Here is a 56,108-nt window from a genome sequence, read left to right as displayed (position 1 = left end):
CTGGGAACGGTAGCCATCCAGTGTGAGACTACGGATCTCCGAGCCGTCCATGAAGATTTCTCCCTCACTGGGCTCCTGTAGGCCCATGAGGGTTTTCAGCAGCGTCGTCTTGCCACAGCCGGAAGGACCAACAATGGCTACGCTCTGTCCGGCAGGAATGTCGAAGGACAGGTTCCGGAAAATCCAAGGCCCGTCAGGGCTGTAGCGTACGGAGAGATTGCGGACTGCCAGAGTACCGCGGCCTGTTTCGTCAGAGGATGGCGGAGGCAGCAGGAGCCCCTGGGGCTCGGGGTCACTCATGACGATATCCGAGAGGCGATCCGTCTGGATACTCAGCATCCTGAGCTTGAAGCCAGTATTGATGAGGCTGCTAACCCGGCCGGCAAACTGGTCCTTGTAGGATAGGAACGCGACAAGCATGCCGACGGACATATGTCCGCGCATGACCATATTGGCCCCTAGGACCAGCATGATCAGACGGTCTGCTCCGAAGATCATATCGGCAAGGCGACCAAAGATCAGATCGAAGCGCTGGAGCCGCAGATGAATGTTCATCGAATCAATGACGCTGTTCAGCCAGGCTGTCTTGCGGCGCTCCCGGAGGTTCAGAAGCTTTACGGTGGCGATGTTGCGTAGCGTTTCGATGAAATACGTCTGGCTTTTTGCTTCCTGTACGACGACTTCTTCCGATGCGCGGCGATAGGTTCCGTAAGTCGTCAGGCGTAGAAGGATATCGAGTCCCATGGCGATGCAGGCAATGGCTCCCAGCCAGCCACCATAAAGGAATAGCATCACGCCCATCCCGACAGCCATGATACCGTCCAAGATGGACTGCACGAGACCGGTGGTCAGGGTGTGCTGAATGGCGGAGAGCGCACCGAAGCGGGAAATGACGTCTCCGATATGGCGGCGCGTGAAATAGTCCAGTGGCAGACGTGTCAAATGCTCAAAAAGCGAGCCGTTCCATTTTAAAGAGACCCTGCTTCCAAACATAACCACGGCCCAACTCCGGACAGTGGCCACCAGCATCTGGAGCAACAGGAGCACGACCATGGCGCAGGCGACAGTCGTGAGAAGATCGCGGTCTCCTGTGACAAGCACTTCATCAATGATGATCTGGCTGACCATCGGTGAGAACAGTGCAATGACTTCCAGCCCCAGGGACAGCGCAAACAGATAAGCTAGTGCGGGTTTGAGGCCCGAAACATGGCGGAACATGTCCCTGAGCCGAAGGGTTTTTCGTTCGTCCTTCTGTTCGAACCTTTCGGTGGGTGTAGCTTCAAGGGCCACTCCGGTAAATTCCCGAGATAACTCTTCTTCCTGGATGAGCCGACGCCCCCGGGCGGGATCGTGAATGACAACCGCCTTTGACTTTCGCTCCACCAGCACCACGAAATGGTTCAGGCTCCAGTGCAACACACAGGGCATTGTCAGTTTGTCGAGCTCTTCGAGGTCCACCCTGACGGCGCGGCTGCCGAGACCGACACGGTTTGCGATCCCGACAAGATCCCGAAGAGTAGCACCTTGGGAAGACGAGCCCTGCTGCCTCCGAAACGTGGCAATATCAATCGGGTGACCGTGGTATCCCATGATCATGGCGAGACAGGCCAGGCCGCACTCGGCCGCTTCGGACTGAAGAACAACCGGCACACGGCGGCCGAAACCGAACTGGAGATCACGGAGCATCCAATGATTCCTTATCTCGGACCAAGGGTCGTGGTGGTCAGGTTATTGCGGACGCTGATGACGGGATCCAAGAGCCATTCCCAGAGACGCCGGCAATCTGTTGCAATATCGGCAGACACTGTCATGCCCGCTTCCAGCGGGCGCTGTCTTCCATAGGTCTCGACATAGGTCTGATCGGGTGCGACCCGAATGCGGTAAATATCGTGAGACGGGGGCTTGCTCTGGTCTCCGGACATCTGGGCAATCCGGTTGTCCTGCTGATTGTTGCTTACGACAGGAGCATGCGTGATCTCTACAATATGACCATGATGCAGGCCGAATTTCTGATACGGAAACGCATCGTAACGTAGGAGAACAGGTTCGTTTTCTTTAAGAAATCCGATCGAGGCGCTGCTGACGTAGAGTTCGATCTGCAGAGCCCCGTCTGTTGGCAGAAGAGTCACTAGGGGTGTGCCCGCTGCGACCTGTTCTCCGAGATATCCTCGGACGCCGGTCAGGATCCCATCTTCCGGCGCAAGAACAATGGTGCTGCGACGGCCTTCGTTTTCGGCAGTCTGCTGGTCAATGGCGGCAATCTGCTTGTCCAGTTCGTTCAGATCGTGGGCAAGTTCGCTATCAAACCGCGCGAGCTTGGAAGTCAGCTCAGAGATCCTGCTTTCTGTTGAGGTACGGCTTTGCAGAGCTTGTGAGTGTGAGTTCAAAAGCTGGGCAAAGGTATAAAGCTGACTCTGGAATTGCGTTTCCGTGATTAAATGATTGTTCTGCGCGCTTCCCATCCTTGCCAGCGCTTTGTGGACCAAAGGTAAGACGCGCTCATCATTTGCAAGCTGGGCCGAGATCTGCACACGCTGGCGGGCCAGGAACTGGGTCTGATTCAGGATGGCTTGATGCTCGATGGGTGCGGATTTTTCGCGTAAAGCCCGCTGGTTTTCCAGAAGCGTCTTCTGGCACAGAAGGTCTGCGATAACCTGCTTCTGTGTTGGTCCCGCTAGAGATGTTGTCTCTAGGTCTTCCACAAAAATCACGTCACCTTTTCGGACATGCTGCCCTTCTGTTGCGCGGAGTTCGGAAATCGTACCTGAATAAATAGAACCTAGCGTTAGGATTCCGCTCTTTGGCACGACCTGTCCAGTTGCATGCACGCGTCGAGTATAAACACCAAGTGTTAGTAGGATCGCTACTCCTATGGAAAGTATTCCACATCCCCAAGCCACAATCCGAACTGGTAAGGGTTGGCTTAATTGAACATGTCCTAGCCACGCGTCTCCACGAGCAACAAAGACCTCTCGACGGAATAGAATATTTACCAAGGATCAGCGTCCCATCCAGCGGATTAAATAGTCAGAAATACAATACAAAAATAACAAACAGGCATTTCATATTGACATGTTATTATATTTGTTACAACACCCCGTTGAAAGGGGCTCATGAAAAGGCAGTCTATTAATGGATTAGTTTTATGCAATTTAAGACATAAGTAGACGATTCTAGGGTCTGGGCAGTACACGTATCCTAAATAACCCACAATCAATTAAGTAGTTACATAAAAATAACAGTCAACACCAAACATAAACCAGAAACTAATTTAACCACCACCGAAAACATAACCCCTTATTTTCTTGTTGTTTAATTTTCCGTGGAACTATCTAATAAGTAACGTTATGTTGCGAGTACGCCTGTCGAATTGGAGTACACCTATGAAATATAAAATATTAGGCTATCTACTCATAATGAGTGTGTGTATGACAACTTATACAGATGCATATGCAGATAATTGCATAATTCATACGTTGGGCCCAGTAAATATGTTAGGATCTGGCGTTCCCATAATTATAGAAGCCAAACTTAACAATAAAGAAGTTGGATTTATTATAAATACCACTCTTCCAAAGAGTGTAATATATAGAAATTATGAAAATGATAGAGACGTTCACGTCGAGCATGCAACAGACAGTATCTTTGGGTTGGGCGGGTTTAGTAACGAAAAAAAAATATGGGCTTGGAAACTAAGGATAGGAACTGCAGAGGTAGAAAAAGCCCAATTTGAAGAGGCTGATGAAAAAGATGAGTCGATTGGTCCTGTTCCTATTGTAGGAGAGATTGGAAATGATATTCTAAGCTTGTATGACTTAGATATAAATATACCCAAGAAGATAATTTCGTTTTATCAGACGGAAGGCTGCGGTTCGGCCCCTCCTATGTGGAAAGGAAAAATATGGGCAGTACCTACCTCCTATCGGACGCCTCCATTGAGTGGTAGACTTGTTTCCAGTGTTGAAGATAATATTATCCAAAGCGGATACAATGGAAACAAAATAAAAATAGAAATGAAAATAGGAGGAATAAAATCAACCGGAGTTCTTGATACATCCTCAGCGAACACATCGGTTTCAGATAAATATAAGCCGAACCAATATAATGTATTTAGATCTTATAAATATTATAAAAATGGGATAGTAACTAGTGGACGAAATAAATTTATTGCCGATCTATCGATTGGCCCCCTAGAGATGCTGGGGGAAACTATATATTTAGATAATAGTTACGACCATGAAAATGTTATCGGCGCGGATTTTCTGAAATATATGGAGGTTTGGATTCCGGCGGAAGGGGGAGAAATATACATTACGAATATTGTTTCTAAATAGGGGGTGATACATAAAAAAAGGCACAGATGGAGGGTTCGAAAAACCTTCTGGATTTGAGGGTTCCTCTGTGATTCCATCTCTCCTGCGTTGATTGGGGATGATGGCAGATGAAGCAGCCTGGTTTCTTTGATGTTGAAGAGCGGCTGGCCCGGTTAAGCGGGCTTGGCGATCAGCTTGAGGCATTTTCCCGGACTGTGGATTTTGAGGTGTTCCGCCCTGATCTGGAGAAGGCTCTGGCCTATTCAGATGGGAGCAAAGGTGGACGACCGCCGTTTGATCCCGTGTTGATGTTCAAGATTCTGGTGATCCAGACGCTGAACAATCTGTCCGACGAGCGAACGGAATATTTGATCAACGACCGCCTGTCCTTCATGCGTTTCCTCGGTTTGGGACTGTCGGACCGGGTACCTGATGCCAAAACGGTCTGGCTGTTCCGTGAGCGTCTGGCCCAGGCGGGAGCTATTGAAAGACTGTTTGACCGGTTTGATGCCACTCTGCGGACCGCCGGTTATCTGCCAATGTCCGGCCAGATCCTGGATGCGACATTGGTAGCCGCCCCAAAGCAGCGCAATACGAACGCTGAGAAAGCTGACCTCCGGGCAGGGCGTATTCCTGAAGATTGGCAGGACAAACCCGCAAAGCTGTCGCATAAGGACCGTCATGCGCGCTGGACACTGAAGTTTACCAAAGCGAAGCGGCAGGATGACGGGACGATCCCAGCCACGGACCTCGCCATTCCGTTCTTTGGCTACAAGTCCCATGTTTCCATCGACCGGAAGTTCCGGTTCATCCGGAAATGGAAGACAACGGATGCTGCTGCCAGTGATGGTGCCAGACTGCGCGAGGGCCTTCTGGATAAAACCAATACGGCCTCAAGCGTCTGGGCTGATACAGCGTATCGCTCGAAAGCCAATGAGGACTTCATGGACAAAGAGGGTTTCGTCTCGAAAATTCACAGGAAGAAGCCGCATCTCAAACCCATGTCACTCTATATCCAGCGGTCCAATGCAGGGAAATCAGTGATCCGCTAGCGCGTCGAGCATGTCTTTGCCGATTAGAAATCGCAGATGGGTCTGTTCGTCCGAACCGTGGGTATTACCCGGGCCAACATGAGGATCGGGCCGGCCAATATTGTCTACAACATGCGCCGCTTCCTCTTCCTCGAGAGGTTGAACGCGAGCGCGTAGCCATCCCACTGGCGATAGCCCGCGATCCGCTCAAAACGCAGAGCGAAAACGAACCCCGGAAACCGTCAATCGGCACGCCACAACCCTGAAATCACGAACCAGGCACATCAATCAAGGGTTCTTCGATCCCTCCACGTTTTAGAATGTCGGTCTAATTTAACCAGTGTCCGTTTTATGAACGTAGAAGTGCGATACGGATGTCTGAGAAGTAGGCGACTACAGCCTGTCCGCTGCCATTAGTTGCGCAGACAGACTGTTTAGCGGGCGACTGCCGCCTGTCTGCCTTGTTTTTTTGAGTCGACAGACGGTCAATTATGTCGAGTAAAAACTCATTCATGAACGCGTCTCTCATCCGGACAGCACAGGCCTGATCCCTCCATGTGCACAGCAGATCCACACTGAAGAACTGGAGGCGTCTGGACTGTGAGCGTGCCTCCAAAGGAACGTCCGCTAACATGACTAAGCTGAAGGCCTTTCTGGGCCGATAACCGAACATGTCTCAAGGTCATGTGCCGGCCTCGGTTTTTGAGACATCTGGTTGGAGCCTAAGCGGCGAGAGCCGCGGTGGAAAGAGCCCTGGCGCGCACGGCGTTCGGGGAGATGAAACCGTGCCGTTCAATGAGCCTGGTTTCGTTGTAAAGATCGCGGAATTCCAGCAGGGCTTGTCGGAGTTTTTCGACGTTTTCGAAGTTCTGGACCCAAAGCAGGTTCTCCTTGAGTGTCCGGATGAAGCGTTCGGCGCATCCATTGCCCTCGGGAGCGCGGACGAACGCCGGCGTGCTTTCGATGCCCAGGAAGCGGATCTCAGCCTGGAAATCATCGGACATATACTGGCTGCCGTGATCGTGGCGCAGGAACAGGCCGGTCGCGACCTTCTTGGCGAAGGCGCCGAAGCAGCGGCGCACGCCCTGTCGTACTCCAGCGCCTCGAAGCGGGTGCCGCGTCGGGCGGCATGGATGCTCGTGCATTCGCCGCTGTGATGGTCGATGGCAATGAAGACGGCGGCCTGTCCTTCCTGCGTCCATGTCGTGGTCATGTCGGTGCCCCACATGACGTCGATCGCGTCCGGGATGATCGTGCCATCATGGTTGCGCGGTCCCTTCGGTGTGCCCGTCCGCGAGGGGGCGAGGAGATCGTTTTCACGCATCAGGCGCAGTGTCCGGCGGCGGGACGTGCGCACGCCCGCGACGCGCAGTCTTACCCAGACCTTGCGGTGTCCCTCACCATGAAACGGGCTGGCCGTGATGATCGCACGGATGCGCCCGACCAATTCGGCGTCCGGCATGGGGCCTGTCGGGTCGCGCCGCCGCAAAGCTGGTTTCACCTCCATGGGCGTCCCGCGGCGATAGAGTGTCGCCCGACTGATGTTCCAGACCCGGCAGACCGCCGCCAGTCCATAGGGGCGACCGGAAGAGGGGGAGACCGCCGCACTCATGGCCGCAGCCTCCGACGGGCCAAAGGGCGGCCAGTCTCCAGGGCCGCGATCTTTTCACGCAGCAGTTCACGCTCGATCATGACCTCACCAAGCTTTGCCTTGAGGCGATCGCTCTCCAGCGTCTCGCCGTCGGTCTGACGTGTCGCAAGACTGGCCTCGCCCCCGGAAAGGAAGGCGTTCTGCCATTCGCTCAGGGTTGCAGCCGTTACGCCCAGGTCGCGCGAGACCATCTCCAGGTCCTCACCGCGCAGCAGACGAAGCACGGCCTCCTTCTTGCGGCGGCGTGACATCCGTCCGCCATGCCCCGGTCGTTTCGCGTCGTTCTTCAGGTCGTTCGTCATCGTGACACCTCCGCACGTGTCTCACGTGCTTATCGGCTGTCTCAAAAACCGGGAGGCGGGAGAGTCAGCCCCTCAACCGCTGCCTCGGGCAAACCTAACCCAACGCCGGCTGTCTTGGCATTTATCGCAGTCAGATCTGTTATGGTCACATCATGAATATGCGGGGTCGTTGATGTTACTGGAGCAACGGGATCGGTCATCGAGACAGTCTGCTGCACGAGGCCGGGTTGCGGATCGTGAGATGATCGATCCTGATCTGGCTGGACTCCCTGACAACGACCATCCACATTGGAGAATTGGTCGCCGTAATACCTGAGATACGTCCATGTTGCACATGCGAAAACTCAATCAGCCAAGGACGTGGCAGACCAAAACGTTACTGACATTGCCACTGCACGATCGCGCATATCGTCTCTATCCGCGCTTCGGTGGTGCGGCTTCCCCAGGTTCACGAGAGGGCAAAGCAGGGGCTCATCACACCGCTGATCGAGATTTTTCGTGCAAATGGGACCTGCGCCTCTGTGGGAGATGGGAGCAATTTCTGGCCTGCAGCGCATCTGCTCGACGTTGCCCGTCTTTATAGGCTGGCCATCGAGAAGAGGGCGACGGGTGCTGCGTGCGGCGATCCGGAGTGGTGTGGAGCGCGTGGTGATGACGTCGTCTGTGGCGGCCGCAAGCCGAAGGGTCGGTAGCCCGGACTGCGAATGCGACGAGACGGTGTGGACCGATCCGGATCCCTCTGGTGTGGACGCCTATACACGCTCATATCCGGATCAGACGATCAATGTAGTCTTCCTCCACCTCTTGCTGGCGCTATTTACCCAGCCCATATTCCTGCCGTCGTCCGACACTGCTTAACAGACACGGAGGATTCCAAAATGCATTTTTCTCGTATGTTTCAGGCTGGCGTCTTTGTTGCTACACTGGCCTGCGGCGCGGCTGCCCTGCCTGCGCAGGCTCAGGATACGTTGCGCGTCGTTGATGCACGGGGACACCAGGTCGGTATCCTGGTCCCAGTCCAGGGCATCGCGACGACAGCGGCCATGTCTGATATCGACATGTTCGACGCCGTTAATCGCATGATGGCACGCAATATGGCTCTCATGGAGGCGGTCGATCGGACATTGGGCTCGCGGCTGGGCGGTGCCCTGCGCGCCGTTCCGGCTGTTGGTCATGATCTCCCGAAACAGAGCATGTCCTGGCAGCGTTTCGAGGCGGTCAGCACCGGTGGCCCCATCGCCTGTACGCAGACGATCACGATCACATCAGACGGTCAGGCGGCGCCAATCGTTCATGTGTCACGCACCGGAAGCAACGCCTGTGCGGCGCTCGCTGCGCAGATGACAGTTGACAAGCTCGGAGATCAAAAGGCTGGTTCGACGGCTCTGACGCCCGCCGTCGAGACGCTGACGGAAGTCCCGACGAACGGACACGCTGGAAGCGCTCTGTAAGACAGGTGGTGGCCGGAAAACCCTGGGCCACCATTATAGAAGGAAAATATATTGATTTTCTGCGATCATCGCTATGATATTTGACTAGGTTTCGTGGACAAAGGGTATCCACTGGAGGACTGACACGAGATTGACAAAGCCGAGGTAAGATTCCTTGGTTTTGTCGTATCGGGTTGCGATGCGCCGCCAGTTCTTGAGCTTGTTGAACAGACGCTCGACGAGGTTGCGCCAGCGGTATTTTTCGCGGTCGTGCGCGATGGGCTTGCGCCGGTTGCTCTTGGCGGGGATGACCGCTTCGACGTCGGCTTTCGTCAGTTCCTCACGGATGGCGTCGGCGTCATAGCCCTTGTCGGCCAGCAGCGCCTCAATCTTGTCTGCGATCATGCGGAACAACGGACCGAAGCCCTGGATGTCGTGGGTCTGCCCTGGTGTCAGAACAAATCCGAGCGGGCAGCCTTTGGCATCGCATCGGGCGTGGAGTTTGGTGCTGAAGCCACCGCGCGATCGGCCAAGCGCCTCGGTCTCCTGATCCCCTTTTTTATGCCGACGGCACAATGATGTGCCCGGACCACGGTGCTGTCGATCATGTCGGCGGTGGCGTCGCGCTCCACCATTTCAGCCAGCGTTTCCAGCATCGCGTCGAACACGCCAGTTGTAACCCAGCGCCGATAACAGCGGAACACGCTGTTCCACTTGCCGTATTCGTCTGGCAGGTGTCGCCACTGCGAGCCTGTCCGCGCAATCCACATCATGCCTTCGAAAGAGAGGCGGTTATCCTGCGCCGGCCGGCAAGCTCGACCATGTTCATACGGCAGAAGTGCACCGATGATCGCCCACTCGTCGTCCGCCAGTCCAATCCGCTCGCCCAACGCGGCCTCCAAAAGACAGCCTTGAATCAAGACATGGGTCCACTGTCAATCTTTGTCCACGAAACCTAATATAAACACCTCCATGTAATTTCCACCCGCAACACCGCCACAGAAAATAAATACAAATAAAAATAATAAACTTATTCATGAAAAAGAATCTACATTTCGTGCCCTCTTGACGAGGCAGGCATCTCTTCCAATCTTGCTTTCGCCGGACGCCATCGGGTCCGGCATAGGCTCTGTGAGCCAGACAACTGGAGTCCATGTTGCTTTAATCGGAGGATGTGGATGTCGACACTGAAAGGACTTTATTCCCGCTATCGCCGCTCCTTGCGCACAGCCGCCCGGAGATGGCGCAACCGACTGGAGGGAGGCGTATCATGGTAACGCGCCCCCTTTTTGGAGACGATCCGCTAGCTCCGCGTGTCCTCTCCGTGCTCCGCCGCCTCGGTCATGACGGACGTGGCGTGACGCTGACGTCTCTGGTGGCCCATACCGGTATACCGGGGATCAGACTTCGCGCCACGCTGGAACGTCTGGTCCAGGCGGGCGCGGTCGCCCCTGCCGGGTGTGATCCCCTGGCGTCTGATCTCGCGTTCCGTCTCCTCCTGCGGACAAGAGCCGCACCGCCAATTCCGGTCGCGGCGTAAGGCACCGACCGCGCCGGGTAGATCAGAAACGCCTTCTCCGAGCGGAAATGCCATCTTCCCTAGAACGACCGCAGGAATGAGAGGGTAGAGCGGGGCCTTCCAGCGGAGGTCCCGCGTTTCTGAAGATGACGTCAAAAGCAGCGAGAACAGGGAGATGTCGAGTTTTATCCATTTTCTCAACCTGAAGGCGCTTCAGGACTATTGGAATAACCATCCCCCCGTGCCCCGTTCACGGGGGGCAATGCGGCCAGTTTGGTCGCACTCCGCGGGAAAGACGGAGCGAGCGGAACAGACGGCCAAGCAACCTCGGCACCTTCGGCAGAGGGAGAGGCCACATGTCGCTGTCGGTCTCATCCTCATGCTGCTGGTCGGAATGGTCTCGCCGACATCAGCTCATGCGCCGCAGGGTATGCTGTCGTGCGAGACAGAAAAGCAGCCGGTAAACATTCCATCCATGCCACTGGCCCGCGCCATCGAGATATTGAGCCGGCAGACCGGGTGCCCGGTCCTTATCGACCCGATCCTTATGGACGGCAGGACCTCGGCAGCCGTCAAGGGCGCCTATACGCCTCAGGTCGCCCTCCTGCATCTGTTCGGTTCCGTGCATATCGACGTCACCGCCACTGTTTCTGGCTTGAGCGTCAGTCCTCTGGATGCGACGGCTCTGACATCGGGTAACACGCGGTCCGGCCTGAGGAGTGCACCATGACTCTTCACACGGACAGGCCGAACAAAATTATGTCGCTTCCGACCGTTCAGATCAGCACAGAACTGGCGATCCTGCTTGCCTACTATCTCAGCTACGAGGAAAAAGACCGCGGATACGGCGGCCTCATGCGTCGGGCGGCTGACCATCTGATTTACCACCTGGTATCTCGCTGGAGAACCGCGCCAGACCCGGAAGCGACGACCGTCGCCGTGGTCCAAAAACTCCTGCCTGTCGCTGACCGCACGCACATGGCCAAGGCCTTGGGCTAGTCGTTGGGAGACCTCGAAAATCAACTGACATTGGCCTTGCCAAAAGGCGTGCGAGACCTTGCCCGAACATTGTCCTGTCGCCTGCCACGCTGGCAGCGGCTTTGAACCGGATGTACGCCGGAAGGGCCACGACGTAGGAACTATAACTCAATTCATAGATGGGAAAACGGCTATGGAAGACCTCTCCATGAAACGTTCCTGGCAGAGCAGGGACTGCTCCCACTTCATCAAGCTGTTCAGGGGCCTGACATTCTACGAGCGTTTTGAACAGGCGATCATTCTGACCCTGATTGCGCTCATCATGCTGGTCACCGCCATCGCGACGATTCATCTGATCGGCGCGGTATGGCATCTGGTCGTCGATGTCGGAATCGATCCGATCAACCAGACGATCTTCCAGGCGATTTTTGGCGCGATCTTTACTGTTATCATCGCCCTTGAATTCAAACACTCCCTGCTGGTCGTTCTTGCCCAGCATGAGAACGTCATCCGGGTACGGACCATCGTTCTGATCGCCCTCCTGGCGATTGCCCGCAAATTCATCCTGCTGGATCTGCATGATGTGACTGCCATGGAACTGTTCGCTCTCTCGGCGGCTGTTCTGGCGCTGGGTACCGTCTACTGGCTGGTCCGCGAGCAGGATGCGCGTGTCGCGCGCGATGCCAGGGAACAGGCGCATCTCGAAGATAATCCTGCGGCCCGCTGTGAGCCTGAACGGTCTTCATCCTGAAGAATCGAAGTAAAGGCGGTCTATAACGCCGCCTTTACTCAATCCCCACTATGTCTCGTGCGATGAGGACGTCTTATTCGCCGTCTCTGGCCCTGACGGTGCCAGATGATCTGTGTCGATGGGCCGGAACGGCGGAATGGGTTGTCCGGGAGAGTAGACCGGCCCCTTGTAGTTCTGATCCAACTGGCTTGCGTTCAAGCTGTCGACCAGCATATCACCTGTGCCGTCTTCGTAATGAGTGGGAGCCCCGGTTTTGGGGATTGTGGACGTTCCCTCAGTCGCCCTTGCATCGAACGATGTTGCAGTCGTCCGGACAACATCACCAGCATGTGCGCCCGGCTGGCTCAGTAGAGACAAGCTCAGAGCAGCGCACGACAGAAATATTTTCATCCTCTTCATGCTCATGACCTTTCGAGATTCTCCCTCGGCCGGATGAATGGCCGGGGGAGAGTTTTCGTCACGCCATCAGGCTGCCTCTTTCCGCGCCTCAATCTGGGGCACGGCTTCCTCCGCACGTGCTGTAGAGGACGTAATCGCGATACGACGCGGCTTCATCGCTTCGGGTATCTCACGTTTCAGAGTAATGGACAGAAGTCCGTTCTCGAAGTGCGCATCGGTGACTTTCATATGCTCGGCCAGATCGAAGCGGCGTTCGAATTCTCTGCCCGCAATACCCCGATGGAGATATTCGGCGGCGCTTTGCGGCTCCGGCGCCTTTCGTCCTGTCACGACAAGAGTATTGCGCTCCTGTGTGATCGTAAGGTCGGCCTCGGCAAGTCCGGCAACCGCCATGTCGATCCGGTAATCATCCTCACCGGTCTTGACGATATCGTAAGGCGGCCAGTTATCGACCGCCGGAATCCGGCTGGCGAGATCAAGGGCGTTGAGCATTCTGTCAAAACCCACGCTCGAACGGAACAGGGGAGCAAAATCAACGGTGGCTCTCATAGCCATATCCTCCTTTGAGCAACATGGACACAAGATCAAAACTGATAGTTCTGTCTGCCGCCCCCTTCGGCGGCCGGCAGACTCAATCTGGGCACTCCGTGCATGGTGTCAAGAGGTATCAAAAATGCAGAAAGGCAGGTTTGGGCGTCCTCAATCGTTCGCGTGTTCAGAGTGGACCAGAACAATGCCTGATAGCATCGGATGGAAGTTGCTGGCCGCGGCATTCGCCGCAACCATGCTGAGTGCCGCTCCGGCGGAGGCCTGGCCGTGGATTTATGCTGGACCACCAATTGTCGTTCCACCACCAGTCCTGGTCGCGCCGCTAGCTGTCAGTTGGGGTGGACGGTCTCCTTCAGAAGGTTTATCAACCGCCGGTATGGCACATCAATGCCGCAAGGAGGCCTTCCACCCCATCTGACATGTCTTGTTCTATGATACGTTCTCAGAAGGGGCTGCTTTTATGCAGCCGAGCGGAGAATGCACTCGGGTGGGAGGAAACTCCATCAGCTCATGGTGATTGCGGACTGTCCGCTTAGGAGCTTGGCGAATGGGGGCTTGTATGTCCGGGATGTAGGCGAAAACAGTCTGTCTGCTTGTCACGCCCTAAGCAGACTTGCCGGTTTCGCCTCATGTCGGACATAAAGAAGGTCGATATGCCCCCTCGCAAAGCGGACGCGCTTCATTGCGAAAGGCAGCCGGAAAGGGAGCATAGAGTCGTCAAATTTGTAAACGATTTAGTTATCTCATGTTGTATAAGGAATGAACCTCGAAGAGGATCTCAGAACCAAAAGCATAAATTTTCTTTGAAAAGAAGAAAAATAGTGCCTTGTGAGGAGAGAAATATTGGATGAAACCTCATTTAGCAATACACTTCCCCATTCGTCCGGACGATATCTCATAATGTTTGAAAATATACTCGTAATTAAAAAATGAACGGAAATTTCAGGTAGAATGATTGGGAAAAATGGATTTTCAACAAACCATAACTTTCCTCTGAGATCGGTATAAATAATCGCGTTTAGCTTAGATGAACTGGCAGCTGGAACCGTCACAATTGTTTTTCCAAACCGCTCAGTTACTTGAAATCCCTTGAAGGATTGCTCGATTGACGCACTTGATGGGCGCGTTTCGCCATTTCCGATCTGGAATTCCCAAGTAACACTACGAATATTGTTTGTGCTTGAAATTTCTAACGGAAAGCAACGGCTTGGATTGCCAGTAGTTAGCTGATAGTACTCAGACATCTCAGGTATCATGCTAAGTAAAGTGCCTAAACTTACATTGAACCTATTTTCGTAGAAGCTCATCAGAGAATTGGAGCAATCTATATTAAAAGAAATCCCAGGAGTTTTAACTAAATGAGTTGGAAATGAACTAACTAAGTCACTAAAAGTGCCACGAGCACTGTCGCCGCCAAATTGCGCCTGTATAGTGGCTGGAAGATATGACATTCCATGAGATCCGGGCAACATATCTTTTCTATAACGAAAAGGACTATTTAAAATAATTACGCCATATGTGTAAGCCGTCAATGAATAGAAAAAATTAAGCGGTTTAACCATCAAAGATCCACTTCTCCCCGAAAGGAAAAGTTCTCGCCCTTGGTTAAAACAATTTTTTATCTTCCCGGCTTCTTCCGCCGATATCCCCGCGTTTGAACTGCTGCCAACTGATGCTTTTCTGATTCTATATAGCTCTCTGATTTCAGCAATATTCTCCAAACTCTCGGCCAACTCAAGAGTCGCATCGTCAAAATCAAGTGGTTCAATTGGTAGTAAACTTAATGGATCTTCGCGAGAGAGACGCTTTTTAATTTCATTATGCAGGAGATAGGTATTCTTGGAGGGCAAGAGAGCAGGATCTTTGAGATCAGGCAGAGCGTTTACAACTTCGAATTTGTGCAAACCGCCGTATTCTTTTTGCTTGTCTTTATCCAAAGCTTTCCATTCGCCTAGGATACTTTCCTTTTTTTGAAGGAGGGCATTGTAATCGGGATCCATGGAAAACATTGCCTGATTAGATGCGGTTATATGCGCAAGGTTGTCCTGAGCAATTTCTTCAAGCATTTGGGGGGAGCACTCCAATATTCGGCCGTGTCGACGGTCAGCGGGGTTAAGACTTATTATCTATGGTAGGCTAGGCCTTTCGCCGTAACGTCTGAAAGACAACAACAGGCGTATAACTGTCGTGACCTTTAATGCACTAATGACCGCTTTCTATCAATCGTGTCCGAAAGCAGACCTTCCGCTTCCCCCCCCCTAACCGGCGGTCTGCTTAATGAATCTGAAGCAGACCGGCGACAGTCGCCCTCATCTTGGCCATTAAGGCCGAACGCGTGTCGTCCCGAAGCCAGCCTTTGAGCCGGCCGCTTCTGTCCCATTATTCCATGTCGAGCAGCGCATTTCGGGAAACGCAATCGGGGCAGGTTTCGGGAAACACGAGCCGTTTGAAGCATCGACACGACGGCGAGCCGGCCCGCCTTCCGTTAGACGTTCCTTTTCAGGAAGAGGCCTTAGGGTTAAAGCACCACGATGACGATCATGTTCGCCATGCTGCTAGGTTCAGTTGCAGCGGGCGCGCAGGCCCTAACACCGCAACCTCGGCCCAGTGAGAGTACAGTAATGACGGACGCCGTAAACGTAGTTGCCGTGGACCACACAGGTTTCGCTGTATCGTCTTTGGACGAAGCCATTCGGTTCTGGACGGGAGCGCTCGGTTTCACACTTGAGCGGCAATCGGAAATGGGAGGTGACTTCCTGCATCAGGTGACGGGCGTCGATGACCCGAGTGTGAGAACGGCGATCGTCAAGGCACCAGACGGCTACGTGGTCGAACTGTTGCAATATTCAAACGGGCGCCAGAACGGGGCGGTGCCCAACAGCGCGGGATCGATCGGAGCAGCCCACTTGGCTCTGACTGTGAAGGATATTCATGCAGCAATTGCCCGCGTCGAGGCAGCAGGATGGAAGGCCAAGGGTAGTGCGCTGTCGATCCCTGGTGGTCCACGGAAGGGAACTTTGGTGGCCTACGTTTCAGGCCCCGATCATATCACAATAGAGCTTATGCAGCCGACAGCCCGTTAATAGGTCTGCAGAAGCTTTCCCGCTTCGCAATTTTTTCGGAAAAGCGTGCGTCGCTTGCCATGGCAGCTATAGCCATTTGCCCGCCCGAAACCAGACCGTCAGCAATCCCCCAATGTCGGCCGCGAGCCTCAGAATAGTTACAGACCTGCGTGATTTGAAATGTCTCTCGCAAAGAGGGCCAGAGACGATCGGACTGTCTTTCCGGCAGCAGACGTTATCCTTGCATGAGCGTCTGTGGAACACGCCTCGAAAAGACTTTTTTGGGTCTTTTTTTGTGCCCCAACCTATGTCCGATAAAGTAAATTAACGGACATAGGGGGTGGAGAGGGGGCAGTTTTTTCAAAAAAACCGAGAATAACCTGGAGGGATCGAAGAACCGTCAATTGATGTGCGTGGCCCGTGATTTCTGGGTTTTGGCGATTTGATTGACGGTTTTTGCGATGGCATCTGGTCTGCGTTTTGAGCAGATCGGGAGTTTCCCCGCGCTGGATGGCTACGCTCTCGCGTTCAATCTCTCCAGGAAGAGGAAGCGACGCATGTTGTAGACAATATTGGCCAGGCCGATCCGCATGGTGGCCCGGGTGATACTGACAGTTCGAACGAACAGACCCATTTGCGATTTCTGGTCAGCAAAGACATGCTCGACGCGGGATCGGATCACGGACTTTCCTGCATTGGACCGCTGGATATGGAGTGGCATGGGTTTGAGATGCGGCTTTTTCCTGTGAACCTTCGAGACAAAGCCCTGCTTTTCCATGAAGTCTTCATTGGCTTTTGAGCGATAGGCCGTGTCAGCCCAGACACTTGAGGCCGTATTGGTTTTATTCAGCAGCCCCTCTCGCAATCGCGCACCATCCCTGGCAGCAGCATCCGTCGTCTTCCATTTCCGGATGAACCGGAACTTCCGGTCGATGGAGACGTGGGATTTGTAGCCAAAGAACGGAATGGCCAGATCTGTTACGGGCATACTCCCGTCATCCTGCCGCTTCGCCTTCGTGAACTTCAGTGTCCAGCGCGCATGACGATCCTTGTGCGACAGCTTTGACGGCTTGTCCTGCCAGCCTTCAGGAATACGTCCTTCCCGTAGGGCGGCTTTCTCGGCGTTCGTATTGCGCTGCTTTGGAGCAGCCACCAATGTGGCATCCAGGATCTGGCCCGACATCGGCAGATAGCCCGCGTTCCGCAGGGTCGCATCAAAGCGGTCAAACAGTCTTTCAATGGCCCCTGCCTGTGTCAGGCGTTCACGGAACAGCCAGAGTGTTTTGGCATCAGGAACTCGATCTGAAAGTCCCAGACCAAGGAAGCGCATGAACGACAGGCGGTCGTTGATGAGATACTCCGTCCGTTCATCGGACAAATTGTTGAGCGTCTGGATCACCAGGATCTTGAACATCAACACGGGATCAAATGGCGGTCGCCCGCCTTTACTGCCGTCTGAGTAGGCCAGAGCCTGCTCCAGATCAGGGCGGAACACTTCAAAATCCACAGTCCGGGAAAACGCTTCGAGCTGATCACCAAGCCCGCTCAGCCGAGCGAGCCGCTCTTCAACGTCAAAGAAACCCAGCTGCTTCATAACGCCATTCCCTCAGTCAGAACCAGACGAATGGAATCACAGAGCAACCCTTAAAACCAGAGGGTTTTTCGAACCCTCCAGGTGGACGTGTGGCGCGGGAACTGACGGCTCTGGTGGAACAATATGGCAAACCCCTCATGATTGTCAGCTACAACGGTACGGAGTTCACATCTCACGCCATCCTGAAATGGGCGGATGAGATGAAGGTTGAATGGCATTATATCGCACCGGGGAAACCGCAGCAAAACGGGTTTGTCGAAAGTTTCAACGGTCGGTTGAGGGATGAATGCCTCAACGAGACGCTGTACACGTCTCTCAGCCATGCCCGACAGGTTTTGGCTGACTGGCGGGAAGACTACAATACGGTGCGTTCCCATTCCCAACTGGATGGCAGGACACCGGATCAGATCGCCAGACAAGGGTCTCGGGGGTATGCCCCCCGAGACCCTTGTCATCCCATCAACCCAAAGCCATAAAAAACCGGAACTCTCCTTTTGAGTGGATACAAAAGGGGGGGCACGTCACGGGACACATCTATTCCAATAACGGTTTGCGCAGACATATCACGCTCTCTTTCTTATGTTCGCGGTCCCGAAAGCGGGCCGCCGTCAACTGTTCGAGGCAGTGAAGAGAGGCGAGACCAGCCTACTAGAAAATGTGGTCAGCATAACAGGCTGGCAACACATAAGGTTTTTTAATCCTTGGTTTTGATGGTTTGATATTTTCACGAAAGTGGAATGGAAGCTGGGAATTCCTCGAACATCGCCTGACGAAACCTAATCATCCTTGGACGAACGGACAGGTTGAACGGATGAACCGGACAATTAAGGAAGTAACCTTCAAACGCTTTCGTTACGGCAGGCACGAGCAGTTGAAAACATACCTCAACGACCTCAGAGCCAGAAAGAACCATTATCAATCCTACCCACCAAACCCCAGAACCAAACAGCTCGCTACATACGCGGTTATGGCATTACAAAACGGATCGTGATGGTAAATAAGTATTCCAATTCACACGGACCGCGAAGCCATGGCCATTTTATTTTTATTGCCTTTCCGGAGTATATCGATTTGAAAAAATGTCAGATCCTGGGTGTTCCCACACAAAGTGGGACATCCGAAAGAGGATGCATCATGGGCCCGACAGCCTTCCGCATAGCCGGTCTTCCGGAGATCCTGCAGGACCTTGGATGGACGGTGACGGATGTGGGAGATGCCGTGCCTACAGAAATGCCAGACGTAAGCCATTCCAACCCCGCTGTGCGCAATCTGGATGCGATCATCGCCTGGACCAAGAGTGTGAGCGAGCGGGCCTATGAAATGGCCAAAGCCTGCGATTTTCCTATCTTCCTGGGTGGCGATCACTCCATGTCAGCCGGAACAGTCTCCGGTGTCGCCCGTCACTCACAGGATCTGGATCAGCCGCAGTTCGTCCTGTGGCTAGACGCACATACAGATCTGCACACCCTTCACACGACGACCAGCGGTAATCTGCACGGCACACCTGTCGCTTACTTCACAGGTCAGTCGGGTTTCGAAGGCTTCCCAGCTCCTGCCGCCCCCGTTGATCCCCGCAACATGTGCATGATGGGCATTCGTTCGGTCGATCAGGCTGAAAAACGCCATGTCGCGGAAATCGGGATTACGGTTTTCGACATGCGCGCGATCGACGAGCAGGGAATTGTCGCTCCGCTTAACAGCTTTCTGGACCGCGTCCGGGCTGCCAACGGGCGCCTGCATGTGAGCCTTGATGTCGATTTCCTTGATCCGGACATTGCTCCTGCCGTTGGCACGACGGTGTGCGGCGGGGCAACGTTCCGCGAAGCACACCTCATCATGGAAATTCTTCATGACAGTGGCCTCGTGACGTCGCTGGATCTGGCGGAACTCAACCCTTTCCTTGATGTCCGCGCAAAGACCGCCCTGCTCATGACCGATCTGGCCGCCAGCCTCTTCGGCCGCCGTGTTCTCGAACGTAAAACAAGGACCTATTGAGATGCCTTTTTCTGCTCCCGCCCCCTCACATCTCGCCTTTGTGCCGTTCGTCTCGGTCCAGAACATGATGGCGCTCGTCCATACGATCGGGATTGATACCTTTCTGCGCGAACTTGGAGAATATCTGGAAGCTGACTTCAAACGCTGGTCTGAATTCGACAAAACCCCGCGTGTAGCCGCTCACTCCGCCGAAGGCGTCATCGAACTGATGCCCACGAGCGACAGCAGCCTGTACGGCTTCAAATACGTCAACGGCCATCCGAAGAACATGAAAGAGGGGCTTCAGACCGTAACCGCCTTTGGCATGCTGGCAGATGTCGCATCTGGCTACCCGGTGCTGCTGTCTGAAATGACGCTGCTGACCGCGCTTCGCACGGCCGCAACGTCCGCCATGGCAGCAAAATATCTGGCTCCGGCCAACGCCAAGACAATGGCCATCATCGGAAACGGCGCACAGTCTGAATTCCAGGCCATGGCCTTTCGCGAAATAGTCGGCATTCAGGCGCTGCGTCTGTATGATTTGGACCGGGCAGCTTCGGAAAAATGTGCCCGTAACCTGAGCGGACAGGGCTTTGACATTACAATCTGCAAGACGAGTGAGGAGGCGGTTGAAGGCGCGGACATCATCACGACCGTGACAGCGGACAAGCAGTGCGCGACGATCCTGTCCGACAATATGGTCGGTGCTGGCATTCATATTAACGCCGTTGGTGGCGACTGCCCGGGCAAGACAGAACTTCAGCGCGATATTCTGCTGCGTTCCACGATTTTTGCGGAATATCCGCCTCAAACGCGAATTGAAGGTGAAATCCAGCAGCTTCCGGAAGACCATCCTGTCACGGAACTGTGGCAGGTCATTAACGGTGAGGCCAAAGGCCGCGCCAGTGACAGCCAGATCACGCTGTTTGATTCCGTAGGTTTCGCAATCGAGGACTTCTCCGCCCTGCGCTATGTTCGCGACAAGCTGGAAGCAACCGGTCTGTACGAAAAGCTCGATATGGTGGCCGATCCTGATGATCCGCGCGATCTGTTCGGGATGCTTCAGCGCTCCAAGGGCACGGACACGCCCTGAAACACTGTACTGGCTGCCCTTTTGCGAGGCAGCCAGTACAAACCTCCTTACAGACCGCCCTGCTCGACGATGAAACGGGCGATTTCGGGCACGCCTTCGCCAGCGCGGATATTGGCGAAAACGAACGGCCGCGCACCGCGCATCTTTTTGCTGTCGCGGTCCATCACGCCCAGATCGGCACCGACATAGGGTGCGAGATCGATCTTGTTGATGACCAGAAGGTCGCTCCGGGTAATGCCGGGGCCGCCCTTGCGGGGGATTTTGTCGCCGGCCGAGACGTCGATCACATAGATCGTCAGATCCGCCAGGTCGGGGCTGAAGGTCGCGGCCAGATTGTCGCCGCCGCTTTCCACCAGCACCAGATCCAGCCCCTCGAAGCGTTCCGTCAGTTCGGCGATGCCCGACAGATTGATGCTGGCGTCTTCGCGGATGGCCGTATGGGGGCAGCCGCCCGTTTCGATCCCTTTGATCCGTTCCGGCGGGAGGGAGCCCGCGCGAGTCAGGAACTCGGCGTCTTCGCGCGTGTAGATGTCGTTCGTTATGGCGGCGATATTGTACTCGTCGCGAAACGTCCGGCACAGCGCATCCATTAGAGCAGTCTTGCCCGTCCCCACCGGTCCGCCGATGCCAACCCGGAGCGGGCCGTGTTTTGCTTTTGTCATGTTCTGAACAACCTCGTTGTCTGGGTTTCGTGATGCATGGCCGCGAGGTCGGAGCGGAAGCACGCGCCTCCGACATCGTCCAGGGTCCGGTATTCCGTAACACTCACGGCGCGTGAGAGACGCGGTTCCAGCCGGGCCAGAGCGTGCAGGCCGTCTGTCTGCCCGAGCGGCACCAGACGCACTGCCGCGGAGACAAGAGCGGCGATGGTGGCGTATCCACCCGACAGCAGCGCCTGCTCCCGCGTGATGCCGCCGCGCCGGAAGACCAGCCCCTGCGCGACCGGAAGCGGCCAGCGCGTGCCACGCAGTTCGGACGGATCGGGCGTGACCGGCCAGACGGACGCGGCCTTGAGGAAGGCTTCCCCCTGATAGACTGTTTCGTCGTATCGCTCCCGCGAGGAGGCGCAGGCGCAGGCAAATTCCGCCAGAACGCGCAGGCGGGGCATATCGTGCGCGGCGCTCCAGGCTTCCTGAAGGATGATCAGGTCGCTGCCCGGTGCGCCATGCTCTAGCAGGCAGCCGATCCAGTCGCAGAGTGTGGCGACATCCGTGACGTCTCCGCTTTCCACCGCCCATTCCAGACCATGACTGTAGGCGTATCCGCCCGTTGGAAAGGCTGGCGACACCCATGACAGGAGGCGCAGGAAGGCGGCGCCTGTCTGCGGGAGCGGGGTGTCAGTCATGCGTGTGGTGATGGTGCCCGTCCCCGTGGGGGTGCGGTTCGTGGCCGCCCGCGCGGGAGGCATAGGCCCCGCTTTCCGGGTCGAACGGGGCTTCCACTCGGCGCACATGGCCGCCCAGACCGTGGATCATGTCGGCGATGACGTGATCGTAGCGTACGAGGATGCGATGTTTGGCAATCGCGGCGGGCAGGTGACGGTTGCCCAGATGCCATGCGAGCTGAAGCAGTTGTAGGGGGCTGTGGGCCGTGACTTCCATCAGCTCTTCGGGCAGGGCTTCCACGCGGATGATTCGGCCATCCTCCAGACGCAGCCCCTCCCCGGCCTGAAGCAGGCGGGCATGTTCCAGCTCCAGCCGGATTTTCTCGCCGTTTTGCAGGGTCAGCATCATCCGGCGACGGTGCCGACCTTCATAATCGGCGGCGAAGGTGCCGCTGGCCTCGGTTTCGGGCCAGCTTCCGGCGGGAAGGATATCCAGGATTTGGGTCATCAGAACAGGAAATACCTCTGGGCCATGGGCAGGACTTCGGCGGGCTCGCAGGTCAGGAGCACGCCATCGGCCCGCACTTCATAGGTTTCGGGATCGACTTCGATATGGGGCATGGCGTCGTTATGGATCATGCTGCGCTTGCCGATCCCGCCGCGCACGTTCGAGACAGCCGAGAGCGGCCGGCGCAGACCCAGCTTTTTGCCGATATCGTCTTCCAGCGCGGCCTGTGACACGAAAGTCAGGCTGGTATGGGTCAGCGCGCCGCCATAGCCGCCGAACATCATCCGGCCATGCACGGGCTGCGGCGTTGGGATCGAGGCGTTGGGATCGCCCATCATCGCATACACGATGGCCCCGCCCTTGATGACCAGATCGGGTTTGACACCGAAGAAGGCGGCCTCCCACAGGACCAGATCCGCCAGCTTACCAACTTCAACGGACCCGACCTCGTGGGACAGTCCATGGGAGATCGCGGGATTGATGGTGTATTTGGCGATATAACGCTTCACGCGGGCATTGTCCGCCGCGCCATCCCCCAGAAGTGCGCCGCGCTGGACCTTCATCTTATGCGCCGTCTGCCAGGTCCGCAGCGGAACCTCACCCACACGTCCCATGGCCTGACTGTCTGATGACATCATCGACAGCACACCCATGTCATGAAAGATGTCCTCCGCAGCAATCGTCTCGCGACGGATGCGGCTTTCGGCAAAGGCAATGTCTTCCGGCACCCGCTGGTCCAGGTGATGGCAGACCATCAGCATGTCCAGATGTTCGTCCAGCGTGTTGACGGTGAAGGGGCGCGTGGGGTTGGTCGAGGACGGCAGGACGTTGGGCAGGCCTGCCACGCGGATGATGTCCGGCGCATGGCCTCCGCCCGCGCCTTCCGTATGGAACGCATGAATCGTACGGCCCTGAAAGGCGGCAATCGTATCTTCGACGAAGCCGCTTTCGTTCAGCGTATCGGTATGGATCATAACCTGCACGTCCATGCGGTCCGCAACGCTCAGGCAGCAGTCGATGGCAGCAGGAGTGGAGCCCCAGTCCTCATGCAGTTTCAGGCAGCAGGCCCCGGCCCGCACCATTTCTTCCAGCCCGTCCGGGCGGGAGGCGTTGCCTTTGCCCGCGAACGCCAGATTGACCGGGAAGGCTTCCGCCGCCTGAAGCATCCGCGCCAGATGCCAGGGGCCGGGTGTGCAAGTCGTGGCGGCGGTGCCGGTGGCGGGGCCGGTTCCACCCCCGAGCATGGTCGTGATACCCGATGCGAGCGCTTCCTCGATCTGCTGCGGGCAGATGAAGTGGATATGGCTGTCGATCCCGCCGGCGGTCAGGATCTTGCCCTCGCCCGCGATGATTTCGGTGCCCGGACCAATGATAATATCCACACCCGGCTGGATGTCGGGATTGCCAGCCTTACCGATAGCCGCGATCCGCCCGTCCCGGATGGAAACGTCCGCCTTGACGATACCCCAGTGGTCGATAATCACCACATTTGTAATGACCGTATCCCCAGCGCCCTCGGCCCGTGTGACCTGCGACTGGGCCATTCCGTCACGAATGGTCTTGCCCCCGCCGAAACGGACTTCCTCGCCATAGATCGTGTAGTCGAGCTCGATTTCCACGAGCAGTGCGGTATCGGCGAGACGCAGCCTGTCCCCGACCGTGGGGCCGAACTGTCCGGCATAGTCGTGTCTGGAAAGACGCATCATTGATCCACACTTCCCATGACATCCCCACGGAATCCGACAACGCGCCGCAGTCCTCGTAAAGGAACAAGTGTGACTTCCCGATCCTGCCCCGGTTCAAAACGGATCGCCCCACCAGATGGCACATCGAGGCGCCAGCCCCGTGCCTGCGTTCGATCGAATTTCAGCGCCGGATTGACCTCGGCAAAATGATAGTGACTTCCAACCTGCACCGGTCGGTCGCCCGTGTTCGTCACCAGAAGCGTCTGGCGGGGCTGTCCTTCATTAAGAACAATCTCGCCTTCGGCTGGCAGGACTTCTCCCGGTATGGCACCGGCTGCGAGGGATTCAACGTATCGGGTCATGAACGGTCACCAGCTTCGTGCCATCGGGGAAAGTCGCTTCCACCTGCACATCGTGAATCATTTCAGCCACGCCCTGCATGACCTGCTCGCGTGTCAGAACACGGCCCCCACTGGCCATGAGTTCAGCAACACTCCGGCCATCCCGAGCACCCTCAACAACGTGATCGGTAATGAGGGCAATCGCTTCCGGATAATTAAGCACGACACCGCGTTCCAGCCGCCGACGCGCGACGTTTGCCGCCATCGCCACCAGCAGCTTGTCCTTTTCCCGGGGGGTAAGTTTCATGTCCTGCTCCGTTACGAACTCTGTGTCATGACCGCCATGTGGCCGGCATGGGGCGCCCGTCCCGCAGGACCGGCAGGATCTGTCTGATCGTCTTTTCCAGCAACCAGCCACCTGACGCCACCCCGCGAATAACCAGCATGCCATTCCACGCCGATGCTGCAAACTCGTGCGGCGCGATCGTGTCCAGCACGTCCCGCACGGTGTCGAGGTACGTTTCCGCGAGCGGTGAGACCAGAACCAGCGTGGCGACCGCAAGCTGGTCCGCGCTCACGGCTTTCCGGGCCATCAGTGTGGACATGTCGTCGCTTTCCAGCCGTAGGAGATCTTCCAGAACCAGGCGACCATCCCGCCGGATTGTCAGCCGGTCCCGCAGAGCCAGTGTCTGCAGGATTTCGCCGGATCCGGTGCGGCCGAACATCCGGCTTTCAAGGAAGAGAAATCTGGACGAAGCATCCATGTCCACGGTCATGTGTCGGCGGAGCTGGCTGCCATCGAAGAAGATCGTGCCGTGGGGCAGCCAGTCCAGTCTGGCCCTGACCGCGATGTGGCAGGAGGTGAGGATTTCGGCCGATGTATCGCTGGCGCGGGCACGGTAGATACGTTCCGCGGCCTGCGATGTGACCAGCAGCTCCGTGTCCGGTGCACAAGCGATGCGGCCTTCAATCCGGTCTCCGCCAGCGATACCGCCGGAGATATTGACGGTAACGGCTTCCAGAGACGCGTCGTCCACGCGCGGGAACAGGAGGCGGCAACATCCGCCCTGCTCGAGTTCGTCGCGCACGCTCTGTCCGTCGCGGAGTTTTGCCGTCAGACCGAACCAGCCCCGGGCACGCTGAAGGGCTGTCGTAGTCATGATGCAAGCTCTTCGCGGCCGGAACGGAGCAGGAGCCATCCGAAGACGGAAGCGCAGAAGACAGCAGCGCCGATCATTTCAAAATGATTGGAAAGCAGGCTGGCCAGAGAGGTGAGCGTTTCCAGCCCCGGCAGATGGTCCGCAAGGAGGGTCACCAGTTCAATTGCGGCAATCGCGAGCGCCAGCAGAACGGAGACGGCGGTCAGGCCTAGATTCCAGTTCATCCTCCGCCCTGCCCTTCGGTACAGGCCGTGCATCAGGACGCTGTCGGCGGTGTCCAGCAGGGCCATTCCGGCGGTGAAGAGCAGCGGAAAGATCATGATTTGCCAGATAGGCAGGCCGTGCTGGGTCTGGACGATGGATATGCCCAGAAGGCTGATTTCCGAGGCAGTATCGAAGCCCAGGCCGAAGAGAAACCCGACCGGATAAAGGTGCCAACTGACGGAGACTTGACGTAGGACCGGGGCGAGCAGTCGGGAGAGGCCTCGGGGTGGCATTTCGGAGTGGGTAGTTTCTGCGTCGCGCCGTCTGCGCCACAGGTCATGAAGGGTTGTAGCGTTGAGGGTGGCGATGACGCTCAGGAACAGGACGGAGATCCATGTTCCAAACAGGCCGCCCTGCGCCGCAAAAGCATCGATCTGCGTGCGGTAATACTGGCCCGCGAGGACGATCACGAGCGTTGCCAGACAGACGATCGTGGAGTGGCCAAGGGAGAAGAACAGTCCGGCCGCGCGTGCCTCGCGGTTTTCGCGCAGGGCGGCGCGCGTGACGTTATCGATGACGGCGATATGGTCTGCATCCAGCGCGTGACGCAGGCCCAGCCCGTATGAGAGGACTGCGGCGCCCAGCAGGAGGGTGTTTGCGTGGAACAGAGTAAACGTTAGAAGCCATGCCAGAGCATTGGCCGCCACAAGAGGCCCCATCAGGTACAAAATCCGGCCCCCATAAAGGGGACTACGCTCTTTCAGGGATTTTCTCCCGTATCTGGCACCTTCACGAAACGCGTCTCCTAGAAGTTTAGGTTGACCTGTAAATAGTAGTATCCACCATTATAGTCGAGCTGTTCAATCTGATAAGCGTATAATCGTACTGGAAGGCGCGGAGATAGCGGAATTCCTTCGGGATGCGGCGCTGCGGACTTGCTGCGGTTTTGTGGCGGTATGCGATCTTGTTAGGCGGCTTTAGCCTCGAAAGCGAGAGGGCTAATGTTGCCCAGATATGAATGGCGCCGTCGCGGGTTGTAGAAGCCGTTGACGTAACTGGAAGATGGCCAGCGGTTGCCTACTGCCGAGTAGGCCATGTCTGTCGCCAGAGTAATTCGGCCTTCAGGCTCTTGAAGAAGGTCTCGAAGTTGATCTTGATGACGGTGAGGAAATTCCGGATGGCGTCCTGAAAGACGTCACGGACTTTATTGACGAGCAACGCCAGGCGTCGGAATAACACTGACCTGTCGCGATAAGGGAAGCGCCTTTGGAGCTTTCCTTATCCATCTCCGCAAGGAAGGACTGGCCGCGTGACTGGTGAACCGATCCATCCCGCCCCCTGCACGTATGAGAGCCTGACTGAGCAGCAGAAAGAGGCTGTTGGTCAGTTCATGTCAGCGCGTTTGATGCAGAAAACCCGAGGGATTGTCCCGGGAACGCTGCATACCGTCTTCGAAAATGGGCGGACGCATGTGTTCGTCTCCTGGGACGAGCATCACGTTTATGAAGTCAGCCCGATCACCAGCCTGGGTCAGACGCTCGCGAAACAGCCAGAGTGTTTTGGCATTAGGCACCCGATCTGAAAGCCCCAGACCAAGGAAACGTATAAAGGAGAGGCGATCATTGATCAGATATTCCGTCCGTTCATCAGACAAATTGTTCAAGGTCTGGATCACCAGGATCTTGAACATCAACACGGGATCAAACGGCGGTCGCCCGCCCTTGCTTCCATCTGAATAGGCCAGAGTCTTCTCCAGATCAGGACGAAACATTTCAAAATCCACAGTCCGGGAAAATGTTTCGAGCTGATCACCAAGCCCGCTCAACCGGGCAAGCCGTTCTTCAACATCAAAGAAACCCAGCTGCTTCATCTTCCATTCCCTCAATCAATGCAGGAGAAATGGAATCACAGAGAGCGGCTTAAAACCAGAGGGTTTTTCGAACCCTTCAGTTGATGGGGCTGATTTCCGAGTTCCTAAGAAACACTAGGTTCTTCTGGTATGGGATGCAGTACAAACCCCAGTAACTGGGCGCGTCGGTGGAGATTGGAGACAACACGTTTGCGATGGATTTCATCGTAATGTCCTGCTCCGGGATCGGCATAAACCATGCCGTATCTGAGGGTATTGTAAAACAGAACCGCTATCTTCCGGGCGGTGGCGGTCACAGCCTTGGCTTTCCCGATCCGCGCTGACAAGCGTCTGTAAAAAGTCCCCAACGCCGTATCGCTTCGCCCGAGCGTCGTGGCCGCCAGACGCAGAAGGGCTGCGGCCCGGCTTGAGGATCGGCGGGTGCGGGATGACAGAAGCTTGCCACCGGAAATCTTGTTCCCCGGAGCGAGGCAGAGCCAGGACGTAAAATGTTTTGCACTTGGCCAGGCGCGGAGACCTGTGCCGCATTCAGCCACAAGCTTGAGAGCCGATGCCATGGATCTGCGTGAGATCCACGCCCAGCAAGCGATATAGAATGCCTCGCACGTCGAGGGACGGAACGCTCACCTGCTTTGTCTTGGTCCGAGGCTTGGGAAGATCTGCCGCAGGCTTCGCACTCCTGTGGCTCAGAAGCAGCAAAAGGCCTTCCATGTGGCGATCACAGGCCACAATCCGTTGCTGATAAATATCATAGAGCTCCAGGGCCTGCGTCAGGGCAAAAACATGCTCATCTCTATAATTCCCTCTCAAAGCAGCTGATATGATCTCTGCCGATGAGCGGCATCTGAGATCGCGATTGGCGGCCAGGATATCTGGATTACGTTCACCGCCGACAATTGCCCGGATAATCTGCATGCCTGTGACACCAGTGATGCCGGAGACAACGTGATGGAGCTGCAGGTTCATTTCCATCAGAGCTTTTTACATGTGTGGATATGTCCCGCAGCATACTGAACAAGACGTTCACGTTGACGCAGGTAAGCCCGCAATGCAGCAATATCGCCCTGAGGCCGGCAGCTCCCGCGCAGCAAACCATAGGAATGAAGTTGCTGGAGCCATGCCGCATCGCTCACGTCCGTCTTGCGACCGGGCACGTTCTTGGCGTAGCGCGCATTGACCAGAATAACGTCGAAACCATGTTGCTCAAGAATTTCGTAAACCGGGATCCAGTAGATGCCTGTAGATGCCATGGCGACACTAGTGACTTTGCGGTCTTTGAACCACTCAGCCAATGCATGCAGGTCGGATGTAAATGTGCCAAAGGACCAGATTGTATCCTGCGCAGCCTCAGGGGAGACCGCTGCCATATGCATCCGTGATCCAATATCGATCGTAGCGGCTCCCTGAATATGACGGGCGAGCTCAGGGGGCGATTATACAGATTTTTGAGGCATCGTAACATCTCCACACGGTGTGTTAATGGAGGGTGTGGAACATGCCTACCAATCATCTTCCTAACCGGGATAACCACAAAGCGGTGTCACCATTCTCAAGTTCGCACAGTTCCATGGACCACGTTTTTTAACAGGGATGAACCCGCCAATAAGCGAACGGCCGCTCCCCTCCTGTCCGGCACAATAGCATGGCCCGTTTCTATGCCGCACAGGCGGACAAACGTCCGGGATCGTTTTTTAGGATTTCCCTCTCCTCCCTAAGAACGCGGTTTTCCAGGCGAAGGCGCTCGTTCTCCCGAGCCAGATCCGTCTGCAGTTCAGGCACTGGGTCCGATACTGCGAAATCCAGTGCCCAAATGTCGATTTGCCAATCCCCAGATCCGCCGCCACGCGGGTCCGTGACAAACCGCTGCTCAAGGCAATCCTTACCGCCTCATGTCGGACGTCTTGATTTCCCAAAGCTGACATTGCAATGCTCATGTCAAGAGACTGAGTGTGGGAAAATCCTGCCATTTTGGGGCGATAGGTCAAACGGCAGCTTTGTGGTCATTTAGCGCAAACATTCACAAGCGCACTTCTTCAACGTTGTCCTGAAAGTGTGGAGCGAATGTATAGACGGATATCGTCCAGAAGATGCTGTCTGGAGGCCGGGTCAACGTACATCATGTGCCCTGTGGGGTAAAAAGTGAATGTTGTTCTTTTTAGATCAACGCCGGAGTGACCGATATTGTATTTTGCCGAATAAACCGGTGAAGAGGAGTCATAAAAGCCGGATGCAACGAAAAGCGTCATTTGCCGGTTTTCACGCATCGCCTCACCGATCAGGACCGAGGGGTTTACATAGGCCCCGTTGGTAAGATCGTAGGTCCACGGAGATTCCGAGGTCATGCTGCTCAAAGGTTCATACGTCTCTGTTCCTGGTACGGCGAGATCCTGCACGAGATATTGTCGCATGGCGTTGCTATAAGCCGCGGCTTCGCCATCCAGTGACGGATCGGCTTCGTCGCTTGGGTCGTATGCGCTGGAAACCGGAATTGTGAAACGGGTATCGAACCGCCCTATCCGGAGGTTTTCTCGGTCGAGCAGGTGTCTGCGAAAGAAGTCAGGATCAATCCGAAGATGCTGCGCGACCCAGACATCCGCCGGAATCCCCGTAATCGCGGCGAGTTTTTCTGCGACCTGTCGTGTTTGGTTCGCATCAATGAAGGCGCCCTTTGCCAGAGCCGCCGCATAGTCGGTGGAGGCGAACGCTTCTGCCTTGCTGACGGTTGTCTGGAGGTCATCACCATTCGTGGCTAACTTATGATGATACCAGGCGGTCGCGGCGTATGTTGGCAGAAAAAGCGTGTATCCGAGGTCATAGCCCGGGGGCATGATCACGGTCCCCCAGTCCAGTCCCTGGGAGATCAGGATGACACCGTTATACGCCATCCATTTCTGGGCGGCGAGGATCATCGCCGAACGCAGTGTGCCGTAAGATTCGCCGCCAATGAAACGCGGAGAGTCCCATCGTTTGTTGATGGTCAGCCATGTCCGGATAAAGTCTGAGACAGAGGCCGCGTCCTTCGTGATCGTATAGAAATCCGCGTCGTGATACGTTCCCAGGGCGTGACTGTAGCCGGTCCCTACGGGGTCAATGAAGACGATATCGGTGACATCAAGAAGCGCGTCCGGGTTGTCGACCGATTCATGACCCGGCGCGACGGGGGCGTTGGGCGACATGGCGTTGTAGGGCAGGATTTTTGGTCCGAATGCCCCCATATGAATCCAGAATGAGGCACTTCCCGGCCCACCATTATAAAGAAAAGTGACCGGCCGCGTATGGGATTCCGAGTTTGAGGCCGCTGTTTCCGTATAGGCCACGGAAAATATCCGGGCTTCAGGATTGCCTTTGGCATCCTTGATATCCAGTTGGGATGCGGTTGCCCGATAATTCAGGGATCTTCCGTGAAAGACCCCGTGATGATCCGTTGTGGAACTGAAAGGGGCCTGCTCGACATTGACGACGGGCTGTTTTTCGTCTCTGGCAGGGGCAGCCACGGCGTGCGATGCCAGTGCTCCACCCAATGCGGCGGCTATCGCCCATGATGCGCGCCTGACGATGTGGCCGTTATATGCGGATTTCATATTTCGGATCCTGACCTTCACTTGACAACAGGAAGCCAAACAGCGCTTGCTTCCTGAGGCGTATGCATCACGGTGATGGTTGCTGTGCGATAATCGCTATTTTTGATGTCGTAAGGATTGGCCACAAAGGTCTGGGGATTGCGGTCATAGAGCGGGAACAGCGTTGACTGGATCTGTACCATGATCCGATGCCCCGGTTTGAAAGTGTAATCGACGTTGGGCAGGGTAAAGCGGTAATGCTGCGATACGCCTGCGGGAATGGGCTCGGGATGGGAAAAGCTCTTTCGGTACCGTCCGCGCAGGATATCGGTTGCGATCGAAAGCTGGTATCCTCCAAGCTTCGGCTGAACCGGATTTTCGCCCGGCAGCACGTCGATCAACTTAACGACGACATCGGCGTCGGATCCTGAAATGCTCTCTACGATATCCGCAACAGGGGCACCCGCCAGCTTGACCGGCGTGGTCAGCACGGGCGTCTGATAGGTCAGTACGTCGGGACGACCATCGACAAAACGCTGATCGTTGACCAGCCACGTCCTCCAGGTATCCCTGTCTCTGAGATTGACCGGACGCGGTTCGAACGGAACAGGTTTTGACGGGTCTGACACATATCTGTCCGAGCCGGACTGGGACGGAGGGTCGAACGACAGCCCGTTATCGGCCGTGAGGTATAGCGGTGTTGTCGACTGTGCCAGCGGCCAATCCGCAAGATGATCCCAGCGGTTCAGGGAGGGGTCGTAGAACGTGACGCGTGACAGAGCGTGATCCGGGCCGTCTTCCAGATAGTGTTTGAAGAAGGGGAGGACCATTTCGGCCCGGAACTGTTCCGATGTGTCGCCCCTCCACTGAAATGGTCCGAGGCTATAGCCCGTTCTGTTAACCTGCGAATGAGCCCATGGGCCGATCACCAGCCAGTTGTTGCTTTCATGGCCTGCGGCTTTCAGCGCGGCGAAACTGTGATTGGCGCCCCACATGTCTTCCTGGTCCCACATGCCCTGCTCCCACAAGGTCGGAACATCGGAAGGACGTTCGGCAATGAGCCGATCGAGGGCCTGAGCCTGCCAGAAGGCGTCATAGGCCGGATGGGCCAGCATCTTGTTCCACCAGGGCAGCTGCCCGAAACCGGCGCGTCTGGCATATTCGGCAACCGGACCGGCCGCGAGGAATGTCGAATAATCGTCATACTGCCGACGAGGCACGCCGGAACCATTGGTTTTGGCTTCCGTCTCGTAAGCGAGGAAATCCAGATTTTTGATCCTGAAGGCGCCGTAATGGAACGAGTCATCGCCCATCCAGGTATCGACCATCGGGCTTTCCGGGACTGCCGCCCTGAGTGCGGGATGAGGGTGCAGAAGCGCCATGACGACGGTCCATCCTTCATAGGATGACCCGATCATGCCAACGCGGCCGTTGCTTTGTGGGACGTTCTTTACAAGCCAGTCCGTCGTATCCCACGCATCGGTCGTGTCATCCGTTTTCGACGTGTTGAGCGGACCGATGGGAGGGCGGGTCATCTCATAGGTGCCCTCGGAGCGGAACTTCCCTCTGACGTCCTGATAAACGCGTATGAACCCTGCGTCCACCATCTCACGATCGGCCGGCCACAGGGCTTCGGACATGAGGGGGGAGTTGCTTGATGCCGCTTCGTCATGTGCGTCATAGGGGGTGCGTGTCAAAACCATCGGGGCGCGATGGGCCGCCTTCGGAATGACGATGACAGTGTAGAGTTTCACGCCGTCACGCATGGGGACCATGACTTCGCGGCGGATATAATCGTTCTGTTCGATCGGACGTACGAAATGCGCGGGGATGTCTCCAGCATCCGGCGATGCGGCCATGGCGGGAATGGAGGCCGCGGCCGTGGCTATCACGGCGGCTAGGAGCGCCTGCTGGTGCATTCGCATATCTGAAGATCCGATCTTGGTGATATCACAGGGACGTCACTATCGTAGCGCGCCGTCCAGGCCAGCAAGTATCAATTTGAGTTCGCAATGATGCGTTTTGTGCAACACCCTCATCGACTTTCGAACGTGGACTTCTGTCGTCAGGCAGCGACAATACGATGATGCGCGATCTGATCTCCGTTCCTGAGTCTCTTGCCTACTATGATTGTGCCCATATGGGGCTCGTGCCGAAAACGGCCTTCGATGCGGCGGCGGCGGGTATGGCCGTCCGTGGCCGCCCCTGGCTGAACAGTGGCGCGGATGCTCTTGCCGACACCCTGCGCAAACAGGTGGCGCAGATGCTTGGGGCGGACGCGGCTGGAATTTCGATTGTTCCGTCAACCAGCTACGCCATGGCGTTTGCCGCTCGGGTGCTGTCACCGAAAGAGGGACGGATACTGGCACTCGCAGGCGAACATCCGAGCCAGATCCTGCCCTGGAAGCGCCTGAACGCGGAGGCTGGTGTCAGACTGGAGCAGATCCCCGCGCCTCGTGAAGGAAACTGGACGCAGGCGGTTCTCGATTGCCTTGATGACGACGTTTCCGTTCTCTGTCTGCCGCAGTGCCATTGGCTCGATGGCGCGGCGCTTGATCTCGAACGCATCGCCGGGGCCGCGCGCTCTGTCGGAGCCAGACTGGTTATCGACGCAACGCAGTCGGCAGGGGCGCGTCGGCTTGATCTGGCAGCGATACGGCCTGATATCGTCGCCCTGTCCGGCTATAAATGGCTTCTTGGCCCCATGGGGGTCAGTTACCTTTATGTGGCGCCTGCGCTTCGGGATGCGCTCCCGCTCGAAGATCGCCTGTCCTCGATGGAGACACAGCCAGGCTGGCTCGATGCCCCGGATAATGTACGGTATCCCACGGGATGGAAAGGAGCCGGGCAGCGTTTCGATGCAGGCGGGGTCCTCAATCCCATCCAGCTCTCGATCGCCTGCGAGGGCGTGCGGACTGTTGCTGGAATCGGCGTCGATGTCATTGAGAACGAACTCGGGCGCCGGAACCGGGCGCTGATCGCGGCGCATCCGGATATCCCATTCGGGAACCGGGCCGAGCCGTCTCATATCCTGTCTGTTGGTGTGGACGATCTTCCCTTTATTCGGGACGCCATGACCAGAACAGGCGTTGCTGCGAGCATCCGTGGCAGGATTCTGCGGTTTTCAGGGCATCTGTGGAACGATGACGGCGATACTGAAAGGCTCCATGACCTGTTGTCGATAATCAGGTCGCGAACCTGTTGAAGGATTGCTGGCTCCTCGGATCAAAGGTATTGCAAAAAACGCAACACCGGGGATTTATAATACGAACATGCAACGACACGGCTTCGTTCTAATCTCTCAGGAAGGTTCAGACTGTCATTTGCGATACCCCCGACCCGTGAAGGTGGCATAGAAAAGTCATGGCGAGATTTATTCTACGGCGGTCGCTCCTGTCCGCCACGGCCTGCGGGCTGTGTCTTACTACGTGGGCTCATGCTGAAGAGACCCATACCCGCCATTCAGCGAACGCGGCCGCAAAGCCGGTGCGGTTCGTGCAACAGCACGGCACTGCTGCGCCTAGCGGGCCGTCCCGACCTTCGAAAAGCGCTGAGTTGCAGCGGGTTCCGTTGTCGCCGAAGAGCGAGGACATCGTTGTGGTGGGCAGCGCCCTGGCGTCGGGCAGGGCGGAGAGTTCCAATCCGGTTCAGATCATCAGCAGCCGGGACATTCAGCGGACATCTGCCGTCACACTTGGCGATTACCTCCAGCGCCTTCCGTCCATGGGGTCGCAGGGGACGTACAACACCACACCGAACGGCGGTTCGGGGGAGTCCTGTCCCGATATCAGAAACCTCGGGTCCAATCGTGCCCTGGTGCTGATCGATGGCAAGCGTCAGGTCGCAACGACGCCTGGCTGTGTCGATCTCAATACGATCGCGATTGATACGATCGAGTCCGTCGAAATCCTGAAAGATGGTGGCTCAGAACTGTATGGTGCGGATGCCGTATCGGGCGTCATCAACATCAAGCTCAAGCACAACGTGGACACTGGGGGCATTGATATCCGCGGCGCCATTGCCGGACAGGGAGATGCGCGGACCGGCAAGATTTCGGGATTCAAGGGTTTCAATTTCGACCAGGGGCGCGGCAATGTCAGCGTGTTCGGTCAGTATATGACCCAGGGTGGAGTTTCGCAGAGGTCCCGCTCCTGGGCCACAAACTCGTGGAACAGCGATCCGCTGCTCGGGCATGCCCCTTCCTTCGGGAGTTCGGTCACGCCCTATGGTCGCGCCATCACGGACTCGGCGGATGTCATTTCCAATGGAAACGGAACGTTCTCCGACTATACACGGGCGGAGAACGATCGTTTTTCCAATCTACAGTCGCTCAGCTACTACCTGCAGACCGCCAATCTCAGGGGTGATGCGCATTACGATGTGACCGATCACCTGACGGCCTATGTCAACGCGAATTACAGCCATCGATCCGCCACGCAGAATATGGCCGGGCAGGCCGTCACCGGCAGTGTCTATCCGTCGAATCTGCTCTCAAGCCTGATATTGCCCTCTGGCAGTCCCTATAATGTATGGGGCGAGGACGCGACGCTTCTCAGGCGTTTCAACGAGGGCGGCGGCCGCGAATACATTGCCAACAATGATACCTGGCAGGTCAACGCGGGCATCAAGGGAGATATTCTGGGGGGATGGAAGTACGACATCTCCATGGGCTATGGAAACAGCACCCAGGAGACCTCCACCACGAACCTCGTCAACTATCAGAACGTACTCAACAGTCTTGGAGTCCGTCAGCTCAACCCGATGGATAGTAACAGTGGCGCTGTCTACGATCCGGGTGTCTGCTCGGCGGCCGGTGGATGTTCGCTGATCAACCCGTTCATGCCACTGGGGCAGTCGGCGCAGAGCTATATCTTTCACACCTCCCATAGTTACTACAATTACCAGATGCGTGATTTCAACGCGCGTGTCTCGAAATCCAATGTTGTCACGATGCCCTACCGCCACGGGGGAAAGCTGGGCATTGCGTTCGGTGTGGAACATCTGAGCGAACAGGCATCCTACAAGCCGGACTCCCTGCAGGCCGCCGGTGTTCTCGCCGGAAGCAGCGCCCAGTATACGGGCGGCGGTTTCAACTCCACGTCCGCTTATCTGGAAGGCAAGCTTTCCCTTCTGGAAGATGCGCCGTATGCGAAGCAGCTCAGTCTGGATGCGCAGGGGCGCTGGTCACACTACAACACCTTCGGCAACACGGAAAACTGGAAGGTCGGCCTCTACTGGGCGCCGACACGGGACATCGCCTTCCGGGGCACGCTGGGAACCTCCTTCAGACAGCCGAACGTCAACGAACTCTATGGCGGCCAGAACGTGGCGCAAACCCAGGGCGAAGATCCCTGCGCGCAGGCGTCCTCCTATGGCGCGTATGCCAGCGCCGTCACGGCCCGCTGTGCGGCTCAGGGCATCAACGTCAACAACTTCTCGATGACCAACGCCAACACGGTGGAGACTGTTTATGGGGGCAATCGCAGCCTCCAGCCGGAGGAAGCGCGGACCTACACGTTCGGAACCATCATCACGCCGCGCGTCATCCCCAATCTGACGGTCTCCGGTGAGTTCTGGCACTATCATGTCAGTAACGCCATCAGCCAGACGCCGCTGCAATATGTCATGGACGGCTGCTACACGGGGGCCGCGCCCGGACAGTGCCAGTATGTGAGTCCGCGCACCGCTGCCGGTCAGCTTTCGACGGTTTACGATCTCTATGAAAACCTCGGTGCCATGCAGACGAGCGGCGTTGACTTTGATCTCAACTATCGCATCCACATCACGCATGATGACCTGTTGACGCTATCCAATAATTTTCAGTGGCTCGTCTCCTACAAGCAGCAGAATTATCCCGGCGGTCCGCAATATGATTACGCCGGCAAGCTCCTCTACCAGAATGATACCGGGCAGCCCCGCGCGCGCGACTATGCCACTGTTGGATGGCGCCACAGGAACTTCTCTCTGACGTATATGATGAATTTCATCGGCGGAATGCATTACTCTGACGGGACCAATAACGTCAGTTGCAGTGTCTACGCGTATTGCAAGGTGCCGGGGATCTTCTCCCATGACATTACCGCGCAGTACACGGCCGGTCCCTGGAACTTCACGACAGGGATCAACAACGTCTTTGCGAAGAACCCGCCTTTCGTCCCCGATGGGGCCTACAATACGGCAACCGGTGTCTATGGATCGCTTATTTACGGGCGCTATTTCTTCCTGCAGGTTCAGCGCAATTTCTAGGGTCTGTTTCCTTATGGCGCCGCGTTACGGGATGGGGTGGTCATGAGCGGCTCTCATCTCAGACAATCCATCCGGATGCGGCATATCGTCGCAATTGGCGTGGGGTCGTCCCTCGGTGTCTCCATTTTCGGCGTTCTCGGTCCTGCGGCATCCATCGCGGGACCAGCGCTTCTGGTGTCGCTTGTCATCGCAGCGGTTCCAATGGGGCTCTTCGCCTTTCTCTATGCCTATCTGTCGTCCGTCTCGCCTGCGAGCGGTGCTTCCTTTGTCTGGCCGACCCGTTTTCTGGGCGCACGCATGGGGTTCGCGATCGCCTGGCTGCGGATCGTCGGCAGTGTTGCCGCGATTGTTCAGCATGGTGCCGTTCTGGCGCGATATGTCGTCCCGGTCCTGCCCGTCCATCTCTCGGACCGGTCCCTGATGATCGGCCTTTTTTCGGTGCTCTATCTCGCCAATATCCGCGGTGCGGGCAATGCCGCCCGGGTCCAGGCGTGGCTGACGACGGGGCTCGTTGTCCTGCTGTCGCTTTTCGCACTTCTGGCCTGTCGTCATATGACGGTCGGACATTTTCAGCCTTTCGCGCCGCAGGGATTTCACGGCGTCCTGCTCGCTGTCCCTGTGCTGGTTGGCCTGTTTACCGGGATCGAGTTCGCAGCCGAGATGGGGGAGGAAATCCGTAACGTGGGCCGGGTCATCGCGCCGGGCCTGGCGATCGCGATTGCGATCGTACTGGGCGTCTATGTGGTAGTGGCGTTGACGACAATCGGCGTTGAAGGGGCTGCTCTTGCAACGAGCCGGGCTCCCCTGCTGGATGCGGCGCGGGTCTTCCTTGGAGACAAGGCCGGTTTCTTCATCGGGTTGGCGGCGACGATCTCCATCGTCACCTCGCTGAACGGGGTTTTCCTGATCTTCAGCAGGTTCCTCTTCGCGATGGGGCGTTCGGGAGTGTTGCCAGCCAGTCTGGGGACCATTCATCCTCGCTGGCAGACGCCGCACGTCGCCATGACGGTGGTGTTCGTTCTCAGCATCATTGGTGCTTTCCTGCCGAACGACTTGTTGTTTCTGTTCCTGGCCGTCAACATCCCAACGATGCTGAAATACGCCACGAACAGTGTCTGCGCCATCAGGGCGGCAAGAAGCGGAATGATGTCCAATGTTCAGTCCGGCTTCCGGCCGCGTCCGCAAACCGTATCCGTTGTCGGGACACTTGCAATCGTCTCGGCACTTCTGATCGCCATTCTCGGTACGGTCAGCGACTGGCGTCCTTATGCGGTCCTCGCCGTATGGGGGCTGGTCGGCATGATCGTCTGGCGCTTTCGGCGACGTATTCCACAGGTGTGAATGATGCTGCTTACAGAAAATAGGACGCGTTTCAGGAAAGCGCCTCATCAGGAAAAAAGGGCGGAAGTCTTGAAGACGGTTGGCATGATTGGAATCGGCGCCATTGCACGGCACGTCGTCGAACACTGGCAGACGATCGGTCAGGAGTATGAGCTTCGCTCACTCCTCGCGCGACGGGCGTTGTCCGATCGTCCGGCAGGATGCGGTCCCGCAACCCGGATATTCTCCAAGCCTGAAGACTTTCTCGCCATGCCGACGGATATCGTCGTGGAAGCAGCCGGGCACGCCGCCGTCGCCTCTCTTGGACCCGACCTGCTGGAGCAGGGCCGTTCCCTGTATCTCCTGTCCGTCGGGGCGCTGGCCGATGATGCTCTGTCGGACAGGCTATGTCGCGCTGCGCTGCAAGGTGGTGGCCGGATTTTGCTGCCCTGCGGGGCGCTGGCAGGGTTCGACGGATTGCTGGCGCTGACACGTCACCAGAATGCACAGGTGACCTATACCTCGCGCAAGCCGGTTCACGCCTGGGCCGGTACGGTTGCAGCCACCCGTCATGACCTGAGCACCGTCACGGAGCCACTGACGATCTTTGAAGGAAGTGCCCGGGAAGCAGCGCGCCAGTTTCCACAAAACGCGAATCTGGCGGCGGCCGTCGCATTTGCGGGTGTCGGTCTTGACGCAACGCGGATTATCCTGATTGCGGATCCGCATATCACCGAGAATATCGGCACGATTGATGCCAGCGGCCCGCTCGGGACGCTCAACGTGACGGTTCAGGGACGCGCGGCCCAGGACAATCCAAAGACATCGGCCATTGTGGGGGCCAGTGTTCTCTCAGCCCTCGCCAATCAGACGGCGGAGATACGGTTCATCTGAGCGCCGTCATGTCGAGAGCGGCATGCTTTTCACAAGCACGTCCGCAAACAGGGTCAGAATGCGGGGCATCCGCCGTTCGCCATTAGCGATGACATGCACCGCGCCCGACATGAGTGGCTCGCTCTCGATCGGAATGGGAACGAGCGTTGTGGGTTCACCCGCCCTGCTGGCAGCGCGTGACGGCAGGATGGCCCCGCATCCGCTCATCCGTGCATAATCCCGAAGTGCTTCGAAGCTGTTTGCGATCATGGCCGGCCTTATGGACAAACCGGCTTCTCGCAAAGCCCGGTCGAGGATCCTCCAGATCCCGAAACTGTCGTCTGGCGTCACCACTTCTCCGGAGATTGCTTCGGCAAGGCTGATCGATGACCTGTCCCGGAAGCGATGCCCCTCCGGCACAGCGAGGACGATGGGTTCGGGAATGATACCTAGTGTCCTGACTGTGGGGTCCGGGCGAGGGTTCATGGCAAGACCGATCTCGCACAGATCCTTTTTCACTGCCTCCACGACCTGAGGCGCGGGCATCATCGTCAGGCGGAACGTCACATCGTCAAACTGTCTGCGGAAGTCGGCTATGGCCTGACACGGACCAGAAGCCACGACGCTCTCGACCGTTGCGATCCTGATCAGCCGCCGCCGGCTCCCACGCATATCGTCAAGATCGGCCTTGAGGGCATCGAACTCGAGCACGACACTGCGCGCATAAGCCGCTGCAAGCTGGCCGGCATGGGTGAGACTAATACCACCAGGGCCACGTTTAATCAGCTTTGTCCCCATCTGGCGTTCGAAGACGGCGACCTGTCGGGAAACGGAAGAGGGTGAAACTCCCATCGCGTCGCTAGCCTTTCGGATCGAGCCAGCCTGAACAACTTCAAAAAAAACTTTTAATGCGCCGGGAAACATGGAACTGCGTCGCTTATGCCAAGTTACGGCTGCCCCATCAGGGCAGAATTGTTTATCGATAAGCCACTTCGGTACCCATCACCAGAAATTTGTAAAACATATGCAGGTCGAGGACCTGCGCGATTGAGAACTATCAGCGGCAAGTAAAATGGAAGCTTCGGAAAGCTCATCGGTTTTGAGCTTCTGGCTATGGTTCCATCCTTGGTGTGGTTAGAAAAGCGGGATAAAACTGCCGATATATGTAGCAACTATGTTGTAAGTGAAGAACCTAAGTCAGCTTCATGAACGTCACGATACTTCCGATTTCAAAACAAAGATACAGGATCATATCGGCATCAAAACATACGTCTTTAACGTCCGGTTTCTTTTACGCACCTCCGAAACTGGACATGCCGCTTTCTTCCCAAGCTGCCTGTTTTACGCCATCAACGGGCACGCCGGGTCAGATGATTCCGTCCCGGTCTGCACTTCCGTGCCCGGTAATAACCTCCCTGATGATTGTGAGCGCGCGCTCCAGTTCCTCCCTGCTTTCCGGGGCACCGAGACAAAAGCGCAGGCCGGTGTCAGCCTGCGAGGAGACGGCAGACGCATCGGGGGGCGTGATTTCCACACCGGCGCGAAGCAGCCGCGCCGTTACGCGTTCGGCATCAAGCGCCGGCATGGGCAGCCAGGCATGAAGCGAATGCGAGCCACCTGGAGGGATCGAAGAACCCTTGGTTGATACACTTGGCCTGTAATGTCTGGCATTTAGCGTTCTGATAGACGGTTCTTTAGGTCGCTTTTGATCTGCGTTTTGAGCAGATCGGGGGCTGTTACCCGCTGATAGCTACGCGCTCGCACTCAATCTTTCCAGGAAGAGGAAGCGGCGCATGTTGTAGACGATATTGGCCAGCCCGATCCTCATGGTGGCTCGCGTTATGCCGGCGGTTCGGACGAACAGCCCCGTCTGTGACTTCTGATCGGCAAAGACATGCTCGACACGCGAGCAGATGACCGACTTTCCAGCATTCGATTTCTGGACATGCCGGGGCATAGGTTTGAGATGCGGCTTTTTTCTGTGAACCTTCGAGACAAAGCCCTGCTTTTCCATGAAGTCCTCATTGGCTTTGGAGCGGTAGGCTGTGTCACCCTCCGCCATTATCCCATCAATGCTACGCATCGACGGGAGCCTGAATGGCTTCGCCCAAACGCTTGAGGCCGTATTGGTTTTATCCAGCAGCCCTTCTCTCAACCGGGAGGGTTCGAAAAACCCTCTGGTTTTGAAGGTTCCTGTGTGATTCCATTTTTCCTGCATTGATTGAGGGAATGGAAGATGAAGCAGGCGGGATTTTTTGATGTTGAAGAGCGGCTGGCCCGGTTGAGCGGGCTTGGCGATCAGCTCGAAGCGTTTTCCCGGACTGTGGATTTTGAAGTGTTTCGCCCTGATCTGGAGAAGGCACTGGCGTATTCCGACGGAAGCAAAGGCGGGCGACCGCCATTTGATCCGCTGCTGATGTTCAAGATCCTGGTGATCCAGACGCTCAACAATTTGTCCGATGAACGGACGGAATATCTGATCAACGATCGCCTGTCGTTCATGCGCTTCCTTGGGCTGGGGCTTTCAGATCGTGTTCCTGATGCCAAAACACTCTGGCTGTTCCGTGAGCGCCTGACGCAGGTGGGAGCGATCGAGGGTCTGTTCAATCGCTTTGATACAACCCTGCGTAACGCGGGCTATCTGCCGATGTCGGGCCAGATTCTGGATGCAACATTGGTAGCCGCTCCAAAGCAGCGCAATACGAATGCTGAGAAAGCGGACCTCCGGGCAGGACGTATTCCCGAAGACTGGCAGGATAAGCCGTCAAAGCTGTCGCACAAGGATCGCCATGCGCGCTGGACGCTGAAGTTCACGAAAGCAAAACGGCAGGATGACGGAACAATCCCCACAACGGATCTCGCCATTCCGTTCTTTGGCTATAAATCGCACGTCTCTATCGATCGGAAATACCGGTTCATCCGGAAATGGAAAACAACGCATGCAGCCGCCAATGATGGCGCGCGGTTGAGAGAGGGGCTGCTGGATAAAACCAATACGGCCACAAGCGTTTGGGCTGACACGGCCTATCGCTCAAAAGCCAACGAAGACTTCATGGAAAAGCAGGGCTTTGTCTCCAAGGTTCATCGCAAAAAACCGCATCTCAAACGGATGCCCCGGCATATCCAGCGATCTAATGCAGGGAAGTCGATGATCCGATCCCGCGTCGAGCACGTCTTTGCCGATCAGAAATCGCAAATGGGTCTATTCATCCGAACTGTCGGTATCACCCGGGCCAGCATGAGGATCGGGCTCGCCAATATCGTCTACAATATGCGCCGCTTCCTCTTCCTCGAAAGATTGAACGCGTAGTCATCCCGCGGAGGACAGCCCTCAATCTGCTCAAAACGCGGAGCGGAGACCATCGCAAAAACCGTCAATCAAATCGACAAAAGCCTGAAATTATCAGCCAAGCACATCAACAAACGGTTTTTCGATCCCTCCAGGTTATGGCCCGTGACCGCCTGAAGCAGCATCTGCCCACCCAGATACAGCACGCAGGCGAGCACCAGACGGCGACACCATGTCCGGGTCCGCAGATCCTGCAACGTCCAGAACGCCAGAGCGAACGCCGCGACCGGAAAGCTGATGGCCAGTAGCGCCTGGGTGAGGCTGGCGGTTGCGTCGGCCGGAACAGGCGCCTGACGTGGGAGGGAACACAGGACCAGCCATGCCCACCAGACAAGGGCCGGCCAGACGAAACCCTGACGACACCAGGACCACTCGCGGGTCAGGGTGCTCCGGAACAGAAATCCGACGGCGAGCCCATCCAGACAGCCCTCGGCGATACCGCGCCAATGCACCAGAAACAACGGCAGAACCAGAGCGGCCAGTGCCCCGAGACAATCCAGAACGCGCAGAAGAGTGGGCTTTTCAACATGCCCCATGTCAGATCCACGCCGCCCGGGTTTTTGGGCTCTCGACGCCCACGGCGGCCAGTGACACGCCGGCCTCGGCCAACATCCCCACTTCCCGGGTGCGATGATCCCGCAGCGCATACAGGCTGCGATCAAGGAACAGGGTGTTTCGTGCCCCGCGTTCGATCAGGGAGCGGAAATAGGCATCCCGGAACCGGATGACGGCACCACGCTCCAGCCTGGACGCCATGACGATCACGGCGACGGCCGCCTGCAATCGGCCGAGCACGACACAGGCCTGCGACCAGGCATGACAGGTTACACCCACCTGCCCTGACAGATACTCAGCGGCCTCGATCAGCTGCTCGGCACTCGGCCGACCGGTGGAACAGAAATCCCGCAGACTGCTGCAGATTTCGAGATAGAACGTCGCTGTCCCCTTGAACCCGCGCAACGCTGTCCGGTCATACACGCTCGAACGGTCGGTTCCGGAACTCGGCCCTTCACACCGCATGTGTTCAATGCGATTGCCGCCATCGGCGGCTACGTGATCTACTTTTTTAGAAGTTTGAATGTTTTTAGTATCTGTATAGTGGGCCCCGTTTTGAGGACCCATGGGCCTCATTTCTGCTGGATACGACGTTGAAAAAACAGCGTTTTCCACAGGCGCGTGATCCAGGCCGGATTCAGGCTCGGCGCAGTGCCCGGCCAGAGCCGCAGAAAGGGCCAGCATCTCCCGGTACAGCCCCTCCAGGGTGCCGAGCTGCACCGTCCTCAGGCGGCTGCGCATGATTCCCGTCGCTTGCTCCATGATATTCTGAAGCCCGAGGTCTTCGGCCTGGGCGCGGACCGTGTCGTTCAGGCTGGCAATGCTGTCGCGGAGAAAGGACACGCGCTGGCGCAATCGCCGCTGTTCCGCACTCAGGGCCAGCAGATCCGGCCAGCGGTATCGCAGGGACGCCAGATTGAAGCCAACCTGCGTCTGGCCCTCCTCCGCCTGCCATCGTCGGCCGCGCTGTCCGTTGCGTCCGTCCTGCGGCACCAGAAGCCGCGCGTCCGCTAGTTCCCGGATGTGCCGCTGCAGCGTGCTGCGCGACAGTCCTGTCCAGGACATGAGCGTGGTGTTGTGCGCATAGATGAAGGGCGTCTCAAGCGACGTCCAGGCGTCTGGAGAGGTTTTCTCCACCATGATGATCAGCGTTGAGGCTGCTCCCCGGCTGACGGGCAGGACACCGCGGAGGGATTTCAGCATGTTCAGCATATCCCGCTTGCCGGGCTCGGCCGGGACGGGGGTGGTCAGTTCGTCGCGTGCGGCCAGCATGGCCTCACTGATTCGGCGTCGGCCACGCCGTGTGCACGGGGCCTGCGCCCTCTGCGTCTGTGCAGAATGCTCCATTGATCGGTCCGGTCTGGGGGTGAAGGAACCACCTCACGGCCGGACACCAGACAAAACGCTCCCGTTCGCAATTTAGTGCTTGCGTTTCGAAAAGAGCTGACGCTAGATGAATTTACCTATTTCTTCACCTAGCAACTGTTTTGCCGGAGCCCTGGCTCTTCCGATTTGGCGATCGGAGGAGGCGGGGTTTTTGGTTTGTGGGCGCTACGTCATTGGGGGTCCTCTGGATCGACTCGCTGGCGCCGCCCACAGGGACGTCTCCAGACATCCGGGCATCGTGCCTCTGTTCGGGCGCTGTAACAACCTCGAAAGCGCGTTGACAGCGAAAAAATTGAGTAAAAACGGGCGTTTAGTGTGTCCATTTTGGCGCGCTTTTTTCAACTTGTGACGGCCTCCGAAGCCCCGCTGCCCATGCGGCTGGCCACCGTCTGCTGGTACCGGCCTACCGTCCAGCCACTCATGTTGTTGGCCGCGAGCATCTTGGCGGAGAGATACTGGCTGAGCGGCGTACTCGCATTTGATTCGGTTGCAATGGCCGCGCCGGCCTTGGTGCCGAACATGTAGGCGCCATAGACCTGCGTTCCGGTGGCCGGTGCGCCTGTCGAGCGACTCACGGCGGACGCGTAATCGCTGATGATGGCGCTCGCCACCTTGGCCTGGGCCACGGGATCGGACCGGTCGGCCGCGCTCAGACCGAGTTCTGAGGCATACTGATTCCAGGTGCCGTCCGTGACCTGCCACACCCCCTGTGCACTCGAGGACGCATTCCCGACATTCTGGAAATGGCTCTCGATCTGACCGAACGCCGCCAGCGTGTCCGGATTGATCCCGGCCGCCTGTGCCGCAGCCACCGCGTCCGCCCCATAGGTCTGGGCCATCAGTGTTGCAGAGGCGTCCGCCGTACCCCATGCGCCCTGATACGAGGATGTGGCGGTGGGTCCGCCAGTCGTCGTAGAGGACGATGGCCGTGTGAAGACGGGCGATCCAGGTTCCGGATTGACTGGGACGATCTGCTCAGGAACCGCCCCGCGAGCCAGACTGACGGTGCCCGCGGTTGCGACTGCCAGGAGAAGTAAGGGGCGTGCGGCGTTCACTTACTTGGCCGGATAATCGAACAGGACCATGCCGGCCGCGTTCTCACCCGTGACAACGCAGTTTCGGGACGCGCCGTCCACGAGCGGACGATAGGCCACGACATCGGCCTCCGGAATCCAGGCAAAGGTCGTTCCCGAGCGCAGAACCTGCCGCCAGCCCTGAAAGACCGTGTCCGTCACCGCAATCTGCGGAGCGGCAGTTCCGACACGGGCAGCACCACGACGCGGCTCGGCAAAAAGCGGCTCGAAGTCATGAGCGGGACTGCGGCAGGTCACGGGAACCGGCGTGGCGTGCAGCGTCTGCGGGGCCTGCGTGACTGTCGGGGGCGGACCCCAGTTGCGAGAACCGAGTTCCGACTGACGCTCCTGCGACAGCCTGTCCAGCTGCTCCGGCGTCAGATGCTGCGCTGAGGCCTGGGACACCAGAGGGGCCGCCAGCGAGACACAGACGGCGAGCCAGAAGCGAAAGCGCATGGTGCAGAATCCTTTAGAAAGTACCTCCCCATAGTCTGCCCGATCCGAATGTGAGTGCGAACACGACCCTGATTGACGCGCCCGGATCGCACTCACATGTGCGCCCGTCATGATGTCCGCAGGAGGATCAAACCCATGCGCTCTTTCATCCCGATGCTGATGCTCGGGCTCCCGGCTGTTGCCCTGGGAGCCTCGACCTGCCCTGCCGCGGAGCCAATCCGTGCTGCTGGTGGCCCGCCCCCTTCACGGCCGCTACCTGTTATGCCGGAGATGGGGCCAGCGCTGCCCGCCGCCGACATTGCAGCCTCACCCGCTTTGACCTGCCTTGCGAGCCAGGGCGCGCAACTCTATCGGCTGAAATCCGAGCACGGTCTTGAGGTCGGTGTAGCCGACAGAGCCATACTGAGGCGATAATCCAGAACAGCAGCCAGACGTGCCGCAGCGACCGAAGCATCACTGATTTATCGGGGGACGCTGTAAAGTCGATAACTGAGTGCTCACGCTTCCGACCTGTGTTGGCCCATTTCTCTCCATTATCGGCGCGCTTCGCGATCCGCCGGTTGCGGGAGGTCAAATACGTTTTCGTCTGGCATGCATCGTCTCCGTAGGCAAAGGAGACATTTTGCTCGAGGTGGTTGTGAGTGCTCGCCGACAGAAACTGTCGCTCCGAGCCCACATCGTCTCGGAGACTATCTGCCTAGCCGTCGCATCCCACCAGGAGCGCAATCTGACGTCTGATGGCAGCAAGCTGATCGGATCTCACCTTGCTGCCTGTTACGGTAACACGTTGCTTAGATGTGGTGGTAAGCAGAGCACTGACCGCCCAGCAGGGTTTGGTGCAGCCGTTATCAGCCGTTAGGTCGATCCGTACCGCACGATCCGGAATGACGAGGTTCTCATCTTCGGTCAGTGGCCCAAGCATCACATTCGGCCACTCAGGCGGAAAGAGGTCGTCTTCGACAGCAATAGCGGGGCAACGATGGTTGGGCTCCTTCGGCAGTGCATCTCCGCGCCAGTTCTCCAGAACACTTTCTCCAAGCGAGAAGATAGCTGCAAGGGCGACCGGCCGATCAAGAGCCTTAGGTTCCGCCAGCTTCGTCAAAAAGCGCTAGAGCGGAGGGCGTTGCAGCGACGTAGTCGGCAACACGTGCACTATCTCTGCGGATACGGTCTCGGCGCGCACTCTTTGCCCCTGTCTCCAGCAGATCACGAATGAGCTGGCTCAGAGGGATACCGCGCGCCTTTGCTTCCTGCTCCAGGTCGGTGCGCAACCGCTCGTCCAGACGGATCGAAAGGGGGGATGCCATAATGCACTCCATACATTCAGCACGTCGTTATCGTAGCGCCGTTTCGTAGTGCGAAACAACGCTTTTGGTATCAGTCACTCCAAGAAGGTGCCTTTAACATACGTTTTCGACCATCCTCTCACCGGCCTCCAATATCAAAGAAACCGGACTGGTTCATCTTCCCCCCCAATCAACGCGGGAGAAATGGAATCATAGAGAGAGGTCAAAAACCAGAGGATTATTCGAACTCTTCACCTACATTCCTCGTCCTGTGTCACGAACCCGCGTGCGATCGCGCTCCCGCTCTTCTGCCTGTGCGGCGGCGCGAGCCCGCTGCAGCCGGTCTTCAGCCTGTTGCGTCCTCCGACGTTCCTGCAGATCTTCAACCCGCCGCGCTGCATTCAGGGCGTCCTGAGCGGCATAGCCGGCCTTGCGCAGCTTGCGACTGACATCGTCCCACTGCGCGCGCGGCACGTCTCGGATCGGGGATTCCTCAACCTGACGACGCACCTGACCGCCCGGTGACTGCCCCTTCTGCCGGGTCCGCTCATTGACGTGGTTCTGCCGGATCCAGCGCGTATTGGCTTCTTCGTGCGCAAGACGGGCCTTTGCCAGATCGACGGCCAGGGACTTGTAGGGATGTCGCCCCATGTCCGATGCCAGACGGTCATACAGATCGTTGACCGTCACCGGCCGGATATCACCCAAAGCCCGCGAAAATGTCTCGGCCTCCCGGAGAGACCCTTCCGACACGGCCGTCCAGCAACGATGAACATGCCGGCTTTCGGCAACATAAGAGGTAAAACCTGTCATGGCCGAGGATCCACGCGGCATGGCGTTGATATGCTCATCGGACGTCACACCCTGCGCCGCATCGACCGTCATGGCGTGACCAAAGCCCAGACGGACGCGTCCGGTCTTCGGGTCGGCCAGCCGGGTCCAGGGCACGAGCCCTTCCCGTCCCTTCGCATTCTGCAAAACCAGTCCCTCGTCAGACCAGCCCTTGACGGTCGTGAAGTCGCCGTTCGAACCCAGATCACGCCAGCGGCGCCCATGCGCTGTGTCCATCCGGACGCTGGTTTTCGCAAACAACCGAACCCGGTCGCCAACAGCGAGAGGCAGCTCATAGGTGACGCCACGCTGATCGATGGCGGCCTTGACGATCTCCGCCTGCCCGATCTCGCCACGCTTGCGCAGCCGGTCGCGGACGGCACGGCTGAGATCCATGACGTCTTCGTTGGTCGGCGCCGACATGGTGATCCCCCGCTCCGATCCGGCCTGCGTCAGCATGTCGCGGCGTCGAAGATACAGGTCAGCGATCTGCTCGACGACCTGCTCATGGTCGCCGCCCACAAGTCGGATCGTGCCGTCCTTGCGCTTCATGTCGATGGCTTCACGCGCCCGGGCGATATCGGCTTTCTTCTGCTCGTCCTCGGTTTGGCTCAGATCACGGCCAGGACTGCGGAACATGCTGGCGATCTGCCGACCACGCGCGGACTTCTGGCGGATCGTGCTCAACAGCTCCGGACGCGCCTCTTTGGGCATAACCCGCAAAAGCAGTTCTACAGCGTCGCCGGCCTCGATCGCCTGGGCCTGTTCCCGGTCGCCCACCACCCGAAGGGCAAAGCCCTTTTCCTGCTGAAGCTGGAGGATCTCAAGCAGCTGACGGGGGGAGACCTGACTGACTTCATCAAGGACCAGAACCGACTGCCGATCGAGGACAATCTTTCCCTGCGCCAGGCCGTCCAGAAGGGGAGTCATCGCGTAGGTCTGGGAAATGCCCGCATCCTTCAGAGCATCGGCCTGGCGCCAGGCAATGGCCGCGCCAATGACGGTGCGACCATCCTCCTGCCAGGCGTCGACCAGAGGCTTCAGAAGCGTCGTTTTACCGGAGCCGGCGACACCGATCAGGAAGCCCAGACCGCCCGCCTGACCAAGCGCATTGATGGCCGCAAGCTGCGCGGCGCCGTGGGCCGGCTCGCGCGTAAAGTCGAGACCCGACCGGGCGACGGCTGCAGCGATCTGCTCGTCACTGAGCGCACCGTCCCGCGTCCGCGCAGACAGGCCGGCAAGACGGGCCATGTCCTTTTCGAGGGCGATCTGGGCGCTTGTCGCGACCCGGAGGCGGCCGTCCTGCTCGCGCTCCAGAAAGCGGACCAGTTGACCGTCGATCTCAATGCCACGCTCCTGGATCATATCGGCAACCCGCTCCACGTCCTCCATCCCTTCAATGCCAGCCGCAATGAGACCGTGCGCGGCATGCGTCCGGAAGGCATCCCGGTCGATGACAGCGGCCGTGCGAAATTCGTCAGCCAGCATTTTGGCCGCAATCCCGTAAGCCTTCTCGAAACGCTCGGCCTGGGACAGCAGAACTGTCTTCTCATCGGTCAGGACCGTGTCATGGTGCCAGCCGATCTCATCGGCTTCTTCCCGCCAGATGTCCCGCTCATTGCGTCCGGTATATTTGTTCGACCGGTAGGTCAGATTGGCCTGATGCAGGATCTTGAACTTCTGCTCGGCACTCATGGCCTTCCAGTCACCGCCCTGCCGCTTGACGAAGGCTTTGGCCATGCGCTCGGCCTGCTTGCTCCGCTTTGAAAACAGCTCGCGGGCTTCTTCGGGAATGCCGTTCAGAACGACGGCCTTACCGCGAGCATCCACGTCCACCCGGATACCCAGCTTGCGAAGCTCGGAGGCAAGCTCGGCCTGGAAGTATCCGCCAAACATATGCGACGTCATCCCGGTCACGCGCTTGCTGTCCAGAGACCCGAGGTGCCCGCTCTCCGTGGCGACCGCGTTGAACATGATATTATGGATATGCGCCTGTGGATCCCCCGGCACCAGAACTTCCACCGCCGCCGTGGGGCCTTGTGCGCCATCCTGGATCTTCATGACCGGTCGTGCCGTGTAATGACGGAACGAGACCCAGCCAACATCCCCGCCTTCGTTGTACGAGACGCCCCCCTTTCCACGTCGTGCAATCCCGATCTCCTTGGCGATGAACGCCATGGCACGGTCATTCGCCTGATGGATGGCGGACCAGATAAGGGCCTGCTCGGCTTTCGTGGAAGCAAACTCTGCCGCAAGGGTGACGCTCTTGTCCGGGGCGGCCGTGAAATCAATCCCGGAAATCTCCCGGTTCGCATGAGCCCCTGCCCATTTCTCCCCCGTGTCAGCGCGCTTGCCCTCAAACAGACGTGCGAGGGCTTCATCGGTCGGGCGCGTCGTCACATCAATGCCGAGCTGACTGGCAATCCGTTCGCTCATATCAGGGGCCCAACTTCCGCGGGCATCGCGTCCGGTGTAATAGGAGTTCAGGCGATCACCGGATTCAAACTGGCTCTTCTCGCCGTTCCGCTCGAACCGGGCATCCTTTTCCGGCTCCAGCTGATGCTCGCGCAGATAGGCGACGATGAGCTTCCCGGCCCCGGCCGCAGAAAGCTTGCGGTAAGTGATCATGCCTGCTCGGCCGCCTCGCCGCTCCCGCGCTCAAGCCTCGCAACCTGTTCGCAGAGCTGCTCCAGGACACTGCCCTGGCGGTCCAATGCGTTCGCCATGCGAACCATGACCTCGTGCAGGCCCTCTCCCTCCTGTGGCGTATCAGGCGGGCTGACCAGCTGATGGATCTGGGCAAGCATTTCCCCGAACTGGTTAAGACGGGTCATGACAAGCAGTTCAAACTGGCTCTGCCCCTTGAGAGGGTGAGGCAGCGTAAAGTCTTCGACGTCAGACACGGATGGTCAGCTCCTTCTTACTGAAAGAGGCATTCTCCCATCCTGGGTTGTGAGTGCGATCGGCGGGGGTCAGCAGGACGCGTCAGGGATGACGGGCCACACGCCTTGCCTGCGGGAACAGGCTGCGAAACTGCTCCAGAACCGTCCGCATGAACGCCTTGCTGAACTGCCCTGTCACGGCGGACTGCCGAAGGTAATACGAGCCCTTGACCGGATCGAGATTGTACTCATCCAGCATGAGCCACTGACTGCGGTTCTGATCGAGCGCCGCACGCGGCTTCTCCGTTGCCGGGATCTCGATGGCCTGTCGTCCCTCCGCTGGCTTCTGCGTGGTGAGAGGCAGCAGCAGAACATAGTCCTGACCATCGCGGCCGACGAACAGCACGGCTACGGCGACTGGCCGGTCCTTGCGCCCCTCTGTCTCGCCCTGTGCATCCTGCCAGTGCCACAGATAGGGGTAGTGCAGAACCGTACCGGGCTCGAACATGGCGCTCACGGTTAGCGCTTGTCCGGAGACAGGAACGCATCAATCGCCTGCGCGACATCCTCTGCCAGATCGGCGGGCATATCGGCCGTAGCTCCAGACACGCGGCGGTCGGGCTGCGACTGTCTGAGCGCCTCGTACTGCTCGACACTCAACACCACCAGACGAGGCTTTCCGCGCTGGCTGATGGCGATCGGTCCCTGGAGCGCGCTGGCAATAATGTCTCCCGATTTCCGGGACAGATCACTGGTTGAAAAGGTACGCATTGTCGGGCTCTCCGCTCCTTTGGACATACATCAACGCTGTTGTTGTCGTAATATACAGCAATTACAGCACGACGAAAAGCACCCTCTCAAGAGCGTCGAACGGCGTCCCCAGATCCGGTTGCCTGATGGTCCCGCAGGGACCGCACCCGAAAGGGTGCATTTGTATATGGAAAAAGAAAAACCCTCTTCTTTAATGCTACACTAATGCTACACTAATGCTACACTAATGCTACGTCAGTGCTGCGGTTACGCTTCGGTTAGGCATCGGCCTTGCTACGCACAACCGAGGGTGTTAGAGAGGCGAGAACGGGGCAGGAGTGAGGTCCATGAGCGCAGCAGTGTTTTCAGGTCAGACCGCGGGCAGCTATCTGGAGACCTGCGCCAGACGCCAGACACGCTCTGATGTGGTGATGTGGCTGACAGAGAATTTCGAGACGTTGCTCAAAGCCACCGGACGGCGAGCCTTGAAGTGGTCAACCCTTGCAGAGCACCTCGCTCGCGACGGTCTGCGAACCCAGCAAGGCCGTGCTCCTACACCTAATGGTTTGAGAGTCGAATGGTATCGCGTCAAAGAGCGCATCACTGCGGCGAAGGCAGAGGCCGATCGACGGTTACGCGATGGATCCGCATCCCCCGCAGTCGTTTTGACTGAACGGGCACCGACCGGCCCCTCGGATGAAGAGATCCTTGCTCTCATGACCGAGGCCGATAACGAAGAGCGCCTTAACAGGGAGCGCCGTGAGCGGATCGCAGGGTATGAGGCACAGCGCAGACCCAAGGTGGCCCCAGATCAGGCCAGCATTCAGCCGACGGCACCTGCCGAGGTCGTCGAGACCGCGCAGTCCCAGCCTGCCTCCTTAGAGACCACCACCCAGCCGCGTGTTAAAATCGGCCAGATCGCTAACCATGTGACGATGCTCACACAAGCCCCCCGCTATGGTGCGGACAAGGACAAGCCGCTTCCGCCGCCTTATGTTGGTCCTCGACCTGATGGAATGCCAGAGTATCTGCCGCTCGACGCTCTCATGCCCCTCGATGCGACAGGACGTCAGCCTGATGGTCGCATCGACTATGAAGCGCTGCCGGGACTGCCACGACGCTCGTTTTTTGAAAGTGAGCGCGAGTGGGCGAAGGCGTGCATCCCGATGGTGGAGGCAGTCCCTCATGAGGATCGCTCTATCGTCCTCAAAGCCCTGCTGATGCGATCACGGGATCGCATGAAAAGCCTCTACTGAGGGCTCTCTTGCTCGCACTCACAAACGCCGTCCGCATACTGAAGTCTGCTCCGTTTCAAGCCGGAGACCGCACTTTAAGTTAGCACTACAGTTGCGCTTTCATTTTAATGCGTGCGAGATATGCGCCTGCCTGATGGGTTCGTCGAAAGAGGGACCATCGCCGGATGTGTGCGATCGGGATCTGGGCTTGAGTGATCTTCACGGCGAGACGGCGGATTTCCTGGATCGACCATCGGATAAGTTTTTGCGTGTTGTCAGCGGACTTTTTTTGAGCGTGTTGGCCTTGGAGCGTACGGCGGCCATCATGGCGTAGGCGAGCATGACCAGCGAGACATGGCGGTGCCAGCCATGCCAGGAGCGGGTCTCGTTGTGGTCGAGGCCGAATTCGTTCTTGGCGGTCTCGAAACATTCTTCAATCCGCCAGCGTGTGCCTTCCACACGCGCCAGTGTCTCAAGCGACGTACCCTGCGGGCACCAAGTCGTGAAATAAGCGAGATCCCCATCGGCCGGATTGCGCCTTACCAGCAATCCGCGCGTCCAGAGGCCGGGCGTGTCGCTGTCTGCGATCTGGCCTTCCAGGTCGGCCATCGGGCAATACAGCCAGTCATACAGGCGTTCGCCTTTGGTGCCGTGACCGGCAGAACATTGGATCCAGAGCTCTTCAGGCAAAGCTTTTACGATGTCGCGCGCTTCCCCTGAGATAAGCAAATCTGGTCGCCACGAATGAAACCAGTGGTTCTGATGGATACCCAGCACATAGCCTTTGCCGGCGGCCCGTAACGCCATTTCCAGGTCACCAACACCATAGACACTGTCGCCAGCGACCCAGGAAAACGGCACCTCGGCGGCCAGTGCTCGTCCGATCATCGTCGTCGCCAATGACGGCTTGCTCGCAAATCGAACGTCCTCTGGCACATGGACCGCCGCCAGCCGTTCCGGCTTGTCGGTCCAGCTTTTCGGCAGATAGAGCGCGCGATCGAGAAAGGCATGACCCTTGTCAGAGACATAGGTCGCAAACACGCCGATCTGGCAGTTGGTGATCTTGCCAGCCGAGCCGGTGTATTGCCGGCTCACGCCGCAGGAAGCCGCTCCTTTCTTGAGAAATCCGGTCTCGTCGACCACCAGCACGGCATCGGCATCACCGAAGTGATCTACCACATGCGCTCTTACGACATCGCGTAACGCATCAGCATCCCATTGAGCCCGCCCCAGGAGTGCCTGCTGGCGCCATGGCCCCGGATCACCCGCCGCTTCCGCTCGCATCCAGCCGGTCTTGCGCGGCTCGTTGCCTAGCAGCGTCTCCAGAAAACGTCCCGCGGACGCCGCAATCCGCTCCTGGCCAAACACCGGACGCAGCCGCGCCTTGACGTCCCTCAGCGCGTCCAACGTCAGGGTCAGAACATCCTCAACAGAGGCCGTGCCATTCATCTCGTTCAGAATCATGGTTACCCATAGATTCAGAACTCTCAGAAAAGCGCAACTGTAGTGTTAGGCTCAGGACCCATTGATTTTTGTGGGGAATTTTGATTCAGGCTCTGTGAGGAGACTGAAGATGAGCGACCTGTTTTGGCTGACGGACGAACAAATGGGGCGTCTTCGGCCGTTCTTTCCCAAGAGCCACGGCAAACCTCGCGTTGATGACCGCCGAGTGTTGAGCGGGATCATTTTTGTGAACCGCAATGGGATGCGCTGGCGTGATGCGCCCCGGGAATACGGCCCCCACAAGACGCTCTACAACCGTTGGAAGCGTTGGAGCGACATGGGGATCTTTTCCCGGATGATGGACGGTCTGGCTGCCGGAAGGGCAGAGCCCCAGACGATTATGATTGATGCGACCTATCTCAAGGCGCACCGCACGGCTTCGAGCCTGCGGCTAAAAAAGGGGATCCAGGCCGCCTGATCGATCGCACCAAAGGCGGTATGAATACCAAGCTCCATGCGGTCATCGATCAGAACGGACGACCGCTGAGCTTTTTCATGACGGCAGGGCAGATCAGCGATTATACCGGTGCCGCTGCCCTGCTGGACAGTCTGCCTGCAGCACAATGGATGCTGGGAGATCGAGGTTATGATGCTGACTGGTTCAGAGACGCCCTGGAAGAGAAAGGGATAAAGCCCTGCATTCCAGGACAGAAATCTCGCGGAAAACCAGTCAAATACGACAAGCGAAAATACAAAAGACGCAACCGCATCGAGATCATGTTCGGAAGGCTCAAGGACTGGCGGCGGATCGCAACACGCTATGACAGGTCTCCGACAGTCAGAGGTGGACCCCATTTTTTGGACAGGTGTCTAAGCTCTCATGACCGTCATTAGGGGAGTGCAGTTGCAAGAAGCCTACACCATGACTGGTGTCTGGTGTGACCAAAAACTGATAGTGGACCTGACGGGTGTGCCGCGAGCCGATCGACGACGATTGATCATGCTCTCATCCGCGGGTTGGCTACCGCATTTCCCATTTCCGTCGTGGGCCTTCCTCTCTCTATAGACGGGCGTCGGTCGAAACCTGCCCCAGCTTACAACGAGGATTACCCATCTTGCCTGGTT

45 protein-coding genes and 10 pseudogenes are annotated in these 56,108 nt (G+C 57.5%); 20 read left to right on the top strand and 35 right to left on the bottom strand.

Annotation, left to right across the window (positions count from 1 at the left end):
• A partial coding sequence (locus tag GFJ39_RS08875) for a peptidase domain-containing ABC transporter (protein WP_153430988.1) occupies positions 1-1,686 on the bottom strand: 1,686 nt, incomplete at its 3' end.
• Between the two features lie 11 nt (positions 1,687-1,697).
• Complete coding sequence (locus GFJ39_RS08870; RefSeq protein WP_325062894.1) at positions 1,698-2,807, bottom strand: HlyD family secretion protein; 1,110 nt, start codon at positions 2,805-2,807, stop codon at positions 1,698-1,700.
• 621 nt (positions 2,808-3,428) lie between these two features.
• Between GFJ39_RS08870 and GFJ39_RS08865 the strand changes: the two genes are divergently transcribed.
• Entirely contained in the window at positions 3,429-4,334 is a 906-nt protein-coding gene (locus tag GFJ39_RS08865) for a hypothetical protein (RefSeq protein WP_153430986.1), read from the top strand.
• Positions 4,335-4,441: 107 nt separating this feature from the next.
• A pseudogene (locus GFJ39_RS08860) lies at positions 4,442-5,521 on the top strand (IS5 family transposase).
• Between the two features lie 545 nt (positions 5,522-6,066).
• On the opposite strand, the pseudogene GFJ39_RS08855 reads toward GFJ39_RS08860, so the two are convergent.
• A pseudogene (locus GFJ39_RS08855) lies at positions 6,067-7,297 on the bottom strand (IS3 family transposase).
• A gap of 878 nt (positions 7,298-8,175) precedes the next feature.
• On the opposite strand from GFJ39_RS08855, the gene GFJ39_RS08845 reads away from it, so the two are divergent.
• Positions 8,176-8,748 carry a hypothetical protein gene (locus tag GFJ39_RS08845; protein ID WP_153430985.1) on the top strand — a complete coding sequence of 191 codons (573 nt, stop codon included), beginning with the start codon at positions 8,176-8,178 and terminating at the stop codon, positions 8,746-8,748.
• A gap of 87 nt (positions 8,749-8,835) precedes the next feature.
• Here the strand turns inward: GFJ39_RS08845 and GFJ39_RS08840 are convergent.
• A pseudogene (locus tag GFJ39_RS08840) lies at positions 8,836-9,660 on the bottom strand (IS5 family transposase); the annotation flags it as partial.
• Positions 9,661-9,997: 337 nt separating this feature from the next.
• Here GFJ39_RS08840 and GFJ39_RS08835 point away from each other — a divergent pair.
• From GFJ39_RS08835 to GFJ39_RS08820, 4 genes are all read left to right on the top strand, one after another.
• Entirely contained in the window at positions 9,998-10,267 is a 270-nt protein-coding gene (locus tag GFJ39_RS08835; protein ID WP_153430984.1) for a hypothetical protein, read from the top strand.
• Between the two features lie 358 nt (positions 10,268-10,625).
• Positions 10,626-10,976: a hypothetical protein gene (locus GFJ39_RS14245; RefSeq protein ID WP_228391870.1), complete on the top strand. Its 351-nt coding sequence runs from the start codon at positions 10,626-10,628 to the stop codon at positions 10,974-10,976.
• Entirely contained in the window at positions 10,973-11,245 is a 273-nt protein-coding gene (locus tag GFJ39_RS08825) for a hypothetical protein (RefSeq protein WP_228391869.1), read from the top strand. The genes GFJ39_RS14245 and GFJ39_RS08825 overlap by 4 nt, the downstream gene beginning before the upstream one ends.
• 172 nt (positions 11,246-11,417) lie before the next feature.
• A complete protein-coding gene (locus GFJ39_RS08820; RefSeq protein ID WP_153430982.1) occupies positions 11,418-11,975 on the top strand; it encodes a phosphate-starvation-inducible PsiE family protein in 558 nt (185 codons plus the stop codon).
• Between the two features lie 465 nt (positions 11,976-12,440).
• Here the strand turns inward: GFJ39_RS08820 and GFJ39_RS08810 are convergent, their stop codons facing one another.
• Positions 12,441-12,923 carry an Hsp20 family protein gene (locus GFJ39_RS08810; protein ID WP_003618820.1) on the bottom strand — a complete coding sequence of 161 codons (483 nt, stop codon included), beginning with the start codon at positions 12,921-12,923 and terminating at the stop codon, positions 12,441-12,443.
• Between the two features lie 743 nt (positions 12,924-13,666).
• Positions 13,667-14,989 (bottom strand): YaaC family protein, encoded by a 1,323-nt coding sequence (locus tag GFJ39_RS08805; protein WP_153430980.1) that lies wholly within the window; start codon positions 14,987-14,989, stop codon positions 13,667-13,669.
• A 465-nt stretch (positions 14,990-15,454) separates the two neighbouring features.
• Here GFJ39_RS08805 and GFJ39_RS08800 point away from each other — a divergent pair, with 465 nt between their 5' ends.
• Positions 15,455-16,006, top strand: a complete 552-nt coding sequence (locus GFJ39_RS08800) for a VOC family protein (protein ID WP_153430979.1) — start codon at positions 15,455-15,457, stop codon at positions 16,004-16,006.
• Positions 16,007-16,499: 493 nt separating this feature from the next.
• On the opposite strand, the gene GFJ39_RS08795 is transcribed toward GFJ39_RS08800, so the two are convergent.
• Positions 16,500-17,579 carry an IS5 family transposase gene (locus GFJ39_RS08795; RefSeq protein WP_153430978.1) on the bottom strand — a complete coding sequence of 360 codons (1,080 nt, stop codon included), beginning with the start codon at positions 17,577-17,579 and terminating at the stop codon, positions 16,500-16,502.
• A gap of 80 nt (positions 17,580-17,659) precedes the next feature.
• On the opposite strand from GFJ39_RS08795, the pseudogene GFJ39_RS08790 reads away from it, so the two are divergent.
• The 4 genes and pseudogenes from GFJ39_RS08790 to GFJ39_RS08775 all read left to right on the top strand — a co-directional run.
• Positions 17,660-18,055, top strand: a pseudogene (locus tag GFJ39_RS08790) (integrase core domain-containing protein); the annotation flags it as partial.
• 278 nt (positions 18,056-18,333) lie between these two features.
• Positions 18,334-18,471: pseudogene (locus tag GFJ39_RS14525) on the top strand (IS481 family transposase); the annotation flags it as partial.
• A gap of 179 nt (positions 18,472-18,650) precedes the next feature.
• The gene (rocF, locus tag GFJ39_RS08780; protein WP_153430976.1) at positions 18,651-19,574 is read left to right on the top strand and encodes an arginase; all 924 of its coding nucleotides are present in this window, start codon (positions 18,651-18,653) and stop codon (positions 19,572-19,574) included.
• Between the two features lies 1 nt (position 19,575).
• Positions 19,576-20,646: an ornithine cyclodeaminase gene (locus tag GFJ39_RS08775; protein ID WP_153430975.1), complete on the top strand. Its 1,071-nt coding sequence runs from the start codon at positions 19,576-19,578 to the stop codon at positions 20,644-20,646.
• Between the two features lie 47 nt (positions 20,647-20,693).
• Here the strand turns inward: GFJ39_RS08775 and ureG are convergent, their stop codons facing one another.
• The 14 genes and pseudogenes from ureG to GFJ39_RS08710 all read right to left on the bottom strand — a co-directional run bounded on the left by ureG (position 20,694) and on the right by GFJ39_RS08710 (position 33,223).
• On the bottom strand, positions 20,694-21,308 hold the full coding sequence (ureG, locus tag GFJ39_RS08770; RefSeq protein ID WP_153430974.1) for an urease accessory protein UreG: 615 nt from the start codon (positions 21,306-21,308) through the stop codon (positions 20,694-20,696).
• A complete protein-coding gene (locus GFJ39_RS08765) occupies positions 21,305-21,991 on the bottom strand; it encodes an urease accessory protein UreF (RefSeq protein WP_153430994.1) in 687 nt (228 codons plus the stop codon). Before GFJ39_RS08765 ends, ureG begins: the two co-directional genes overlap by 4 nt.
• Positions 21,984-22,478 carry an urease accessory protein UreE gene (locus GFJ39_RS08760; RefSeq protein WP_153430973.1) on the bottom strand — a complete coding sequence of 165 codons (495 nt, stop codon included), beginning with the start codon at positions 22,476-22,478 and terminating at the stop codon, positions 21,984-21,986. The genes GFJ39_RS08765 and GFJ39_RS08760 overlap by 8 nt, the downstream gene beginning before the upstream one ends.
• Positions 22,478-24,184 (bottom strand): urease subunit alpha, encoded by a 1,707-nt coding sequence (gene ureC, locus GFJ39_RS08755; protein WP_153430972.1) that lies wholly within the window; start codon positions 24,182-24,184, stop codon positions 22,478-22,480. The genes GFJ39_RS08760 and ureC overlap by 1 nt, the downstream gene beginning before the upstream one ends.
• A complete protein-coding gene (locus GFJ39_RS08750; protein WP_153430971.1) occupies positions 24,181-24,525 on the bottom strand; it encodes an urease subunit beta in 345 nt (114 codons plus the stop codon). The genes ureC and GFJ39_RS08750 overlap by 4 nt, the downstream gene beginning before the upstream one ends.
• Positions 24,509-24,811, bottom strand: coding sequence for an urease subunit gamma (locus tag GFJ39_RS08745; protein ID WP_153430970.1), 303 nt, complete (start codon positions 24,809-24,811; stop codon positions 24,509-24,511). The genes GFJ39_RS08750 and GFJ39_RS08745 overlap by 17 nt, the downstream gene beginning before the upstream one ends.
• Before the next feature lie 25 nt (positions 24,812-24,836).
• Positions 24,837-25,664: an urease accessory protein UreD gene (locus GFJ39_RS08740; protein WP_153430969.1), complete on the bottom strand. Its 828-nt coding sequence runs from the start codon at positions 25,662-25,664 to the stop codon at positions 24,837-24,839.
• On the bottom strand, positions 25,661-26,587 hold the full coding sequence (locus GFJ39_RS08735; protein ID WP_153430968.1) for a HoxN/HupN/NixA family nickel/cobalt transporter: 927 nt from the start codon (positions 26,585-26,587) through the stop codon (positions 25,661-25,663). The genes GFJ39_RS08740 and GFJ39_RS08735 overlap by 4 nt, the downstream gene beginning before the upstream one ends.
• A 248-nt stretch (positions 26,588-26,835) precedes the next feature.
• Positions 26,836-27,011: pseudogene (locus tag GFJ39_RS14240) on the bottom strand (IS3 family transposase); the annotation flags it as partial.
• Between the two features lie 379 nt (positions 27,012-27,390).
• Positions 27,391-27,738, bottom strand: a pseudogene (locus GFJ39_RS08730) (transposase); the annotation flags it as partial.
• Between the two features lie 104 nt (positions 27,739-27,842).
• Positions 27,843-29,147 (bottom strand): annotated as a pseudogene (locus GFJ39_RS14615) (IS110 family RNA-guided transposase).
• A gap of 280 nt (positions 29,148-29,427) precedes the next feature.
• Positions 29,428-29,660, bottom strand: a pseudogene (locus GFJ39_RS08720) (transposase); the annotation flags it as partial.
• Positions 29,661-29,771: 111 nt separating this feature from the next.
• On the bottom strand, positions 29,772-31,319 hold the full coding sequence (locus tag GFJ39_RS08715; RefSeq protein WP_153430967.1) for a S10 family peptidase: 1,548 nt from the start codon (positions 31,317-31,319) through the stop codon (positions 29,772-29,774).
• A 17-nt stretch (positions 31,320-31,336) separates the two neighbouring features.
• Positions 31,337-33,223: a CocE/NonD family hydrolase gene (locus GFJ39_RS08710; RefSeq protein WP_228391865.1), complete on the bottom strand. Its 1,887-nt coding sequence runs from the start codon at positions 33,221-33,223 to the stop codon at positions 31,337-31,339.
• Between the two features lie 158 nt (positions 33,224-33,381).
• Here GFJ39_RS08710 and GFJ39_RS08705 point away from each other — a divergent pair, with 158 nt between their 5' ends.
• The 4 genes from GFJ39_RS08705 to GFJ39_RS08690 all read left to right on the top strand — a co-directional run bounded on the left by GFJ39_RS08705 (position 33,382) and on the right by GFJ39_RS08690 (position 39,758).
• On the top strand, positions 33,382-34,503 hold the full coding sequence (locus GFJ39_RS08705; protein ID WP_153430966.1) for an aminotransferase class V-fold PLP-dependent enzyme: 1,122 nt from the start codon (positions 33,382-33,384) through the stop codon (positions 34,501-34,503).
• A 158-nt stretch (positions 34,504-34,661) separates the two neighbouring features.
• Positions 34,662-37,544: a TonB-dependent receptor plug domain-containing protein gene (locus GFJ39_RS08700; protein WP_153430965.1), complete on the top strand. Its 2,883-nt coding sequence runs from the start codon at positions 34,662-34,664 to the stop codon at positions 37,542-37,544.
• A gap of 42 nt (positions 37,545-37,586) precedes the next feature.
• Positions 37,587-38,885, top strand: a complete 1,299-nt coding sequence (locus GFJ39_RS08695; RefSeq protein WP_153430964.1) for an APC family permease — start codon at positions 37,587-37,589, stop codon at positions 38,883-38,885.
• 84 nt (positions 38,886-38,969) lie between these two features.
• A complete protein-coding gene (locus tag GFJ39_RS08690) occupies positions 38,970-39,758 on the top strand; it encodes an aspartate dehydrogenase (protein WP_194285328.1) in 789 nt (262 codons plus the stop codon).
• A gap of 6 nt (positions 39,759-39,764) precedes the next feature.
• Here the strand turns inward: GFJ39_RS08690 and GFJ39_RS08685 are convergent, their stop codons facing one another.
• The 3 genes and pseudogenes from GFJ39_RS08685 to GFJ39_RS08675 all read right to left on the bottom strand — a co-directional run.
• Positions 39,765-40,661 (bottom strand): LysR family transcriptional regulator, encoded by an 897-nt coding sequence (locus GFJ39_RS08685; RefSeq protein ID WP_153430962.1) that lies wholly within the window; start codon positions 40,659-40,661, stop codon positions 39,765-39,767.
• A 442-nt stretch (positions 40,662-41,103) separates the two neighbouring features.
• Complete coding sequence (locus GFJ39_RS08680; RefSeq protein ID WP_194285327.1) at positions 41,104-41,322, bottom strand: hypothetical protein; 219 nt, start codon at positions 41,320-41,322, stop codon at positions 41,104-41,106.
• A 165-nt stretch (positions 41,323-41,487) separates the two neighbouring features.
• Positions 41,488-41,883, bottom strand: a pseudogene (locus tag GFJ39_RS08675) (hypothetical protein); the annotation flags it as partial.
• A 90-nt stretch (positions 41,884-41,973) separates the two neighbouring features.
• Here GFJ39_RS08675 and GFJ39_RS08670 point away from each other — a divergent pair.
• Positions 41,974-43,047 (top strand): IS5 family transposase, encoded by a 1,074-nt coding sequence (locus tag GFJ39_RS08670; protein WP_153430961.1) that lies wholly within the window; start codon positions 41,974-41,976, stop codon positions 43,045-43,047.
• 68 nt (positions 43,048-43,115) lie between these two features.
• Here the strand turns inward: GFJ39_RS08670 and GFJ39_RS08665 are convergent, their stop codons facing one another.
• The 4 genes from GFJ39_RS08665 to GFJ39_RS08650 form a co-directional block, all read right to left on the bottom strand.
• Positions 43,116-43,622 carry a hypothetical protein gene (locus GFJ39_RS08665; protein WP_153430960.1) on the bottom strand — a complete coding sequence of 169 codons (507 nt, stop codon included), beginning with the start codon at positions 43,620-43,622 and terminating at the stop codon, positions 43,116-43,118.
• 1 nt (position 43,623) lies between these two features.
• Complete coding sequence (repC, locus tag GFJ39_RS08660; RefSeq protein ID WP_153430959.1) at positions 43,624-44,988, bottom strand: replication initiation protein RepC; 1,365 nt, start codon at positions 44,986-44,988, stop codon at positions 43,624-43,626.
• A gap of 377 nt (positions 44,989-45,365) precedes the next feature.
• Positions 45,366-46,082 (bottom strand): transglycosylase SLT domain-containing protein, encoded by a 717-nt coding sequence (locus GFJ39_RS08655; RefSeq protein ID WP_325062893.1) that lies wholly within the window; start codon positions 46,080-46,082, stop codon positions 45,366-45,368.
• Positions 46,083-46,556, bottom strand: coding sequence for a hypothetical protein (locus tag GFJ39_RS08650; protein ID WP_153430958.1), 474 nt, complete (start codon positions 46,554-46,556; stop codon positions 46,083-46,085).
• A gap of 135 nt (positions 46,557-46,691) precedes the next feature.
• Between GFJ39_RS08650 and GFJ39_RS08645 the strand changes: the two genes are divergently transcribed.
• Positions 46,692-46,970, top strand: coding sequence for a hypothetical protein (locus tag GFJ39_RS08645; RefSeq protein WP_228391864.1), 279 nt, complete (start codon positions 46,692-46,694; stop codon positions 46,968-46,970).
• Positions 46,971-47,253: 283 nt separating this feature from the next.
• Here GFJ39_RS08645 and GFJ39_RS08640 read toward each other — a convergent pair whose 3' ends face one another.
• The 6 genes from GFJ39_RS08640 to GFJ39_RS08615 all read right to left on the bottom strand — a co-directional run bounded on the left by GFJ39_RS08640 (position 47,254) and on the right by GFJ39_RS08615 (position 52,326).
• The gene (locus tag GFJ39_RS08640) at positions 47,254-47,658 is read right to left on the bottom strand and encodes a type II toxin-antitoxin system PemK/MazF family toxin (protein WP_228391863.1); all 405 of its coding nucleotides are present in this window, start codon (positions 47,656-47,658) and stop codon (positions 47,254-47,256) included.
• Entirely contained in the window at positions 47,636-47,863 is a 228-nt protein-coding gene (locus GFJ39_RS08635) for a ribbon-helix-helix protein, CopG family (protein WP_228391862.1), read from the bottom strand. Before GFJ39_RS08635 ends, GFJ39_RS08640 begins: the two co-directional genes overlap by 23 nt.
• Positions 47,864-48,097: 234 nt before the next feature.
• Positions 48,098-51,301, bottom strand: a complete 3,204-nt coding sequence (gene mobF / locus GFJ39_RS08630) for a MobF family relaxase (RefSeq protein WP_153430956.1) — start codon at positions 51,299-51,301, stop codon at positions 48,098-48,100.
• Entirely contained in the window at positions 51,298-51,576 is a 279-nt protein-coding gene (locus tag GFJ39_RS08625) for a hypothetical protein (protein ID WP_010504836.1), read from the bottom strand. Before GFJ39_RS08625 ends, mobF begins: the two co-directional genes overlap by 4 nt.
• Before the next feature lie 82 nt (positions 51,577-51,658).
• The gene (locus GFJ39_RS08620; protein WP_153430989.1) at positions 51,659-52,063 is read right to left on the bottom strand and encodes a hypothetical protein; all 405 of its coding nucleotides are present in this window, start codon (positions 52,061-52,063) and stop codon (positions 51,659-51,661) included.
• An 11-nt stretch (positions 52,064-52,074) separates the two neighbouring features.
• Entirely contained in the window at positions 52,075-52,326 is a 252-nt protein-coding gene (locus GFJ39_RS08615) for a type II toxin-antitoxin system prevent-host-death family antitoxin (RefSeq protein WP_131973940.1), read from the bottom strand.
• A gap of 326 nt (positions 52,327-52,652) precedes the next feature.
• On the opposite strand from GFJ39_RS08615, the gene GFJ39_RS08610 reads away from it, so the two are divergent.
• On the top strand, positions 52,653-53,561 hold the full coding sequence (locus GFJ39_RS08610) for a hypothetical protein (RefSeq protein WP_153430955.1): 909 nt from the start codon (positions 52,653-52,655) through the stop codon (positions 53,559-53,561).
• Positions 53,562-53,759: 198 nt separating this feature from the next.
• Here the strand turns inward: GFJ39_RS08610 and GFJ39_RS08605 are convergent, their stop codons facing one another.
• Positions 53,760-55,004, bottom strand: coding sequence for an IS701 family transposase (locus GFJ39_RS08605; RefSeq protein WP_153430954.1), 1,245 nt, complete (start codon positions 55,002-55,004; stop codon positions 53,760-53,762).
• A 109-nt stretch (positions 55,005-55,113) separates the two neighbouring features.
• Here GFJ39_RS08605 and GFJ39_RS08600 point away from each other — a divergent pair.
• A protein-coding gene (locus tag GFJ39_RS08600) for an IS5 family transposase (RefSeq protein ID WP_228391861.1) occupies positions 55,114-55,877 on the top strand; the annotation gives its coding sequence in 2 pieces (ribosomal slippage) (positions 55,114-55,435 and positions 55,435-55,877; 765 coding nt in all).
• The last annotated feature ends 231 nt before the right edge of the window (positions 55,878-56,108 follow it).

Source organism: Gluconobacter aidae (assembly GCF_009547075.1).
In the GTDB taxonomy this organism is placed as follows: domain Bacteria; phylum Pseudomonadota; class Alphaproteobacteria; order Acetobacterales; family Acetobacteraceae; genus Gluconobacter; species Gluconobacter aidae.
This window is presented reverse-complemented; position numbering and strand designations above follow the sequence as displayed.

What these genes read in the sequence shown, in the direction of transcription:
- GFJ39_RS08865 (WP_153430986.1), top strand. Translation starts at nt 3,429, where the DNA reads ATGACAACTTATACAGATGCATATGCAGATAATTGCATAATTCATACG.
- GFJ39_RS08845 (WP_153430985.1), top strand. Translation starts at nt 8,176, where the DNA reads ATGCATTTTTCTCGTATGTTTCAGGCTGGCGTCTTTGTTGCTACACTG.
- GFJ39_RS08835 (WP_153430984.1), top strand. Translation starts at nt 9,998, where the DNA reads ATGGTAACGCGCCCCCTTTTTGGAGACGATCCGCTAGCTCCGCGTGTC.
- GFJ39_RS14245 (WP_228391870.1), top strand. Translation starts at nt 10,626, where the DNA reads ATGCTGCTGGTCGGAATGGTCTCGCCGACATCAGCTCATGCGCCGCAG.
- GFJ39_RS08825 (WP_228391869.1), top strand. Translation starts at nt 10,973, where the DNA reads ATGACTCTTCACACGGACAGGCCGAACAAAATTATGTCGCTTCCGACC.
- GFJ39_RS08820 (WP_153430982.1), top strand. Translation starts at nt 11,418, where the DNA reads ATGGAAGACCTCTCCATGAAACGTTCCTGGCAGAGCAGGGACTGCTCC.
- GFJ39_RS08810 (WP_003618820.1), bottom strand. Translation starts at nt 12,923, where the DNA reads ATGAGAGCCACCGTTGATTTTGCTCCCCTGTTCCGTTCGAGCGTGGGT.
- GFJ39_RS08805 (WP_153430980.1), bottom strand. Translation starts at nt 14,989, where the DNA reads ATGCTTGAAGAAATTGCTCAGGACAACCTTGCGCATATAACCGCATCT.
- GFJ39_RS08800 (WP_153430979.1), top strand. Translation starts at nt 15,455, where the DNA reads ATGACGATCATGTTCGCCATGCTGCTAGGTTCAGTTGCAGCGGGCGCG.
- GFJ39_RS08795 (WP_153430978.1), bottom strand. Translation starts at nt 17,579, where the DNA reads ATGAAGCAGCTGGGTTTCTTTGACGTTGAAGAGCGGCTCGCTCGGCTG.
- GFJ39_RS08775 (WP_153430975.1), top strand. Translation starts at nt 19,576, where the DNA reads ATGCCTTTTTCTGCTCCCGCCCCCTCACATCTCGCCTTTGTGCCGTTC.
- ureG (WP_153430974.1), bottom strand. Translation starts at nt 21,308, where the DNA reads ATGACAAAAGCAAAACACGGCCCGCTCCGGGTTGGCATCGGCGGACCG.
- GFJ39_RS08765 (WP_153430994.1), bottom strand. Translation starts at nt 21,991, where the DNA reads ATGACTGACACCCCGCTCCCGCAGACAGGCGCCGCCTTCCTGCGCCTC.
- GFJ39_RS08760 (WP_153430973.1), bottom strand. Translation starts at nt 22,478, where the DNA reads ATGACCCAAATCCTGGATATCCTTCCCGCCGGAAGCTGGCCCGAAACC.
- ureC (WP_153430972.1), bottom strand. Translation starts at nt 24,184, where the DNA reads ATGATGCGTCTTTCCAGACACGACTATGCCGGACAGTTCGGCCCCACG.
- GFJ39_RS08750 (WP_153430971.1), bottom strand. Translation starts at nt 24,525, where the DNA reads ATGACCCGATACGTTGAATCCCTCGCAGCCGGTGCCATACCGGGAGAA.
- GFJ39_RS08745 (WP_153430970.1), bottom strand. Translation starts at nt 24,811, where the DNA reads ATGAAACTTACCCCCCGGGAAAAGGACAAGCTGCTGGTGGCGATGGCG.
- GFJ39_RS08740 (WP_153430969.1), bottom strand. Translation starts at nt 25,664, where the DNA reads ATGACTACGACAGCCCTTCAGCGTGCCCGGGGCTGGTTCGGTCTGACG.
- GFJ39_RS08735 (WP_153430968.1), bottom strand. Translation starts at nt 26,587, where the DNA reads ATGGGGCCTCTTGTGGCGGCCAATGCTCTGGCATGGCTTCTAACGTTT.
- GFJ39_RS08715 (WP_153430967.1), bottom strand. Translation starts at nt 31,319, where the DNA reads ATGAAATCCGCATATAACGGCCACATCGTCAGGCGCGCATCATGGGCG.
- GFJ39_RS08710 (WP_228391865.1), bottom strand. Translation starts at nt 33,223, where the DNA reads ATGCGAATGCACCAGCAGGCGCTCCTAGCCGCCGTGATAGCCACGGCC.
- GFJ39_RS08705 (WP_153430966.1), top strand. Translation starts at nt 33,382, where the DNA reads ATGATGCGCGATCTGATCTCCGTTCCTGAGTCTCTTGCCTACTATGAT.
- GFJ39_RS08700 (WP_153430965.1), top strand. Translation starts at nt 34,662, where the DNA reads ATGGCGAGATTTATTCTACGGCGGTCGCTCCTGTCCGCCACGGCCTGC.
- GFJ39_RS08695 (WP_153430964.1), top strand. Translation starts at nt 37,587, where the DNA reads ATGAGCGGCTCTCATCTCAGACAATCCATCCGGATGCGGCATATCGTC.
- GFJ39_RS08690 (WP_194285328.1), top strand. Translation starts at nt 38,970, where the DNA reads ATGATTGGAATCGGCGCCATTGCACGGCACGTCGTCGAACACTGGCAG.
- GFJ39_RS08685 (WP_153430962.1), bottom strand. Translation starts at nt 40,661, where the DNA reads ATGTTTCCCGGCGCATTAAAAGTTTTTTTTGAAGTTGTTCAGGCTGGC.
- GFJ39_RS08680 (WP_194285327.1), bottom strand. Translation starts at nt 41,322, where the DNA reads ATGCCGGCGCTTGATGCCGAACGCGTAACGGCGCGGCTGCTTCGCGCC.
- GFJ39_RS08670 (WP_153430961.1), top strand. Translation starts at nt 41,974, where the DNA reads ATGAAGCAGGCGGGATTTTTTGATGTTGAAGAGCGGCTGGCCCGGTTG.
- GFJ39_RS08665 (WP_153430960.1), bottom strand. Translation starts at nt 43,622, where the DNA reads ATGGGGCATGTTGAAAAGCCCACTCTTCTGCGCGTTCTGGATTGTCTC.
- repC (WP_153430959.1), bottom strand. Translation starts at nt 44,988, where the DNA reads ATGGAGCATTCTGCACAGACGCAGAGGGCGCAGGCCCCGTGCACACGG.
- GFJ39_RS08650 (WP_153430958.1), bottom strand. Translation starts at nt 46,556, where the DNA reads ATGCGCTTTCGCTTCTGGCTCGCCGTCTGTGTCTCGCTGGCGGCCCCT.
- GFJ39_RS08645 (WP_228391864.1), top strand. Translation starts at nt 46,692, where the DNA reads ATGCGCTCTTTCATCCCGATGCTGATGCTCGGGCTCCCGGCTGTTGCC.
- GFJ39_RS08635 (WP_228391862.1), bottom strand. Translation starts at nt 47,863, where the DNA reads ATGGCATCCCCCCTTTCGATCCGTCTGGACGAGCGGTTGCGCACCGAC.
- mobF (WP_153430956.1), bottom strand. Translation starts at nt 51,301, where the DNA reads ATGATCACTTACCGCAAGCTTTCTGCGGCCGGGGCCGGGAAGCTCATC.
- GFJ39_RS08620 (WP_153430989.1), bottom strand. Translation starts at nt 52,063, where the DNA reads ATGTTCGAGCCCGGTACGGTTCTGCACTACCCCTATCTGTGGCACTGG.
- GFJ39_RS08615 (WP_131973940.1), bottom strand. Translation starts at nt 52,326, where the DNA reads ATGCGTACCTTTTCAACCAGTGATCTGTCCCGGAAATCGGGAGACATT.
- GFJ39_RS08610 (WP_153430955.1), top strand. Translation starts at nt 52,653, where the DNA reads ATGAGCGCAGCAGTGTTTTCAGGTCAGACCGCGGGCAGCTATCTGGAG.
- GFJ39_RS08605 (WP_153430954.1), bottom strand. Translation starts at nt 55,004, where the DNA reads ATGATTCTGAACGAGATGAATGGCACGGCCTCTGTTGAGGATGTTCTG.